Origin of the sequence: Caulobacter sp. S45 (assembly GCF_009765965.1) — a bacterium.
Lineage (GTDB): Bacteria > Pseudomonadota > Alphaproteobacteria > Caulobacterales > Caulobacteraceae > CAHJWH01.
In genome coordinates this window covers 2,637,812-2,695,482 of record NZ_LMUL01000014.1, presented here as the reverse complement: position 1 = coordinate 2,695,482, position 57,671 = coordinate 2,637,812, and the positions used below count along the sequence as shown (strand labels likewise).

Sequence of the window (57,671 nt, the reverse complement as noted above, 5' to 3'; positions counted from 1 at the left end):
GCCCTGGTAGAACAGGTCGGTCTCCAGGAAGATCTGGCCGTCGGTGATCGAGATCACGTTGGTCGGGATATAGGCCGAGACGTCGTTGGCCTGGGTCTCGATGATCGGCAGGGCCGTCAGCGAGCCGGAGCCGTTGTCCTCGTTCAGCTTGGCCGCGCGCTCCAGCAGGCGGGAATGCAGGTAGAAGACGTCGCCCGGATAGGCTTCGCGGCCCGGCGGGCGGCGCAGCAGCAGCGACATCTGGCGGTAGGCCACGGCCTGCTTGGACAGGTCGTCATAGACGATCAAGGCGTGCATGCCGTTGTCGCGGAACCACTCGCCCATGGCGCAGCCCGCGAAGGGGGCCAGGAACTGCAGGGGCGCGGGCTCGGACGCGGTGGCGGAGACGACGATGGTGTAGTCCAGCGCGCCGTTCTCTTCGAGGGTGCGCACGATCTGGGCGACGGTGGAGCGCTTCTGGCCGATGGCCACGTAGATGCAGTAGAGCTTGACCTTCTCGTCGCCCGACGCGTTGACGCCCTTCTGGTTCAGGATGGCGTCGATGGCGACGGCGGTCTTGCCGGTCTGGCGGTCGCCGATGATCAGCTCGCGCTGGCCGCGACCGACGGGGATCAGGGTGTCGATAGCCTTGATGCCGGTCTGCATCGGCTCGTGCACGGACTTGCGCGGGATGATGCCCGGCGCCTTGACGTCGACCCGGCGGCGCTCGGTGGATTCGATCGGGCCCTTGCCGTCGATCGGCTCGCCCAGCGGATTGACCACGCGGCCCAGCAGGCCCCGGCCCACCGGCACGTCGACAATCTCGCCCAGGCGGCGGACCTCGTCGCCCTCGCCGATCTGGCGGTCTTCGCCGAAGATCACCACGCCGACGTTGTCGCGTTCCAGGTTCAGGGCCATGCCCTTAACCCCGGCCTTGGGGAATTCCACCATCTCGCCGGCCTGGACCTTGTCGAGGCCGTGGATGCGGGCGATGCCGTCGCCCACCGACAGCACCTGGCCGACGTCGGACACGTCGGCTTCCTCGCCGAAGTTGGCGATCTGGGACTTCAGGATGGCCGAGATCTCGGCGGCGCGGATGTCCATGGTCGTGGCTCTTATCTTCGTTATGTCGGTCAGGCGCGGCGAAGGTCGAAAGGTCGAACTAGGCGCGCTTGAGGGCGAACTTCATGTGGTCGAGACGGGTGCGGAGCGAGGAGTCGAACAGGCGCGAGCCCACCTTCACCCTCAGACCGCCCAGGATGGCGGGATCGACGCGGGTGGTGATCTCGGGGTCCTTGCCGAGCGCCTGGCGCAGGGCGGCGGAGACGCCGGCGGCCTGGGCCTCGGTGAGCGGCACGGCGGAGACCACCTCGGCCGCCACCACGCCGCGCTTGTCGGCGGCGAGCTTGCGGAAGGCGACCGCCACCGCGATCAGGGCGGCCACGCGGTTGTTAGCCGCCAGCAGGCCCAGGAACTTGCGGGTCAGCGGATCGGCCTTGCCGGCGTCGGCGATGGCCAACAGGGCGCGGCCCTTGTCCTCATGGGAGATGGCGGGCGAGGTCAGCATCCGCGCGAAGTCGGGGCTCTCGGCGCGCATCCGCTCGAAGCCGACCAGGTCCGACTCCACGGCCGCGATCGTTCCGGCCTGATCGGCCAGTTCGAACAACGCCTGAGCGTAGCGCGCACCAATGTCCGCGTATGAGGAAGCAACCGCCAATCGAGTATCGCCCGTCTGCTGCGCCGTTTCGACGCCTGGATCGCCCCGCCCTTGTGGGCGCAGCCGCGTCGGATCATCAGCGCACGAAGATTCATCCCCATCGGGCGTCGCCCTTGGAGCTGGGCGGTCGATAGCACGCAGGTTTCAGAGCCGCAACCTGGGGCGATGTGCGACCAGAACGCCCCTGTTCGACAGGGATCGACCTTAGCGGGGTCCGCGCGCCTTCAGCGCCCGCTTGCGTCGCGATCCGTTGAGAATTTCGACGAACAGGGAAAAGGCGATGGCGAAGTAGAGATAGCCCCTGGGCACATGGAAGCCGGTGCCGTCGGCGACCAGGAAAACCCCGACCAGCAGGATGAAGGCTAGCCCCAGCATCTTGGCCGTGGGCCGCGCCTCGATGAAGTCGCCCACCGGCTTGGCGGCGAGCATCATCGCCAGGGTGGCCACCGCGACCGCCGCGATCATCACCACCAGCTGGTTGGCCATGCCTACGGCGGTGATTACGCTGTCCAGCGAGAAGACGATGTTGATCAGGCCGATCTGGATCACGGCCGAAACAAGGCCGAGCGGCGATCCGGGGGCTGCGCCGACCTCGGCCTCGCCGTCGCCGATGGAATCGTGGATTTCGGTGGCCCCCTTATAGAGCAGGAACAGGCCGCCCGCGATCAGCACTAGGTCCTTCACCGTCACCGCCTCGTTCAGGACCGTGAACAGCACCTTGTCGATGCGGGTCAGCCAGACGATTCCCGACAGCATGCCCACCCGCAGCAGCAGGGCCAGCCACAGGCCGAGCTGGCGGCCCAAGCCGCGCCGATCGGGGCGCAGGCGGGCGGCGACCACCGCCACGAACAGGATGTTGTCGACGCTGAGCACCAACTCCAGAAAGGTCAGGCTCAAAAACGAGATGAGCGCGTCCCAGGTCAGCAGTGCGGCCATTCCGTCCTCTCGGTCTTGGGCCTAGGATCGTAACCGGCTGGTCCCGGCGCGCCAGGGCGCACCGCCAGAAGCTTGCGCAAGGCCCTACGTATCGCCACGGTAGCGATTACAGTTCCCCACCCCGACAGAGAGTTCCATGTCCGCCTCCCTCGACCACGCCAGCCTGGCGCGCCTGTTCCACGACGCCCGCAGCCGCAACGGCTGGAAGGCCGAGACCCTGCCCGACAGCGTCTGGCGAGAGCTGTACGATCTGGTGAAGATGGCGCCGACCTCGATGAACACCTCGCCCGCCCGCTTCGTCTTCGTCACCACCGAAGCCGGCAAGGCGCGCCTGAAGCCGCACTTGATGGAGAGCAACCACAAGGCCTTGGCGGCGCCCTGTGTGGCGATCATCGCCCAGGACACCGCCTTCTACGACCGCCTGCCCGAACTGTTCCCCGCCCGTCCGCAGGCGCGCGACATGTTCGCCGGCAACCCCGCGCTCAGCGAAATCACCGCCTTCCGCAACTCGACCTTGCAGGGCGGCTACCTGATCCTGGCCGCCCGCGCGCTCGGGCTCGACTGCGGCCCGATGTCGGGGTTCAACAACGCCAGCCTGGACGAGGAATTCTTCGCCGGAACGACGGTGAAGTCCAACTTCGTCTGCGCGCTGGGCCACGGCGCCGACGAGTCCTTCCCCCGCCTGCCACGTCTGAGCTTCGAGACCGCCTGCAGCATCGTCTAACCGCCTGAAGGGCTGATTTCCCCTCGCTCCCCCTCGATTCTCCGGCTTAAACTGGCGGAGCAGGGGGAGCGAATGGCGGAAGACCAACAGACCACGGAATACAGGCCTCAGCTGTTCTCGGCGGCCGAGCGGCGGATCACCATGACCGCACTGATGATCGTGTTCATGCTGAGCGCGCTCGACCAGACCATCGTCTCCACCGCCATGCCCCGCATCGTCGCCCAGCTCAAGGGACTGAACCTCTACGCCTGGGTGACCACCGCCTACCTACTGTCGTCCACGGTGATGGTGCCGATCTATGGCAAGCTGTCGGACCTGTACGGCCGCAAGGCGGTGCTGGTGACCGGCGTCAGCATCTTCACCGCCGGCTCGTTCCTATGCGGCATGGCCGGGGAGTTCGGCGACCTGCCCATCCTCGGCGGCGGCATGGTGCAGCTGATCGTGTTCCGGGCGGTGCAGGGGGTCGGCGGGGGCGCCCTGTTCACCTGCGCCTTCGCCATCATCGCCGACATGTTCGAACCGCGGGAGCGCGGCAAGCTCGGCGGCATCTTCGGCTCGGTGTTCGGTCTGGCCAGCGTGCTCGGGCCGATCCTGGGCGGCTTCTTCACCGACATGGGCACGACCCATCTCGGGCCCCTGAGCATCGCGGGCTGGCGCTGGGTGTTCTATGTCAATCTGCCGCTGAGCCTGTTGGCCCTGTTCATGCTGCTGGTGAAGATGCCGGCCCTGACCCATCGTCGGCCGGGCAAGATCGATTTCCTGGGCGCTGGCCTGATCATCGTCACCTTCACCCCGCTGCTGCTGGCGCTGGGATGGGCGGGACGCGACTACGCCTGGGGCTCGCCGGTGATCCTGGGCATGTTCGCGCTCTCGGCCGTGGGCCTGGCCGCCTTCGTCCTGGTCGAGCGCGTCGCCTCCAACCCGATCCTGGACCTGCACCTGCTGGCCAACCGGGTGTTCCTCACCGCCAACTCGGCGGCCTTCGTCACCTCGATGGCCTTCATGGGCACAGTGACCTTCCTGCCGCTCTATATGCAGCTCGGCCAGGGCGTGCCCGCCACCGTCAGCGGCCTGTCGGTGCTGCCGCTGATGCTGGGCCTGATCGCATCGAGCACCATAGCCGGGATGCTGACCACCAAGTTCGGGCGCTACAAGCCCTTCCTGCTGGCGGGGACCCTGTTCATGTGCCTGGGCTCTTTCTTCCTGACCCAGATCCAGCCCACCAGCAGCACACCCGACATCCTCTGGCGGATGCTGGTGCTGGGGATCGGGCTCGGCCCGATGCAGAGCCTGTTCAGCCTGGCGGTGCAGAACGCGGTCAAGCCGCAGGAGATCGGCGTGGCCACCAGCGCCTCGCAGTTCTTCCGCCAGATCGGCTCGACCATCGGGGTGGCGGCGTTCGGCGCGGTGCTGACCCAGAACCTGGCCCTGTCCGCCGCACGCGCGCCGCACGCGCCGGGGGCGGTGGTGCACGCCTTCACCCTGTCGGACCTGGAACGGATGGCGGTGGCCAGCCAGACCGCGGGCGGCCATCACGCGGCGATCCACGCCGCCCGACCGCTGCTGGGCATGGTCGGCCGCACCATCGTCACCGATTCCATCCGGGGGGTCGTGTTCGCCTCCCTGCTGGTCTCGGCGATCGGCCTGCTCCTGACCCTGCTGGTTCCGGAACTGCCGCTTCGCTCGCGCCACCCCGCCAAGGGACGCGACAGCGAGGCGGAAAGCGAGGCCGCACTGGCGCCTGCGCATACCTGATCTTGCCGCTCGGGTATGAGGCTCCTAAATTCAGCGCCATGGCGATCCGCGAAATCCTGACCGTTCCCGACCCGCGCCTCAAGCAGGTGTCCAAGCCCGTGGAGACCGTCGACGACGCCCTGCGCGCGCTGATGGACGATATGCTGGAGACCATGTACGCCGCGCCGGGCATCGGCCTGGCCGCGATCCAGGTCGGCGAGCCCGTCCGGGTCATCGTCATGGACTTGGCGCGCGAGGACGAAGCGCCGGCGCCGCGCTACTTCGTCAATCCCGAGGTGACGTGGGCGGCGGACGAGACCCTTCCCTACGAGGAGGGCTGTCTGTCGGTGCCTGAGGTCTACGACGAGGTGGAGCGCCCGGCCCGGGTCAAGCTGCGCTATCTCGACTACCACGGCCACCAGATCGAGGAGGAGGCCGAGGGCCTGTTCGCCGTCTGCTTCCAACACGAGATGGATCACCTCGAAGGCGTGCTGTTCATCGATCACCTCTCGCGCCTCAAGCGCGACCGCGCGGTGGCCAAGGTGAAGAAGGACCGCCTCACCCGCCGCTCGAAGGCGGCGTAGGGACGCCGCCGCCTCAGTCCTGCGGCAGCTGCAGTTCGAACACCGACCCTTCCGGTCCCGTCTCCTTAAGCTCCAGATCGCCGCCGTGAGCGCGCGCCAGTTCGCGGGCGATGGCCAGGCCCAGGCCGGACCCGTCAGGCCGTCCCGAACCCGAGAACGGCTGGAACAGGCGCTCACGCATCCGTTCCGGCACGCCGGGCCCGTCGTCGACGATACGGATCAGCATCTGGTGGGCCTGCGGCTCGGCGGTCAGGCGCACGCGACCGGTTTCGCGCCCCGAGCCTTCGATCGCCTCGCGGGCGTTCTTGAACATGTTCACCAGGATACGGTCGAGCTGCTCGGGATCGGCGCGTACGTGCAGGTCGACCGACAGCGCCATCTCCAGCCGCACCCCAAGGGGATCGAGCCCCGCATCCGCCGCCGCCGCCTGCACCGCCGGGGCCAGCAATAGCTCCCGCAGGACCGGGGCCGGCTCTTCGCTGCGGCCGTATTCCAGCACGTTCTGCGACAGGCTCGCGGCCCGATCCAGCGCCCGCTCCAGGCGCGGCAGGGCCTGGGCCACGCGCGGGTCGCCGGAGCCTTGCAGCCGCTCGGCCACCATCTGGGCGCTGGTGAGCATGTTGCGCAGGTCGTGGTTGATCTTGGCCACCGCCTCGCCCAACGCCGCCAGCCGGGCGCGCGAATGGAGTGCGGTGCGCAGGTCGTCCTGCATCCGCGACAGCTCCGCCTCGGCCCGGCCGATCTCGTCGCGCCGGCCGGACAGCTTGAGCCGCGCTTCCGGGTCCTCCGGGCGGGCGCGGAACCGCTCCATCGACTGGGTGATCTTCTGCATCGGCCGCACCAGGAAGGCGTTGAGCGCCAGATAGACGATCAGTCCCGCCACCACCGACACCGCCACTGATGCGACCAGCAGGCGCTCCATATAGGCGACCATCTCGCGCCGGAGCGGGGCCGCGGGCACCACGATCTCGACGAAATCGCCGGTGCGGAACTGCGGACGCGCGACCACCCGCAGCATGGGCGGCCCGCCCGGGATCAGCACTTGGAACGGTGCGCCGATGGTGTCGAAGACATTGGTGTATCGCAGGTCGATCAGGGCGGGAAAGCGCGCCATCGCCGGAGCCTGCAGCAGCAGGCGGCGCACCCCGTCGCTCTGCACCGCCACCGAGACCACGCCGGCACCCTCCAGCAGTTCGCCGGCCATATGGTCGCTGACGCCCGCCGGCGAGGCCTCCACCGCCAGCGACGCCAGTTCGGCCGCCCGCACGCGGGTGCTGAGCCAACCCTCCTCGAACGAGGCCAGGGCCGGGATCAGGCTGAACAGCTCGGCCAGCATCACGAACAGCACGGTGAGCAGCAGCAGGCGCGCGGACAGGCCCACCGGCCAGGACAGGCGGCGGGCCCATCCCGGCGGCGTCCATCGCCCTTGTCGTCGCTCCGCCGGGTCCAAGTCCTATACCCCCAGGGGGCGTCCGCGTCGGGCCGCCGCCCGGGCCGACATTAGCGCAATATGTGGAGAGATGCGGAGGAAGGCGCGCGGATTCAACCGCCCTGCGCCGCCTGACGCACCCCCGCCTCGATCACGCCGCGGCTGCGACAGGTTTCTCGCACCAGCGAACCGGAGACCAGGTTGGTGTTCACCTCGACGAAGCTCGACTGAACGCCCACCTCCAGGCCGGCCGCACCGGGCGTCAGGCGTATGGTCAGGTTGGTGGCGGAGAAGTCAGGGCGACGCATGGCCTCCAGCGAACAGGCGGCCTCACCGACGAGCTTGCGCGGCTCGGCCATGCGGGTGGCGGTGACGATCCGGACCTCGCCCTGGTCGCTGTCCTCGGCGGAGAATCCCTGGGCTGTAAGATACGCGTTCACCCGACGCGCGGCGACGGCCGGATCGGTCATGGGTATGACCGTAGTCACGCTCGTAGCCGCCACGGCCTTACGCGCGGCCGATACGGGGGCAGGCGTGCGGGCAACCGCATCATGGTGTCGCGAAGCCCCGTCCATCGTTGCGGCTTGGCGCACGGGCGGCGGCGTAACCGCTGGCGCCGCGGGAACCTGTTCCGGGGCGACCTGGGCGGGAGCGATTTCAGCCTCCTGCCGCGGCCGACCGATGCGGAGCTCGCTGAAGCTATGGGGCGCGGCGCCGTCCGGCGACGGCGATCCGGCGCAACCGGCCAAACCGACGACCAGAACGGCGGCCCAAAAGATGGAAAGCCCTGTCGGCTTTGTTGACATGCGCCGCCGCTTCACCTATCCACGCCCGCTCATTCGACCAGCCCCTCTAGGAGCGGAGCCAACCCGTGAAGCGCACCTATCAGCCGAGCCGACTCGTGCGCAAGCGCCGTCATGGTTATCGTGCCCGTATGGCCACCAAGAATGGCCAGAAGGTCGTGGCTCGTCGCCGCGCCAAGGGCCGTAAGCGCCTGACCGCCTAGCAAACGCGCCTGGCCCCGGCCAGGCGTCTGCGTCCCTCATAGCGCCTTCGGGCCTCAGGACGACGCAAGCCGTGGATAACCCACACAGTCCACCGTCCGAACCGCGCCCCGCCCAGGGCGCGGCTTCCGGCGTTCCAGCGTCCGATCGGCCGCCCACCGTCGCGCGCCTGAAGACCCGCGCCCAGTTCCTGGCCGCCGCCAAGGGCGCGTCCCTCGCCCGAGGGGCCGTCGCGGTGCAGAGGCTTGCGCGCGAAGATGGGAGCCTCGCCATCGGCGCGGGTTTCACCGCCACCAAGAAGGTCGGCAACGCCGTGGTCCGCAATCGGGCCAAGCGGCGGCTTCGCGAGGCCGCGCGTGCGCTTCTGCCGCTTCACGGGACCCAAGGTTGCGACTATGTGTTCGTCGCCCGCGCCGGGACGGTGGACCGCGACTGGCTGCGTTTACTTGACGATATGAGAAGCGCGCTGATAGGGCTCGCCGCCGGCGGCGACGAGCCTCGCCCGGCGCGAAAACCGCGTTCCTCCTCCGGCCGGCCCGCCCCGCGCCCCCGACAGACTCCTAGGTCAGACCCCTCCAATGGATAAAGAGAACGCGCGTAACACGACCATCTTCCTCGTGTGCATGGTCGCGCTGCTGGTCTTCTACGAGATCTTCGTGATCGGCCCGCGCGAGAAGCAGCGCCAGGCGCAGCAGCACGCAGTCGCCGCCCAGCAGCAGGCCGTGGCCGCAGCCGCCCCCGGCGCCGCGACCTATGTGAACCGCGCCCAGGCCCTGGCCGGCTCGCCGCGCGTGCAGATCGACACCCCGGCGCTGCAGGGCTCGGTGGCGCTGAAGGGCGGGCGGCTCGACGACCTGTTCCTGAAGGGCTACCGCCAGGGGCTGGCCAAGGATTCCCCGCCGGTCGAGCTGTTCCGTCCCGAGGGCGCCAAGCAGGCCTATTTCGCCGAGTCCACCTGGGTCGGCCCGGCCCTGACGCCCGGTCCCCTGACGCAATGGACGCTCGCCAGCGGGACCGTGCTCTCGCCCGGCCACCCGATCGGCCTGACCTGGAGCAACGGCGCCGGTCTGGACTTCGCCCGCACCATCGCGGTCGACGACCACTACATGTTCACCGTCTCCGACCAGGTGACCAACCACGGGACCGCCCCGATCAAGCTCGCCCCCTACGCCTCGGTGCAGCGGCAGGGCGAGCCCGAGCTGTCCAAGACCAACATCATCCATGAGGGCGCGGTGGGCTCGCTCGGCGGCCAGCTCCGTCTGATCGCCTTCAAGCCCTGGAAGAAGCAGGGCGACACCACCTTCACCTCCACCGGCGGCTGGCTCGGCATCACCGACAAGTACTGGCTGGCCGCGATCGTCCCCGACCAGACCGCCCAGGTGAAGGCCCAGTTCCGCGTCGACACGGTGAACGGGGTCAACGTCTACGAAGCCGACGACGTCGGCGCGATCCGCACGCTCGCGCCCGGCGCCACCACCACCTCCAACACCCGCATCTTCGCCGGGGCCAAGAAGGTGTCGGTGCTGGCCAACTACGAGAAGACCCTGGGCGTGCCGCACTTCGACGACGCGGTGGACTGGGGCCATTTCTGGTTCCTGACCCGGCCGATCTTCTGGCTGCTGGAGACCATCCACGGCTACGTTGGCAACTTCGGCATCGCCATCCTGCTGCTGACGGTGGTGCTGCGGGGGCTGATGTTCCCGTTCGCCAACAAGTCCTACGAATCCATGTCGAAGATGAAGAAGCTCGCCCCTGAGATCGACATCATCAAGAAGCGCAACGACAAGGATCCGGCCAAGGTCCAGCAGGAGACCATGGCCCTGTACCAGCGCGAGAAGATCAACCCGCTGATGGGCTGCCTGCCGGTGCTGGTGCAGATCCCGATCTTCTTCTCGCTGTACAAGGTGCTCTACGTCTCGCTGGAAATGCGCCACGCGCCCTTCTTCGGCTGGGTGCAGGACCTGTCGGCGCGCGACCCGACCAGCTTCGTCAACCTGTTCGGCCTGCTGCCGTTCAGCCCGGCCTCGGTGCCGATGATCGGCGGCATCCTGGACGGCCCGCTGCACATCGGGGTCTATCCGATCCTGTACGCGGCGACGATGTGGCTCAGCACGGCCATGAGCAGCCAGAGCATCACCGACCCGACCCAGAAGATGGTGTCGCAGCTGATGCCGGTCATGCTGCTCTACTTCTTCGCCTCCACGCCCGCCGGCTTGGTGGTCTACTGGGTGGCCAGCAACCTGTTCACCGTCGGCCAGCAGTACATCATCATGCGCCGCTTCAAGGTGGATAACCCGATCGACAGCCTGATCGCCAAGCTGCGCGGCGCCCGCACCCCATCGGCGGCGGCGGGGTAGTGGACGATCTGTTCACCCCCGACCTGATGGAGGCGGCGCGGCTGACCTTCGCGCGTCCGTCGACCTTCCTGCTGGGCTGCGCCGCCGTCGAGCAACTGCCGCCGCCGGACCTGCCGGAGGTGGCGTTCGCCGGCCGTTCAAACGTCGGCAAGTCCAGCCTGCTGAACGCCCTGACCGGGCGCAAGGACCTGGCGCGGGTGTCCAACTCGCCTGGCCGCACGCGGGAGGTGAACCTGTTCCTGGTCGACGAGCGGCTGCGCCTGGCCGACCTGCCCGGCTACGGCTTCGCCCGCGCCGCCAAGACCGAGGCGCGCAAGTTCCAGAACCTGGGCCGCGCCTACCTGCGCGCCCGGCCGAACCTCAAGCGGGTCTACCTGCTGATCGACAGCCGCCACGGGCTGAAGGATGTGGACGACGAAGCGCTGGATGCGCTGGACCTCGCCGCCGTCTCCTACCAGATCGTGCTGACCAAGGCCGACAAGCTCAAGCGCGGCGAAGGCGAGGCCCAGGCCGAAGCGACGCTGAAGCGCATCTCCAAGCGGCCCGCCGCCTTCCCGCGCGTGGCCCTGACCTCGTCGGAAAAAGGCGCAGGCATCCCCGAGCTCCGCGCAGAGCTATTGCTGGCCACGGGACTGGCGCCGGAAGCGGCGTAACCAAGACGTCGCAATTTCGCGCGACGTTTCCCCTCCCATCCCGGCCGCTCTTCGGTTAAGCCCCGCCCATGACGGACACCCTAGAACCCGCCGAACAAGCCGCCTGGGCCACGGCCCGGACGCTGGCGGAGGCGCTGCCCTACATCCAGCGCTACGACCGCGAGACCGTGGTGATCAAGTACGGCGGCCACGCCATGGGCGAAGAGGCGGTGGCCAAGCTGTTCGCCGCCGATCTGGTGCTGCTGAAACTGGTCGGTGTGCACCCCGTGGTGGTCCACGGCGGCGGCCCACAGATCAGCCGCATGCTGGCCAAGGCCGGGGTGAAGTCCACCTTCATCGACGGGCTGCGCGTGACCGACGAGGACACCATGGAGGTGGCCGAGATGGTCCTGTCCGGCGCGATCAACAAGGAGATCGTCCACTTCATCAACCGCGCCGGCGCCGACGCCGATGTGCGCGGCGTCGGCCTATCGGGCAAGGACGCCCGGCTGATCACGGTGGAAAAGGCGATCCGCACCAAGCGGGACCCGGACTCCCATATCGAGCGGGCGGTGGACCTGGGCTTCGTCGGCGAACCGCGACGGGTCGATCCCAAGATCGTGGAAGCCCTGATCTACGCCGACGAGGACTATGTCCCGGTGATCGCGCCGATCGGCGTCTCGGAAGAGGGCGACACCTACAACATCAACGCCGACACCGCGGCGGGCGCTGTGGCCGGCGCGCTCAAGGCCAAGCGCATGCTGCTGCTGACCGACGTCAAGGGCGTGCTGGACAAGAACGGCGAGCTGATCCGCCAGTTGACCGTTGCCCAGGCCAAGGCCGCCATCGTCGAGGGCGTCGCCACCGGCGGCATGATCCCCAAGCTGGAGACGGCCATCTCGGCGGTCGAAAGCGGGGTCGAGGCCGTGGTGATCCTGGACGGCCGTCGTCCCCACGCCATGCTGGTGGAGCTGTTCAGCGAGCACGGCTCCGGCACCCTGGTCTGCGCGTGAACGACCGGGGCGCGGACCTCCGGCGGGTCGACACCTGGATTTTCGACCTCGACAACACGCTCTACCCCATGGGCGGCGCGGTGCAGTCACAGATGGACGAGCGCATCACCGCCTATGTGGTGCGCGAGACCGGGCTGTCGGCCGAGGAAGCCTATACCCTGCAGCGGAAGTACCTGGACGAGCAGGGCACCACCCTGGCCGGGCTGATGTCCCACCACGGGGTCGACCCGTACCATTTCCTGGAAGAGGTTCACGACGTCTCGCTGGACAGCGTGTCGCCCGATCAGGCGCTCTATACGGCCCTGGCGCGCCTGCCGGGGCGACGACTGGTGTTCACCAACGCCTCGGCCGGCCATGCGGAGCGGGTGCTGGCCAAGCTCGGCTATGCGGACCTGTTCGAGCACGTCTTCCACCTGGAAGCCGCCGACCTGACGCCCAAGCCCCAGGCCGCCGCCTACGACGCCCTGATCCGCCTGCACGGGGTGACGCCCAGGAGCGCCGCCTTCTTCGAGGACACCGAGCGCAACCTGGCCCCGGCGGCGGGGCTCGGCATGGCTACAGTGCTGGTGGGGCCGCACGCGGCGACCTCGACCGCCGGCTTCGTGGATTACCGCACCGACGATCTGACGACCTTCCTGCAAACGGCGCAGGTGGGCGAGACTTAAGGGACTGGACGACGCATGACCGACCACGCCGAGCTGGAAACCGCCGTCGAAGCCGCCTGGGAACGCCGCGACACGCTGAACGCCACCTCCAAGGGCGCCGATCGCGACGCGGTGGACGCCACCCTGGCGGCGCTGGATAGCGGGGCGCTACGCGTTGCGGAAAAGCTCGACGGGGCCTGGACCGTGCGCCAGTGGGCCAAGAAGGCGGTGTTGCTGTCGTTCCGCCTCAACGACAATGCGATCATGGGCGACGAGAACGCGCCGGGGCCGTGGTGGGACAAGATCCCGTCCAAGTTCAGCGGCTGGGACGCGGCAGCCTTCCGGGCCGCCGGATTCCGCGCCGTGCCGGGCGCAGTAGTGCGCAGGGGCGCGTTCGTGGCCCGCAACGCGGTGCTGATGCCCTCGTTCGTCAATATCGGCGCCTATGTCGGCGAGGGGACCATGGTCGACACCTGGGCCACCGTCGGCTCCTGCGCCCAGATCGGCAAGAACGTGCATCTGTCGGGCGGCGTCGGCATCGGCGGCGTGCTGGAACCCTTGCAGGCGGCGCCCACCATCATCGAGGACAACTGCTTCGTCGGCGCCCGCTCGGAAGTGGCCGAAGGCGTGATCGTCGAGGAGGGCGCGGTGCTGTCGATGGGCGTCTATCTAGGCGCCTCGACCAAGATCGTCGACCGGGCCACCGGCGAGGTGTTCCGCGGTCGGGTGCCGGCCTATTCGGTGGTGGTGCCGGGGACCCTGCCGGGCGTCAACGGCGGCCCGGGGCTGTATTGCGCGGTGATCGTCAAGCGCGTCGACGCCCAGACCCGCTCCAAGACCAGCGTCAACGAACTGCTGCGGGACTGAGGCGTTTTGCGTGCTTCGAGACGCACTACGCGCTCCTCAGCATGACGAAGGTTTTTGAATCCCACCGGGACCCGTCATCCTGAGGAGCCCAAAGGGGCGTCTCGAAGGACGCAGGCCATCGATCCCGCCTATCCTAACTAAAAGAAGCATTGATTTGCTCTTGGGTGACTTCGTCGCGATTCTGCGTCCAGCCCAGGAGCATCCATGACCGACAAGATCACCCTGACCACCAGCGCCGGCGCCCCGATCGGCGATAACCAGAACTCCCTGAGCGCAGGCCCGCGCGGCCCGCTGCTGCTGCAGGACTACCAACTGATCGAGAAGCTGGCCCACCAGAACCGCGAGCGCATCCCCGAGCGGGTGGTGCACGCCAAGGGCTGGGGCGCGTTCGGGACCTTCACCGTCACCCACGACGTCTCAAAATACAGCTGCGCCAAGCTGTTCGACACCGTCGGCAAGAAGACCGACCTGCTGATCCGCATCTCCACGGTGGCGGGCGAGCTGGGCGCGGCCGACGCCGAGCGCGACGTGCGCGGCTTCTCGCTGAAGTTCTACACCGAGGAGGGCAACTGGGACGTGGTCGGCAACAACACTCCGGTCTTCTTCATCCGCGACCCGCTGAAGTTCCCCGACTTCATCCGCACCCAGAAGCGCCACCCGCGCACCAACATGCGCTCGCCGACCGCCATGTGGGACTTCTGGTCCCTGTCGCCGGAAAGCCTGCACCAGGTGACGATCCTGTTCAGCGACCGCGGCCTGCCGACCGCGCCGCAGTACGTGAACGGCTACGGCAGCCACACCTATTCGTTCTGGAACGAGGCGGGGGAGCGCTACTGGGTGAAGTTCCACTTCAAGACCCAGCAGGGCCATCGCCACCACACCAACGCCGAGGCGGCGACCGTGGTCGGCCGCTCGCGCGAGAGCTACCAGGAGGAATGGTTCAGCGCGATCGAGAGCGGCAACCTCCCGAAGTGGACCATGTACGTCCAGATCATGTCGGAGGCCGAAGCGGACAGGACGTCCTACAACCCCTTCGACGTGACCAAGGTCTGGCCGCACGCCGACTATCCCCTGATCCCGGTGGGCGAGATCGAGCTGAACCGCAACGTGGACAACTATTTCGCCGAGGTCGAGCAGGCGGCGTTCTCGCCGTCCAACATCGTGCGGGGCATCTCCCACTCGCCGGATCGGATGCTGCAGGGACGGATCTTCGCGTACGCCGACGCGCACCGCCACCGCCTTGGCACGCACTACGAGGCCTTGCCGGTGAACCAGCCGAAGTCCCCGGTGAACCACTACCACAAGGACGGGCTGCTGCGGTTCTTCGCCAGCAACCATCCGACCGACGCCTATTACGAGCCGAATTCCTTCGGCGGTCCGACCCAGGACGCCAGGTACCTGGAGCCGCCGTTGAAGATCGTCGGCGACGGCGCCCGCTGGAACCACCGCGACGATCCGGGCAATGACGACTACGTGCAGCCTCGCACCCTGTTCGAGCTGTTCGACGCCGACCAGAAGGCACGCCTGTTCATGAACCTCGCCGAGGCCATGCAGGGCGTGCCGGAGTTCATCGTCGAGCGCCAGATGGGCCATTTCGCCAAGGTGCACCCGGACTACGCGACCGGCGTACGCAGGGCGATGGCCGTGCTTGCGGCGGCGCACGTGGTCGCCACCGCGGCGGAATAAGGCTTCGATACCCACTGTCATCCCGGAAAGCGCCCTGGCGCTTATCCGGGATGACAATGGAGACGGCCGCCTAGCCCCCCGGGTTCACCCGGATATCCACGACCAGCGGCAGGTGGTCCGACGCCATGCGCGCCAGGGGGCCGTCCGGAGCGTGGACACTCAGCACATCGATCTCGGGCGAGACGAACATGTGGTCCAGCCGCAGGATCGGCGCGCGCGAGGGGAAGGTGCGGATGGTGCGCCGCCGCCGTATCCGCTTCCCATCCGGTCCACGCTGCACATCGCGTAGCCGGCCGGTCAGGGCCCGGTAGGCGGCGTAACGCGAGGTGGCGTTGAAATCGCCCATCAGCACGGTCGGTCCCTGCAGCTCGGGATGGGCCAGCCACTCCGGGCCCAGCAGGCGTTCGACCTGCAGCCGCTGTTCCATGGGCACCAGGCCGAGGTGGGTGTTGATCACCTGGAACTGCGCCCCGTCCGCCTCGACCGCCATCCAAAGCGCGCCGCGCCGCTCCAGTCGGGAGCGCGGGATGGTCGGCAACGGGCCGACCTTGACCAGCCGTTCCGGCAGGGTCGTGAGCACCGCGTCGCCGTACTGCTCCTCCTCGACCTGGAAGGCCGAGTTGAAGTGGAAGCGCATGCCCAGCCGCGAGGCGATCTCGTGAGCCTGATCCACCCGTCCACTGCGAGCGCGACCGACGTCCAGTTCCTGCAGCGCCACCACGTCGGGCCGGCTCTGGCCGATCACCGTGGCGATACGGTCCACGTCCAGCTTGCCGTCGACGCCCACGCAGCCATGCACGTTGTAGGTCATCAGCCGGGGCACTGCGACGCCTCCTAGTGAGTGAAGCGATAGGTGCTGGTGTGGCGGTAGGTCTGTCCGGGCCGCAGGATGGTGTCGGGGAAATTCGGGTGGTTGGGCGCGTCGGGGAAACCCTGGGGCTCGAAGGCGATGGCGGCGTGCGCGAAGAACGGCGCGCCCATCCCCTGGCCCGAATAGACCTGCATCCCCGGTTGGTCGGTGGCGAGATGCAGGGTCAGCCCGCTCTCGGGCGAATGCAGTTCGACCTGGGGCTCGGGTCCGCGATCCAGCACCCAGTTGTGGTCGATCCCCTTGGCCATGACGATCTGAGGATCGGGCGCCGCCACGAGATCGCCGACCCGCTGGGTGCGCCGCAGGTCGAACACGGTATCGGCGACGGGGCGTAGTTCCCCGGTCGGGATAAGCCCGTCGCCGACAACGGTGATCGCCTCACCCGCCAGACGTAGCTGATGGTCTAGGATCGACCTGGAGGGCCGGCCCGACAGGTTGAAATAGAAGTGCTGGGTCAGGTTGACCGGCGTCGGCTGGTCGGTCGTGGCCCGGTAGGCGATGGTCAAGGCGTCGTGCGAGACGGTGTAGCTCGCCTCCACCTCCAGCCGTCCCGGAAACCCTTCCTCGCCGTCGGGCGAGGTATAGGCCAGCACGGCGCGCTCGTCGTCGGCGTGGGCGATACGCCAGAGCCGCTTGTCGAACCCGATCTTGCCGCCATGCAGGGTGTTGCCGCCCTCGTTGACCGAGACCTGGTAGGCGCGCCCGTCGATGGAGAACCGCCCTCCCGCCAGCCGGTTGGCGTACCGGCCGATGCCCGCGTTCAGATATCCGGTCCCCGCAAGATGGCCGGCGAGGTCCAGGTAGGTCGGCACGGTCTCCACGCACCCGGATTTGGTTGGCGCGCACAGACGCTGAACCGTGGCGCCGTAGTCCAGCACCTCCACCTGCAGTCCGCCCGGACGACCGAGGCGGATAAGCTGGACCTCGCGCCCATCGGGCAGCTTGCCGAACGACGTCACGCTCATGATCAGGCGGCCCCGTTGTTCGCATTGGCCGGGCTACGGGCGCTCAGTTCGCGCGCACGGGCCTGGCTGTCCTCCACCCATGAGTCGGCATGTTCGCTGGGCAAGGCGATGGGCGCCACCAGGCAGACGCTCTGGGCCGGCAGGACGTCGCGCCAATCCGAGATCAGTTGCTTATAGGCCAGCCCCACCGGGCGAATCTTGCGGTCCAGGTCATACAGTCCCAGCGGATTGACCCGGCCGTTGTTCTCCCGCAGCGCCACGTCCCAGTCCACCTGATCGGTCAGCGAGTACCAGGTGAAGCCAAGGATCGGGATGCCGTTGTTGCGCACCCGCAGGACGTTGGCCCACTCCTTGTGCAGCCAGTTCACCGCCTCGTCCCCGTTGGCGCCCTGGGAAAGGTTGGTCTCGGTGTGCATCACCGGCAGGCGGTAGCGCTCGTAATACTGGCGGGTGATCTCGTTGTAGCCGAAGATCTCGCCCGAGGCGTAGGTCATGCCGTCGGCAGCCACCCGGTGCTCGTTGGTGATGTAGTAGTCGTTGCCCAGGATGCAGTGCTGCTTGAGATGGTTGTCCAGGAAGAAGTGGTACTCCTCCCGGGTCATGCCGTTGTCCAACAGGAACTCGTACATCTCCGAGTCCACCCGGCGGCCGTAGTTCAGGTCCAGCGACAGGAAGCGTTCCGAGTTCATCACCTCGGCCGGCCCGATGGCGGCGGGGTTCTCGGCGTGGAAGTACTCCGACGACTCGCTCTGCACGAAGATGGCGTCGGGGCGGACTTCCAGGATCGCCCTCATGGCCAGGACATTGGCTTTCACCAAGTATTTCAGCGCGTTGACGAACGCCCCGTCACTGGTCATCTGCTCGTTCCACCAACCGTAGCGGGCCGAGAAGGTGGCGCAAATGTACATCTCGTTGATCGGTGTATAGAGCTGGACCCACGGGAAACGCTTGGCGAAATCGCGGGCATAGGCCTCGAACAGGGCCGGGAAATCGGGGTTCTGGAAGTTGCCGATCCAGTCCGGCACGCCGAAATGACAGAGGTCCACGATCGGGACGATGTCGCGCCGCTTGAGCTCGGCGAACGTCACATCGGTGAATTCCCAATCGTACTTGCCCGGGCCGAGGAAGGTGGTGTGCATCGGCGGCCCGTAGCGCAGGAAGCGCACGCCCAGGTCCTCGACCAGTTCGAAATCGGTCTTCCAGTGCTTGTAGAAGCCGCACTTCTCCATCTCGTCGACCCGCACCTTCCCACCCTGGATGGTGGGGATGCTGTTCTCGATCCCGGTGGCGAACATGAAGCTGAACATGAAGCGATGATTCCTGGCTGCCCGCCGAACACGAGAAAAATGAGGCTATGCGCCTTCGCGGCGCAGGGCGAGGCCTAGTCGATGCTGTTGTGGTCGCTCGCGTTCATCCGGTCGGACTGGTGCTGCAGGGACCGATCCACATTGTGGCCGGCGCGGGCGAGATCGGCGCCGGCGTGTTGCGCCGCGCGACCGGCGTCCTGCCCCATCTTGTCGAGGCCGCGTCCCATGGCGCTGGACGCATGGGCCAGGGCTGGCTTGGTGTCGTCCACGGCCCCGGCGACCGCACGTTGGGTGGCGTCGGCTGCGTGGTTCAGGGCTGCGTCGGTGTGGTCGAGCGCGTCGGAGGTATGGTTGAGCGCGTCGGCGGCGTGCTGGATCGCCTCGTGCCTGCGCGCGGCGGCGTCGTCCGCCGACACCTGGCCGGATCGGTTGTCGCAGGCGGACAGGGCGAGCGCCGCGCCCACGGCGCACCCGACCAGGACGGCCCTGACGAAGGGCTTGCTGACGAACAGGTCTTGAAGGGTCGGCATCTGGACATATCCGCGGCGTCTGGGGACGAAACCCCTGCCCGGGACAGCGGTTCCAAACTTGACTGTTTCCCTAGGAAGCTTTCCCACCGATACGACGTTCAAGTCGCCTAAGTCTTCATGCGATCAACACGGGTCGAGGTGGAAACCGTCATTAAACACGACCAGATTGAAGGGCAGTCCCATTCGCCCCGCGCTCGTTTTTCGCGCTTTCCGTCAGATGCCGCTCAACCAACCACCCTCCCCCCTGTCGCCCATGCCGCGCGTTGATGCGGACACGACGGCCGCGGCCGGGCGGCGGCGCCCCCGACTGCGGGTGCTGCTGACGACCGTGGCTGGCTTGGCCGGCCTGGCGGCGGCGGGTTGGTCCGGCCATGCCGACCTGCTGGTCGTGGGTTCGGCGGGCGTGATCGTGCTCGGGCTGGGAATCCTGCTGGCGCTGGGCGCGGAATCCGGCGCCGTCCGCATCCCCGTCCATCCCTCGGTCCCGGCCGTATCCGGCTCGCGTGAAGAAGCGGAGACCTACGCCCTGGCGCTGGAGCTGGCGCCCAACCCGGTGCTGCTGGTCAGCGGCGGCGATGCGGACGATGTGGCGGCGCGACGCGTGCTGTTCGCCAACGCCGAGGCCCGCGAACTGCTGCGCATCCCCCGCGACGGCGCGCTGCTGGTCACAGCGCTCCGCCATCCCGGCGTGCTGGAAGCCATCGACGAGAGTCTGTTCGGGCGCACGCCTCGCACCCTCAGTTACGAAAGCGGCCCTCAGGAGCGGTTCTGGCGCGTCTGGACCAAGCCCTTGCCCCCCACCAGCACGCACGACCGGCTGGCGCTGGTGATCATGCGCGACGAGACCGACGTGCGGCAGAACGAACGCATGCGGGCCGACTTCCTGGCCAACGCCAGCCACGAACTCCGCACCCCGCTGGCCTCGCTCACCGGCTTCATCGAAACCCTGAGAGGCCATGCCCGCGACGACGAGGTGGCGCGCGACCGCTTCCTGGCCATCATGAGCCGCCAGGCCGAACGGATGGCGCGGCTGATCGACGACCTGCTCTCGCTGTCGCGCATCGAGCTGAACGAGCACATCCGTCCGTCCGGGCGCTGCGATCTCGGCCTGGTGACCACCGACGTGATCGACGCCCTGGCGCCCCAGATCAGCGCCAAGCAGGTGCGGATCGAGGTCCAGGGTCCCGTCGGCGACAAGGCCCTGGTCGCCGGCGATCGGGACCAGATCGTGCAGGTGGTGCAGAACCTGCTGGACAACGCGGTCAAGTACGCCCCGCCCGAAAGCGTGGTCCGGGTCGAGATCGCCTCGGGCCTGACGCTCGAGGCCGTCAGCGCCGCGCGCCCGGAAGAGGGTCGGCTGACCGCCCCCGATGGCGGTCGCATGTCCCTGCTGACCCCGGTGCGGGCGGCGGCGGAGCGGTTCGCCATGGTGCGGGTGGACGACCGGGGCTGCGGCCTCACCCGCGAGCACCTACCCCGCCTGACCGAACGCTTCTATCGCGTGGAGGGCCAGAACAGCGGCGAACGCACCGGCACGGGCCTGGGCTTGGCCATCGTCAAGCACATCATCAATCGTCACCGGGGCGGCTTCTTCGTCGAAAGCGCCCCCGAGCGCGGGGCGGCCTTCTGCGTCTACCTGCCCATGGCGCCGACCGTCGCGACCGCCCCGACGGACGGCTCGGCCGTCAGCCCTCGGAGCGAATCGAAGGGCGAAGGCGTTGCCGCGTAGCGGCTAGGCGCAAAAATCGTCTTCAATCGTCATGAAAAGACTCTGCGCAACAAAACTGTCGTAAAATCGTCGCGCACCCTCTGCACTCCGCGGGCAAGTTCCGGCTCGTCTGCGGCTCCAGCCCTGATTTGTGTCATGAGCATGAACGAACATACCCTGAAGTTCTTCGGCGAGGAGCTGGACCAGCTCAAGGCCGAGGTCGCGCGCATGGGCGGCCTGGCCGAAGCCCAGGTGGGCGACGCCATCGAGGCGGTGGTCCGTCGCGACGTGCCCCTGGCCGAGGACGTGGTCGGCCGCGACAGCCGGCTGGACCAGCTGCAGCACGACATCGAGCGCAAGGCGATCCGCATCATCTCGCTGCGCCAACCCGTGGCCCAGGACCTGCGCCGCACGGTGTCGGCCCTGAAGATGAGCTCGATCCTGGAGCGCACCGGCGACTACGCCAAGAACATCGCCAAGCGCGCCCTGATCATCTCCGAAGCCGAGCCGATCACGCCGCTGACCCGCTCGATCGAGCGGATGGGCAAGCTGGTCTCATCGCGTCTGAAGGACTCGCTGGACGCCTACACCTCGGGCGAACTCGACCGCGCCATGGACGTCTGGCAGAACGACGAGGAAGTCGACGAGCACTACAACAGCCTGTTCCGCGAACTGCTGACCTACATGATCAGCGATCCGCGCACGATCAGCTCCTGCGCCCACATGCTGTTCGTGGCCAAGAACCTGGAGCGGATCGGCGACTACGCCACCAACATCGCCGAGATCGTCCACTACGAAGTGACCGGCGAAGAAATCGTCGGCGACCGCCCCAAGTGGAGCGGCGTCTCCGGTCCCGCCGAGCCGGAGGCCTGATCGCTTGAATCCCCATGTCCTGGTGGTCGAGGACGAGGACGCCCTCGCCACCCTGCTGCAATACAACCTCGAGAAGGAGGGCTACGCCGTCAGCGTGGCCACCGACGGCGAAGAGGCCCTGGTCCAGGTCGACGAGCGCCTGCCCGACCTGATCGTGCTCGACTGGATGCTGCCCAAGATCAGCGGCATCGAGGTCTGCCGGCGTCTGCGCGGCCGGGTGGAGACCCGCAACGTCCCCATCCTGATGCTCACCGCCCGCGGCGAGGAGAGCGATCGCATCCGCGGCCTGGACACCGGCGCCGACGACTATGTGATCAAGCCCTTCTCGATGACCGAGCTGACCGCGCGCATCCGCGCGGTGCTGCGCCGCATCCGGCCGGGCCTGGCCGAGGATCGCGTGCGCCATGGCGACATCGTGGTCGACCGGGTGGCCCACAGGGTCAAACGGGCCGGCCGCGAAATCCACCTCGGCCCGACCGAGTTCCGCCTACTGGACTACCTGATGCAGCACCCCGGCCGGGTGTTCTCGCGCGAGCAACTGCTAGACGCGGTGTGGGGCTCGGACGTCTATGTCGAGGCGCGCACGGTGGACGTCCACATCGGCCGGCTTCGCAAGGCGCTGAACAAGGACGAGGAGATGGACCCGATCCGCACCGTCCGCTCCGCCGGCTACTCGCTGGACGTGGACGCCTAGGCGCCCTGGGTCACCGCACGCAAATATCGTATACGTTCCGTCGGCTGACAGCTTGTAGAGGCAGGAACGCTGGTCCAATCTGACCGACCTTCAGGGGGACGACAGATGAAGACCTTGGCGATCTTGGGCGTCGCGGCGGCGCTGACGGCGAGCGCGCTTGCGGCCTATGCTGCGGACGGGACCGCTGACGCCCGGTTGAAGGCCATCTACGACACCGAATGGAAGTGGCGGCAGGTCGAGTTCGCCCGCGCCGGCGGCGATTTCGACGACAACCCCACCCGGATCGACCACCTGCAGAAGATCGATGCGGCCAGCCAGGACGCGCGCCTGAAGCACTGGACCGAGACCCTGGCCGCCGTCGACGCCATCCCCGTCGACCAGCTTTCGCCCGAAGAGAAGATCAACCGGGCGGTCTATCGCGAGCAGCTCGAAAGCCTGATCGCCGACCAGAAGTTCAAGCTCTACGAGATGCCGTTCAACAGCGACTCCTCGTTCTGGTCGGGCCTGGCCTCGGGCGCGCGCCGCCAGCTCCGCTCGGCCGGCGAATACCAGGCCTACATCGCCCGGCTGAACGACATCGCCCGCTATTACGGCGAGCAGATCGACAACATGCGCATGGGACTGAAGCGCGGCTTCAGCGTGCCACGCGAGACCCTGGTCGGGCGCGACGGCTCGATCCTGGCGGCGGCCGACCCGGCCAAGCCCGAGGACAACCCCTTCTTCCAGCCGTTCAAGAACTTCCCCAAATCGATCCCGGCGGATGAGCAGGCCAGCCTGCGCGCGGCCGGGCTGAAGGCGGTGCAGGGCTCGGTGATCCCGGCGCACCAGAAGCTGCTGGCCTTCTACCGCGACGAATACCTGCCCCACGCCCGCACCACGCTGGCGGCCGAGGCCATGCCCGACGGCAAGGCCTTCTACCGCTCCCAGATCAAGGAATATACGACGCTCGACCTCTCGCCGGAGGAGATCCACGCCATGGGCCTCAAGGAGGTCGAGCGTATCCATGCCGAGATGCTGGCGACGATGCAGGCCAGCGGGTTCAAGGGCAGCTTCCCCGAATTCCTGCAGTTCCTGCGCACCGACCCGCGCTTCTACGCCAAGACCGGCGACGAACTGCTCATGCGAGCCGCGTGGATATCGAAGAAGCAAGACGGCAAGATCGGGCGCTATATCGGTCACCTGTCGCGCGAGCGCTTCGGCATCGACCCGGTGCCGCTAAGCATAGCGCCCTTCTACACCTCGGGTCGGGGCGGCAAGGACGGGTGCCTGATGAACACCTACGACCTGCCCTCGCGCCCACTGTACAACCTGACCGCCCTGGTCCTGCACGAATGCTCTCCGGGCCACTCGCTCCAACTCCAACTGGCGGGGGAGCAGAAGGGCCTGCCGGCGTTTCGGCGCGGCAGCTACATCTCCGCCTATGGCGAGGGCTGGGGCCTGTACGTCGAGAAGCTCGGTCGCGAGATGGGCATGTACGAGACGCCCTACGACGAGTTCGGCCGCGAGACCTTCGAGATGTGGCGGGCGTGCCGTCTGGTGGTGGACACCGGCATCCACCACTACGGTTGGACCCGTCAGCAGGCGATCGACTACCTGAAGACCAACACCGCGCTCGCCCCCCACGACATCGAGATCGAGGTGGATCGCTACATCACCTGGCCCGGCCAGGCCCTGTCCTACAAGCTGGGCGAGATGGACATCGAACGCCAGCGCGCCAAGGCCGAGGCCGCGCTAGGACCGAAGTTCGACATCCGCGCCTTCCACGACGAGGTGCTGTCGCTGGGCTCGGTGCCCCTTCCGGTGCTGGACGACCAGATCGACCAGTTCATAGCCCGGGGCGGGAAGCTGGGAGAAGCGTTGCCGGATTAAGACTTGTGCTCGCAAAAGACAACGCCAAAGCAGCTTCATAGGCGCACACAGTGCGCGAAGTCTGCCACCCCCTCTCTTCTACGAAGTCAAACTATCTATGAAAGCCGAACCTGCAGCTATTCGTTCCTCGACCCTACCGCGTTCAGTGCTGCATTGGTCAAGTACATGGGAGATCACACGAGCAATGTCCTGGAAAGCCGCCTGCGTAGCTCCGCCCTGCAGACCAGGAAAATCCAAGGCGCTTTGGAGATTCACAGCGCCGTCTCTCGTTTTCATCATCGCGTGCACGACGGCGACATCAGCTATGTCTTTGCTCAAGAAATAATCCAAGAGCCTAATTTGTATGGCCAGATCGGGTCGTTTCGCTCTTAAAGCCGACGCATTCTGATTTGTTACATTCACGGTGAGCGCTAGAGCATCATCCGCTGCAAGGTAGACAGCTTTACAGACATTCAGTCCGCCAAGCTGAAGATTGACGATTTTGCCGGCCTCATGCGCGAACGTCTGCCGAGCAAGCTCATGATCTGCCTCACGTTGCTTCCTGGGTCCGTCGAAGGCTAACCAAGCCAGAACGCCGTTCACCCCAATGCTGAGAAGCCCGACGATCACCGAACCCCAGAATGAAGCTCTAGACCAGCCGATCGCGGCCCATGCTGCATGGGCACTGTCCTGCGCAGCGATCAAAGCCAGATCGGCCAATGGAGACCCTATTATACGTGACGAGATAACCGTCTCTCTTAGGTGAGAACAAGCCTGCAGGCCAGCAGGGCAGATCACGCACGAACGCGGGTCAACCGGCCCGCAGCAGCACCACCCCGTGGGTGGGCACGCTGGCCTTGAACCCGGAGGCGGAGCGCTCAACCGGCGCCGCTGTCCACGCCCCGGTCAGCCGCGCAGGCGCCGCCACGCCGAGCTCCTCCCAGCTCAGTTCTGCGTCCAGCGGCTGGGCGGCGCGGTTGAACACCGCTACCGCCATGGCGCCGTCCGCCAGCGGCCGGGTCCAGACCTCCAGGTCTCCGCGCTTGAACAGGCGGCGGCCCTGGCGGCCCAGCGGGTCCTGGTCGATGGCCAGCATGGTCTTATCAGTCAGCAGGGCCACGGTCTCGGGCGTCATGGTGCGCAGGTCGTTGCCGGTCATCAGCGGCGCGGCCTGCATGGCCCAGAGGCTGAGATGGGTGCGGTACTCGTCCGCCGTCATGCCGCCGTTGCCGACCTCCAGCATGTCCAGGTCGTTCCAGCCGCCGGGACCGGCGTCCTCGGGCTTGCCGCCCTTGTCGAAGCCGATGGCGGCCATGCTGTCGTAGCTGTCCTTGATGTCGCCGCTGGTGCGCCACAGGTTTCCGGCCACCAGGCGACCCCACGAGCCGACGTCCGCGCGGCCATACTCGCACAGGCTGAACACGATCGGCCGACCGGTGGCCTGCAACGCCGCGCCCATCTCCTGGTAGGTCGCGCGGATTTCGGTCGGGCTGCGATAGAAGCCCTCGCCCGAGCACAGGTCGTACTTGATGTAGTCCACGCCCCAGCCGGCCCAGGTCCGCGCGTCCTGGACGACATGGCCGTAGCTGCCGACATAGCCGGCGCAGGACTTCGGTCCCGGCGAACTGTACAGGCCGAGCTTCAAGCCTCGCGCGTGGACGTAGCGGGCCAGCCCCGCCATGTCGGGGAACTTGGCGTTGGGTTGCAGCACGCCGTTCGCATCGCGCGCGCCCTGCCAACCATCGTCGATATTCACATAGACATAGCCGGCGTCGCGCAGGCCCGAGGCGACCATGGCATCGGCGATCTGGCGCACGGCGACGTCGTCGATCCTGGTCGCAAATTTATTCCAGCTGCTCCAGCCCATCGGCGGGGTACGCGCCAGGCCATTGGACGACAGGGCGCGCAGGACCATGGGCGGCGGCTGCAGCGTGAAGGCCAAGGCGTGGCGCTCGGTCTCGGACCCCGCATGAGCGCTGGCGTCAACGTGCTGGTACCAGATATCGCCGACCAGCCGCACGCCGTCGCCCTGGCGCGTGGCGGTCCAGGTATGGGCCTGTAGGCGAGGATTGCCGTTGTCGATCTCGAAGCTGGCGACATCGCCGGTGATGCGCAGGTTGCGCATCGGCATGGCCCCGTACCAGTCGGTGGTGAGGGTCCCGCTCGGACTGGGGCCGGCGTGGATTTCGAACATGCGCACGCCGGGAAAGCTGGGCGTGGTCCCGACCACCCAGACGCCATCGAGATCCCCCGCCCTGGCCGCGCCCACCGCGACGGCGACCGCCAGCGTCACCCCGGCCAGAACCCCATACCGCCGCATCCGCCCCGCCCCATTTTCCTGTCGCTGATGTCTTGTGCGGCGACGCGGGGCCAGCCGCAAGGCCAGCGCGCCCAGCCTCAATCCGGCTGGCCGAACGCCTCCACCGCACCCTGGGCGCCCAGGCGGTCCAGCCGGTCGAGCTGCTGCGTGAGGGCGTGTCGAACGGGCTCGGCCGCGGCCAGCCTGGGCGGGAAGATCGTCTCAATCGCCAGCAAAGCCGCCACGCGCCCAGCCGCGTCCGGGACGCTGTCATAGGCGCGCCGGGTGATCGCCGCCAAGGGATCGTCCACGGCGAAAGCCGCCCCGGCGTCGTCGCGCCCGCCCTGCCAGCGCATCCAGGCCGCGATCGCCAGCGCCAGGGCCTCGAACGGTTCGTCCTTAGACAGACGCTCGGCCAGCGGGGCGAGCAGGCGTTGAGGCAGCTTCTGGGAGCCGTCCATGGCGATCTGGCGGGTGCGGTGGTTGAGCGAGGCGTTGTCGAAGCGCGCCATCAACGCCTGGCGATAGGCGCCCACGTCCAGGCCGGGCGGCGGCGACAGGGTGGCGGCGGACTCGTCCCACAACCGTTCCACGAACGCGCGCAACGCCGGGTCGGCCGTCGCCTCGTGCACGAAGGTCCGGCCCGACAGGGCGCCGAGATAGGCGATGGCGGAATGGGCGCCGTTCAACAGCCGCAGCTTGGCCTCTTCCCAGGGCGCGACGGAGGTCGTGACCTGCACGCCGGCCGCCTCCAGCTCGGGCCGTTCACCGGCGAAGCGATCCTCGATCACCCACTGTAGGAAGGGTTCGGTCTTGACCATGGCCAGGTCGAGCACGCGCAGCCGGGCGGCCATCGCCTCGATATCCTCCGGCGTGGTCGAGGGGACGATGCGGTCCACCATGGTTTGGGGGAAGGCGCCCTCCGCTTCAATCCAGTCGCGCAAGGCCGGGTCGGATCGCCTCGCCATCGCCAGCACCGAGGCCTTCAGCCGCTCGCCGTTGTGGGGGAGGTTGTCGCAGGAGATGGCGGTGAACGGCTTCAGCCCGCGCGCCTTGCGCAGCGACAGCGCGGCGGTGAGGAAGCCCGGCGCGGTGCGGGGGTGGGACAGGTCGGCCAGGTCCGCCACCACCTCGGCGTCGTCCTCGAGCAGGCTACCGGTGGCGGGGTCGAGCTTGTAGCCCTTCTCGGTGATGGTCAGGGTGACGAGGTGGGTCTGGGGCGCGGCCAGGGCGTGGACCAGGGTGGACGGGTCTTCGGGCGCGACCAGCACGTCCTTGACGGCGCCGATCACGCGCACGCGCTCGTCGGTCCCGTCGCGCACGGTCATGGCGTACAGCCCGTCCTGCGGGTTCATCTGGTCGCGCACGCCAGCCGACCGCAGCGAGGCGCCGCGTACGCCCCAGCGCGGGTCGCCCTGCCGGATAAGGGTGTCGAACACCACGGCCTGGTGTGCACGATGGAAGGCGCCGACGCCCAGGTGCACCACGCCCGCTTGCACGGCTCCGCGGTCATAGCCTGGGCGTTCGACCGCGGCGGACAGGCTGTCCAGGGTGGCGTTGGACAGGCGGGGACGGGGAGCGTCGCTCACAGCCTTCGGCTTCCTCTAAAACGTCGGCTCAAGCCGCTTCGTCCCGCAATTGCGCGGGCGCATAGCGCGGGGTGACCAGATGGATCGCCAGCAGGGCCGCGAAATAGGTCACGCCCGCCACCGCGAAGATTGGACCGTAGCTCCCGAAGGTCTGCAGAATATAGCCCGCGTACTTGGCCATCAGCATACCGCCGAGCGCGCCCGCCAGACCGCCCAACCCCGCAACCGACCCCACCGCCCAGCGGGGGAACAGGTCGGACGGCAGGGCGTAGACATTGGCCGAGAAGCCCTGGTGCCCGGCGCAGGCCAGGCCGATCAGCAGCACGGCGATCCACAGGCTGGGCGCGAAGCCGGCGAAGGCCACCGGGAACACCACAGCCGCACACACGGCCATGGCGGTCTTGCGCGCGGCGTTCACGCCCCAGCCCCGCCGCATCAGCCGTGAGGATCCCCAACCGCCCATCACCGAGCCCACATCGGCCAGGACGTAGATGGCCACCAGCGGCGGGCCGTAGCTCTTCATGTCCACGCCGTAGCGGCGGGTGAAGAAGTCCGGCAGCCAGAACAGGAAGGTCCACCACACCGGATCGATCAGGAACCGCCCCAGCACATAGGCCCAGGTCTCCCGCGTGGTCAGAAGCACACGCCAGCTCACCAGCCGCTTGGGCTCCACGGGATCGGACTCGATGTAGGCGAGCTCGGCGGCGCTGACGCGCTTGCTCTGGCGCGGGCGGCGGTAGAAGCCGAGCCACACCGCCAGCCAGATCACCGTGAACAGGCCGGTGATCAGGAAGGCCGCCCGCCAGCCGAACGCCAACACGACGCCCGGCACGATCAGCGGCGTGACAATGGCCCCGACGTTGGAGCCAGCGTTGAAGATGCCGATGGCCAGCGCCCGCTCACGCTTGGGGAACCAAGCCGCCGTCGCCGCCAGGGCCGACGGGAAGGCGCCCGACTCGCCCAGCGCCAGCGGGATGCGCACCAGGGCGAAACCGAGGGTGGACGTGACCAGGGCGTGGGCCATGTGTCCCACCGTCCACAGGCCCACGGCCAGGGCATAGCCCAGCCGCTCGCCCAGCCGGTCGACCAATCGTCCGAACACGACATAACCGATCCCGTAGGCGGCCTGGAACCAGAACACCACGTCGCCGTAGCCGGTCTCGCTCCAGCCATAGCGGTGCTGGAGCATGGGCTTGAGCACGCTGATGACTTGGCGGTCGACGTAACTGAGCACCACCGCCGCGAAGATCACCGCGCACACGACCCAGCGCATCCGCCCGGCCGGCGGGGGGGCCTCGGCCGAGGCGGTGGGCGCGCTCACCAGTTGTACATGGAGCCGTCCTCCAGCCGGTTCACCGGCAGGTAGGCGCGACGGTAGGGGTACTTGGCGGCCAGGGCCTCGTCGATGTCCACGCCCAGGCCCGGCGCCTCGCCGGGATGCAGCATGCCGTCGGCGTAACTATAGGCATGGGGGAAGACCGCGTCGGTCTCCTCGGTGTGATGCATGTATTCCTGCACCCCGAAGTTGGGCACCGACAGGTCGAAGTGCAGGGCCGCGCCCATGCACACCGGCGACAGGTCGGTCGCCCCGTGGCAACCGGTGCGCACGTTGTAGAGGTCGGCCAGCCCGGCGATGCGGCGCAAATGGGTGATACCGCCGGCATGGACCACGGTGGCGCGGATATAGTCGATCAGCTGTTCCTCGATCAGCTGCTTGCAGTCCCAGATCGAGTTGAACACCTCGCCCACCGCCAGCGGACTGGTGGTGTGTTGGCGGATCAGGCGGAAGTTGGCCTGGTTCTCGGCGGGCGTCGCATCCTCCAGCCAGAAGGGGCGATAGGGCTCCAGGTCCTTGCCCAGCCGCCCGGCCTCGATCGGGGTCAGCCGGTGGTGGATGTCGTGCAGCAGATGCACGTCCCAGCCCAGCTTTTCGCGCCCCGCCTCGAACAGGGCCGGCACCGAGCGCAGGTACTTTTCGGTCGACCACAGGTTTTCCGACGGGATGTCGGCGTCGGCGGGCTCATAGCGGTCCTTGTCCTTGGACACGCCGTAGGTGGACTTCAGCCCCGGCACGCCGGATTGCAGCCGCACCGCCTTGTAGCCCTGGGCGATGTAGTGCTCGGCCCGCTCCAGCGTCTCCTCGATGCTGACGCCGTTGGCGTGGGCGTAGACCATCACGCCGTCGCGGCTCGCGCCGCCCAGCAGCTGGTACAGCGGCAGGCCCGCCACCTTGCCCTTGATATCCCACAGCGCCATGTCGACCGCTGCGATCGCGCTCATGGTCACCGGACCCCGGCGCCAATAGGCCCCGCGGTAGAGGAACTGCCAGATGTCCTCGATGCGATGGGCGTCGCGCCCGATCAGGCAGGGGATGACGTGGTCGGTCAGATAACTGGCCACCGCCAGTTCACGCCCGTTCAGGGTGGCGTCGCCTAGGCCATAGACGCCCTGGTCGGTCTCGATCTTCAGGGTGACGAAGTTGCGGCCTGGGCAGGTGACGATCACCTTCGCGCCCGTAATCTTGATCATCATCCCATCCGATGTGCTGGATTCATCCGATCACGCCGGCGCGAAAGCAGATCGCGCCGGCGTGTGTTGAATTGGATTGACCACTAGCCACGGCGGCGCTTGGAGAGCACGCCAGAGGCTCGATCTAAGTTTCCTCTCGCCCGGCGCTTTACACGCCTTGTCTTTTTCGCATGGCGGGATCAATGTCCACCCCTGCAATGCTAGCGCTATCACGATAAGTGGACGCCAGCCTTTGTCAATGCCGGCGAAGCGGTTTGAACCGTGCGCCAAGCGGCGAAGGCGGGCGATAAGGCGCGGCGACCGGGGAGGTGAACGCAGATGCTCAAGTCTGTCGCGCGGACGATCTCGGTCGTTGGAATCGGGTGCGCCCTGCTGACCGCCGCCTCAGCCGCCCAGGCCGAAGACGGCTACGACCTGTGGCTGCGCTACCGCCCCGTGGAAACGGCTTGGCGGGCCCGCTATCGCGCCGAAGCCGCCGCCCTGGTCGGCGCGACGCCGTCGCCCCAGTTGGCCGCAGTCAGGACCGAGCTTCAGCATGGCCTGGATGGCCTGCTGGCCGAAACCGTCCCTGCAACCCAGAGCGCGCCGTCGGAAGGCGCGGTGGTGTTCGGCACCCCGGCGTCCTCGCCCCTGATCGCGCAATTGAACCTGCCGTTGCAGCCCCTCGGACCGGAGGGCTACCTGATCCGCAGCGTGGTCATCCAGGGCCGCCACGTCACCGTGATCGCGGCCAACAGCGACATCGGCGTGCTGTACGGCGCCTTCCGCTTCCTGCGCCAGATCCAGACCCGCCAGCCCCTGGACCGCCTCGATATCGCCGACGCACCCAAGGTGAAGCTGCGATTGTTGAATCACTGGGACAATCTGGATCGCACGATCGAGCGCGGCTATGCCGGCGCCTCGCTGTGGGACTGGCAGAAGCTGCCCGACTATCTCGACCCGCGCTACACCGACTACGCCCGCGCCGACGCCTCCATCGGGATCAACGGCACGGTGCTGAACAACGTCAACGCCAAGGCAGAGAGCCTGACGCCGCTGTTCCTGCGTCGGGCCGCCGGGCTGGCCGATGCGTTCCGGCCCTATGGGGTCAGGGTGTATCTCTCGGCCCGCTTCACCGCGCCGATCGAGATCGGGGGGCTGAAGACGGCCGACCCGCTCGATCCGCAGGTGAAGGCTTGGTGGCGGGCCAAGGCCGATGAGATCTACGCGCTGATCCCCGATTTCGGCGGCTTCGTGGTCAAGGCCAACTCCGAAGGCGAGCCCGGGCCGCAGGACTATCACCGCACCCACGCCGACGGCGCCAACGCGCTGGCCCAGGCGGTGGCGCCGCACCACGGCGTGGTGATGTATCGCGCCTTCGTCTACTCGCAGGACGTGCCCGACGACCGCGCCAAGCAGGCCTATGCGGAGTTCAAGCCGCTGGACGGCCAATTCGACGCCAACGTCATCGTCCAGGTCAAGAACGGGGCCATCGACTTCCAGCCGCGCGAGCCCTTCCATCCCCTGTTCGGGGCGATGCCGAGGACGCCGCTGATGATGGAATTCCAGATCACCAAGGAATACCTCGGCTTCTCGACCCACCTGGTCTACCTCGCCCCGCTGTTCGAGGAGACGCTGAGGTCCGACACCTACGCCAAGGGGCCGGGCTCGACGGTGGCCAAGGTGGTGGACGGCGAGCTGGACGGTCACGCCCTGACCGGCATGGCCGGAGTCGCCAACACGGGGACCGATCGGAACTGGTCGGGCTCGATCTTCGACCAGGCCAACTGGTACGCCTTCGGCCGGCTGGCCTGGGACCCGACGGCCTCCTCGCGCGAGATCGCCCAGGACTGGACGCGCATGACGTTCAGCAACGACCCGGCCTTCGTGCGGCCGGTGGTGGGCATGATGATGGGGTCGCGCGAAGCGGCGGTGGACTACATGACCCCGCTCGGCCTGCACCACCAGATGGCGCGCAGCAGCCACTATGGCCCCGGGCCCTGGGTGGCGGGCGGTCCGCGCCCGGACTGGACCTCGGTCTACTTCAACAAGGCCGACGACAAGGGGATCGGCTTCGACCGGACGGCGACGGGCAGCGACGCCGTTGCTCAGTACACGTCCCAAGCGGTCAAGGCCTTCGACGACCCCGCCAACCAGGACCGTTTCCTGTTATGGTTCCACCACGTGTCCTGGGACGCCCGCACCACGTCCGGCCGCACCCTGTGGGACGAGATGGTGGCGCGCTACAGCCGCGGGGTCTCGGAAACAGCCGACATGGGCGCGACCTGGGCGGGGCTAGGCGCCTATGTGGACCCCGAACGCTTCGCGCAGACCGCCACCTTCCTTCGCATCCAGGAAAAAGAGGCCCGCTGGTGGCGGGACGCCTGCATCGCCTACTTCCAGACCTTCTCCAAACGCCCCCTGCCCACCGGGTACGCGGCGCCGGAACATCCGCTCGCCTATTACGAGGGGCTGCAATTCCCGTTCGCCGCCGGCACGGCCCACTGAGAAGGTATGGCGCGAGAATATCGACACCTCCGTCAAAACGGATTGGAATTGTGAAAAAGGCCGTATTGACATCTGGCGTGCGGCTAAATAACGTTTCCAATGTGAACGCTATCATTTCGATCTGCCGAGGATTGGTCAGGTCGAGCAATCGCTAAATCAAGATACGACCCACAAGGGTCGAAATGTGTACGCACCTGTCCAAAGAAGACACGGCGCGTACGACGGGTACGGGGAGGAAACCATGACCTACAAAGCTCTGCGGGGCGGCCGTCGCGCGCGCCTCATCTTGCTCGGCGCCACGATTCTGGCTGGCGGCGCGGCTTCAGGCGCGCTGGCCCAGACGGCAAATGCGCAAGGCGCCGGCGGCCAAGCGGTTGCCGCTCCAACGTCCACGCCTCCGGCCAGCGACACTTCGGCGCCGATAACCAGCGCCGGCGCCAACGGCCTCGGTGCGCCGGCCCAGGGAACCACGACTTCCGGCACGCTCGCGTCGGAAGTCGTGGTGACGGGCTATCGCCGCGCCCTGACCAATCAGGCGACGACCAAGCGCAGTTCGGTCAACTTCACCGACTCCATCTTCGCCGAAGACATCGGCAAATTCCCCGACCTGAACATCGCCGAAGCCCTGAACCGCATTCCTGGCGTTCAGCTCACCCGCGATGTCGACGGCGAAGGCACCCAGATCCAGATCCGCGGCCTGGGACCCAGCTTCACCAAGATCCTGCTGAACGGCTCCCAGATCGAGGTCGCCTCCGACGGCCCTCTGGGATCAGGCAGTTCCAACCGTGAAGTCGATCTGGACATGTTCCCGACCGAACTCTTCACCAAGCTGACCGTGGCCAAGACCTCGACCGCGGACGTGGTCGAGGGCGGCATCGCCGGCACCGTGAACATGGTCAACGCCCGTCCCTTCGACTCGCCGGGCCAGCACATCACCATGACCTTCGAGGAAGGCGACCGGACCGAGGACAACCGCGGCAGCCCCGAGGGCGCCCTGATCGCCAGCAAGACCTGGGGCGACCAGTTCGGCATCCTGGTCGGCGTCGCCGGCGCCGCGCAGAACTTCCGCACCGACGGCTACGAGACGGTGGGTTACACCACCCCCACCATCAAGTGCACCGGCTGCGGCACCCAGGGCCAGGGCTTCACTTTCGGCAATGGAAACGCGGCGGCCGCCACCTCCGGCCAGTCGCTGCAACAGCTCAGCAACGATCTGTTCCCCCGCCTGGCCCGCGAGGCGCTGATCCAAGGCACCCGCGACCGGGTGTCGGCCCTGATCTCCGGCGAGTACCGGCCGATGGAGAACCTCCACTTCACGATGGACGCCTTGTGGGGGCATGCGGACCGCAACTTCAACCGCCTCGACGAAGACTTGGCCATCCGCAATTCCACCGGGATCGTCCCGGTGGCGGTCACCGCGGACTCGAACAACGTCGTGACCCAGGCCACGCTCCAGAACGCGAACTTCTTCAACGAGGCCGAGCCCTATAAGGAAACGGTCGACTTCTACAACCTCAACCCGAGCTTCGACTACAAGGTGAACGACTGGATCACCCTCGACGGGCAGGTGAACTATAACAAGAGCACCTTCTTCCGCACCGACGACGACTTCATCGTCGACACCGGCCCGATGACCGTGAACTACAGCAACCCGTCGAACGGCAATTTCCCGATCATCACGCCGAGCGGGAACCTGAACGATCCGGCCAATGCGGCCAAGCTGGACTCCTTCCGCATCCAGAACATCAAACGGGTCACCGAAGAGAAGGGCGCCCACTTCGACGCGACCTTCGGGGACAAGGAAACCAACATCAAGATAGGTTACGCCTACGACGACGCCTATCGCGAGATCACCGCCTACGACAACAGCAACAACGCCCAGGCCTTCGCCGCGGCCAACATCCCCAATTCCGAACTCGCGTCTCTATACGCGCCGGGCGACGGCGGCGTCCTGAGGCAGTCGGGCATCCCCGCCGGCTTCCAGTCCTTCATCCAGCCGAACTACGCCCTGCTGGAGAAGGCGGCCAACACAGCCTTCTTCAACCAAACCGCGCCCTTCACGCTCAGTTCGGCCACCGCCACGCCGTCGGGCACCATCGACGAAGCCACCAACGGCGCCTATATCGAGCTGAACGGGGTCAGCGACTTCTTCACCCGCAAGCTCCGCTATAACGGCGGCATCCGTTACTTCAGCACCGAGCAGACCATCGTCGGTCCGCAACAGCTGAACGGCGCCTTCTCGTTCCAGACCTTCAAGACCCACTACGACGGCTTCCTGCCCTCGTTCAACGCGGCCATCGACCTGACCCAGCACCTGGTGCTGCGCATCGCCGGGTCTCGCACCATGACCCGCGCCAACCCGGACCTGCTGCTGCCGGGCGTCACCTTCAGCGACCCGTCGGGACAGGTCGCCAGCCAGGGCAATCCAACCCTGAAGCCCTACTACTCGAACAACGCCGACATCGGCGGCGAATACTACACCGGCGGCCCGGGCTTCATCGGCCTGGACTTGTTCGCCAAGGACATCGACGGCTTCACCCAAACTGTCCAGAGCCAGGTGCCGTTCAGCTCCCTGAACATCCCCGTCTCGTCGCTGAGCAGCGTGCAACAGTTGCTCAATCTGCAGCCCAACTCCCCGATCACCCTGCAGACCACCACCAATGTCAGCCAGACCCTGCACATCCGGGGCGCCGAGGTGACCTACGTCCAGCCGCTGGACTTCCTGACCAAGCGCCTGTTGTGGGGGCTCACCGGCTTCGGCTTCAACGGCAACTACACCCATATCGAGCAGAGTTCGGATGGTTCGGCCGCGGTGGCCACCGGCATCGGCAAGAACAACTACACCCTTGGCGGCTACTATGAGAACTACGGTGTCTCGGTCCACATCACCTACACCTACCTGGATGGCCGCGTCACCGCCGCCGCGCCGCAAAACAACGTCAACCTCCCCCTCATCGCCGATCCCGAAGGTCAGCTCGACCTGGCGGCCAACTACACGCTGCCATGGCACAACAAGGCGTTCCAGATCACCTTCAACGCCATCAACATCAACAACTCCATCCAACGCACGGTGTTCGGCCACGATAATGCGCCCTACAGCGTCTACTATCCGGGGCCCGAATACATCGTTGGGATGAGGGCGAAGTTCTAATCTGCAAGCGACACCTCGGCCGTCCCTCCCGACCCGCCACGAAGCTGGCGGCGATAAAGGGGCGGTCGATGGGTCGGCATGGGTTGGAGACACCGGACAGATGAGCGCGCCGCAACCCAGCCATATGACCCCCGGGGGTGGACGCTCCAAACAGGGCTGGGTGGGGTGCGCCATGTTGGCGACCGCGCTGACCCTGGCGGTCGCGCCGCCGGCCTTTTCCAAGGCGCCGTCGGCGGCGGAGCCCATGCCCCACCTTCGGTCCACGGATGGGGTGAGCCAACTCGTCGTCGACGGGTCCCCCTTTATGATCCTGGGCGGCGAGCTCGCCAATTCCAGCGCCTCGGATCTTGGCTACATGGCTCCGGTCTGGGAGAGGACCAAGGCGCTCGGCGTCAACACCCTTCTCGTCCCGATATCCTGGGAACAGCTGGAGCCGCAGCCGGGGCGGTTCGACTTCTCGCACCTCGACGGGCTGGTCCACGCGGCCCGCGAGCATCACCTGAAACTGGTGCTGCTGTGGTTCGGGAGCTGGAAGAACAGCATGTCCAGCTATGTCCCCGCCTGGGTCAAGCGGGACCAAGCCCAGTTCCCCAGGGCGCGGGTGCAGGACGGGCAGGCCCAGGAGATCCTCACACCCTACGCCCCAGCGAACGCCGAAGCGGATGCGCGCGCCTTCTCCGCCCTGATGCGACGCCTGGCCCAGACGGACGACGCCGACCATACCGTGCTGATGGTCCAGGTGGAAAACGAGATGGGCATGATCCCCGTCGCTCGCGACCACAGCCCCCAGGCCGAGGCGGCCTTCCATGCCGCCGTCCCCGCCGAACTGCTCGCCTATATGCAGGCGCACCGCGCCGAACTCGCTCCCGAATTGCGGCGCGCCTGGGAGATGAACGGCGAGAAGACGCAGGGCGACTGGACCGAGGTGTTCGGCCCCGGCGTTCAGACCGATGAATTCTTCGCGGCCTGGGGCTTCGCCACCTACGCCCAGAAGGTGGCGCAAGCCGGCAAGGCGGCCTACCCGCTCCCCCTCTATTTGAACGCCGCCCTGATCCGCCCAGGCAAGCAACCGGGACAGTACCCCAGCGGCGGCCCGCTCCCGCACCTGCTCGACATCTGGAAGGCCGCCACGCCCTCCATCGATTTCATCGCCCCCGACATCTACTTCTCCAACTTCGACGACTGGGCCAGCCGTTATGCGCGCCCGGGCAATGTGATGTTCATTCCCGAAGCCGGCCGCGCCGGCTGGGCGCAGATGCCGGTGAACGCTCTGGTGAGCTTCGGGAGCCTGCACGCCATCGGCTTCAGTCCCTTCTCGATCGACAACGTCGCGCCGGAGAAGGACGGGGGAATCCGCGAGACCTACGCCATCCTGAAGGCCCTGGCGGTTCCGCTTACGCAACATCCCGCCGACGTCGTCAGCGTCTCGACGCCCGTTTCATACGATGGGGTCGTCAACGCCGCGTCCCAAACGATTCGGCTTGGGCGATACCAGCTGGAAATCGGCTTCGCGGGCGGTCCAGCCGCAAACCACCTGACAGCCGCGCCCGGAGCGCCGGACGGCCTGTCCTCGACATCGACCTCCATCGAGGCTCGCCGATCGTTCGGCGCCCTGATCATCCCGATGGAAACGAATCGCTTTCTCATTGTCGGCGTGGGGTGCGAGATCAGATTTGGCGACCCGCGCGGCGACGCCTCGCATCAGGTCGGAATAGAATCGATTATCGAGAAGAAAATCATAGACGGAAAGCTGATGGACGTTCGCCGGCTGAACGGGGACGAGAGCAATCAAGGCCGCAGCATCCGCTTCGATCCAGATCACATCACCATACAGGAAGCCACCTTGTATGATTACATGTGAATGTACGAAAACTCGCCTTCGACCCGACGCCTTTCCTGCGTGGAGGCGATTGAAAATCAGGTGACGCCTCTCTGTTGGCATAGCGATTGCCGGACGCGCCTGTCTGGAAGAAGCTTGTTCCAAAGCTGTGCGCCTTAGGACGAGCCGGAAGATGCAAATGAACAGGTCCACTCGACGGACGCGAAACGTCATCACCATCAACGACGTCGCCCGCCTTGCGGGCGTCTCGCCGATGACGGTGTCTCGGGTGGTCAACGACGAGAAGAACGTGCGCGAGAGCACCCGCGAGGCGGTGCTGCTGGCCGTGCGGGAGTTGAACTACGTCCCCAACCTCGCCGCCCGCAACCTGGCCAGCGCCGAGCATGTCCGCATCGGGGTGATCTACAGCAACCCCAGCGCCGCCTATCTCAGCGAATTCCTGGTCGGCGTGCTGGACGAGAGCGCGGGCAAAGGCGCGGAACTGCTGCTGGTCAAGTGCGAAGCCAGCAACCCCGACGCCGAGCGCATCTCGGTGCAACGGCTGATCGACAGCGCCGTGACCGGCGTGGTGCTGCCCCCGCCGCTCAGCGAATCCGATACCGTGCGCGAAGCGTTGCAGGCCGCCGGCATCGCCACCGTGGGCGTGGCCACCGGCCGGTTCCGCAGCGACCTGTCCTGCGTGCGCGTCGACGACCGGGCAGCGGCCGAAGACATGACCCGCTACCTGCTCGATCTCGGCCACCGTCGGATCGGCTTCATCAAGGGCCACCCCAACCAGACCGCCAGCGCCGAACGCCTGACCGGCTTCCGCGCGGCGCTGCGCCATGCGCCCGACGCCAAGGCCGAGGTGGTGCAGGGCTATTTCACCTTCCCCTCGGGCCTTGAGGCCGCCGAGCGGCTGCTGGATGCCGAGGTCCGCCCCACCGCCATCTTCGCCAGCAACGACGACATGGCCGCGGCCGTGGTGTCGGTGGCGCACCGGCGGGGGCTGGACGTGCCCCGCGACCTCACCGTGGTCGGTTTCGACGATACCTCGATCTCCACCACGCTCTGGCCCGCCTTGACCACGGTGCGCCAACCGGTGAGCGCCATGGCCGCCGCCGCCATCGACCTGCTGCTGCGCGAGACCCGCGCCGCCAAGGACGGCCGGACTCCGGAACCCACCGACGTGATCGTGCCGCACACCCTGGTGGAGCGTCAGTCCTCAAGCCCGCCACGTCCTGCGTAAAGCAGTTGACATCTCATGACGGCAGGCGAGGTTAGCGCTATCAGAGTTCAGGGTGGTTTCTCTCGCCATCCTCGGTTCAAGCCTTTCCAGAGCAGGTCATGATTCAACATCTTCCGGCCGATTGGCGTGACGCGGTCCTGCTCGGCCGCATCGCCGTTCCCGAAGGCCCGACGCCTGTGCTCGTGCGCAACGGACGGGTGCAGGACGTTTCCGCCATCGCCCCGACCACCGCCGAGCTTCTAGCCCGCGCCGACCTGCTCGAGGTCCGAGGGCGCGACCTCGGCCCGGTGGAGGATTTCGAGTTCGCCCCGGCCTGGAGCGATGGCGACCGCACCGCGCGCCGCCTGCTGTCCCCCTTCGACCTGCAGTGCGTGAAGGCCAGCGGCGTCACCTTCGCGGTCTCTGCAGTGGAGCGGGTGATCGAGGAGCGTGCGCGCGGCGACGCCGGCCAGGCCCAGGCCATCCGCGACGCCCTGCGCGACCGGGTCGGCTCGGACCTGCGCACGGTGAAGCCGGGTTCGCCCGAGGCCGCCAAGCTGAAGACCGCCCTGATCGCCGACGGCCTGTGGTCGCAGTACCTGGAGGTGGCGATCGGGCCCGACGCGGAGATCTTCACCAAGTCGCCGACCCTGTCGACCGTCGGCTGGGGCGACTATGTCGGCGTGCGTAGCGACAGCGCCTGGAACAATCCCGAGCCGGAAATCGTGCTGGCTGTCGACACGACCGGCCAGGTGCGCGGCGCGGCGCTCGGCAACGACGTCAACCTGCGCGACATTGAGGGCCGCAGCGCTCTCCTGCTCGGCAAGGCCAAGGACAACAACGCCTCCTGCGCCATCGGCCCGTTCATCCGCCTGTTCGACGGCGACTACACCCTGGACGACGTGCGCAAGGCCGTGGTCCGGCTGGAGGTGGAGGGCCAGGATAACTTCCGGCTCGAGGGCTCCAGCTCGATGGAGCTGATCAGCCGCGACCCGCTGGAGCTGGTCGGCCAGACGCTGAGCAAGCACCACCAGTATCCGGACGGCTTCGCGCTGTTCCTCGGCACCATGTTCGCGCCCATCGAGGATCGCGGGGCGCCCGGCGAGGGCTTCACCCACAAGACCGGCGACATCGTGCGCGTCTCCAACGAGCGGCTCGGCGTGCTGGAGAACAAGGTCGTCAACTGCGACGCCGCACCGCCCTGGCGGTTCGGCATCGGCGAGCTGATGCGCAACCTGGCCGCACGCGGCCTGCTTTCGGCGCGCGCACCCGAGGCGGTCGCGTGAGCGAGATCGCGATGCTTCACGAGAAGGACCCGCATGGCGGCGATGTTCAACACCCAGGCGCTGGCGCAGGGGTCGCGCCGATGAGTTCGTCCTCCTCGGCCATCTATCCCAGTCTCAAGGGCAAGCGGGTGGTGGTCACCGGCGGCGGGTCCGGCATTGGGGCCGGCCTGGTGGAAGGTTTCGTGCGCCAAGGCGCCCAGGTGGTGTTCCTGGACGTGGCCGAGGCGGACTCTCGCGCCCTCGTCGCCCGGTTCGCCGACGCCCCTGTCGCCCCGCGCTTCCTCGCCTGCGACCTGACCGACCTGGGCGCGCTGAAGACGACCTTCGCCCAGATCGAGCAGGAGATCGGCCCGGTCGAGGTGCTGGTGAACAACGCCGGCAACGACGACCGCCACACCCTGGCCCAGGTCACGCCCGCCTATTGGGATGACCGGATCAACGTCAACCTGCGCCACATGCTGTTCTGCGCCCAGGCCGTCGCGCCAGGGATGAAGGCGGCCGGCGGCGGGGTGATCATCAACTTCGGCTCGATCTCCTGGCACTTGGGCCTGCCCGACCTAGTGCTCTACGAGACCGCCAAGGCCGGTATCGAGGGCATGACCCGCGCGCTGGCCCGCGAGCTGGGACCGGACGGGACGCGGGTGGTCTGCATCGCGCCCGGCAACGTCAAGACCCCGCGCCAGATGAAGTGGTACACGCCCGAAGGCGAGGCCGAGATCGTCGCCGCCCAGTGCCTGAAGGGCCGCATCGACCCCTCCCACGTCGCCTCGCTGGTGATGTTCCTGGCCTCCGACGACGCGCGCATGTGCACCGGCCACGAATACTGGATCGACGCGGGCTGGCGCTGAGCATGCCGGCCGGCCTTAGCCCCGCCATCGCCGACGTCGCGCAACCCGACTGCGTCTGGGACGTGGGCGCCGAGCTGGGCGAAGGCCCGGTCTGGTCGGCGGCCGAGCAGGCGGTCTGGTTCGTCGACATCAAGGGTCGGCGCATCCATCGCCTCGACACCGTGTCCGGCGCACGCCGGTCGTGGGACGCGCCGTCGAACCCGAGCTTCCTGGCCCCCATCGCCGGCGGTGGCTGGCTGGTCGGGCTGAAGACCGGGCTGCACAGGTTCAACCCGAAGAGCGGCGCCTTCACCCTGCTGTCGACGGTCGAGGCGCATCTGCCGGACAACCGGCTGAACGACGGCTGCGTGGATGCGCAAGGTCGGCTCTGGTTCGGGTCGATGCACGACCTCGAGACCGCCTCCAGCGGCGCGCTGTACCGGCTGGAGGCGCGCGGGGCGCCGGTGGCGGTGGACTGGAACTACGTCATCACCAACGGACCGGCCTTCAGCCCGGACGGCGGCGTGCTCTATCACACCGACACGCTCGGCCGGCTGATCTACGCCTTCGACCTCGGCCAGGACGGGAATGTCTCCAACCGGCGGGTGTTCGCCGCGATCGAGGACGGGGCGGGCTATCCGGATGGTCCGGCGGTCGACGCGGAGGGCTGCGTGTGGACCGGCCTGTTCGGCGGTTGGGGCCTGCGCCGCTATGCGCCCACCGGCGAGCTGCTGGCCCAGGTCCGCTTCCCCTGCGCCAACGTCACCAAGCCGACCTTCGGCGGCGACGACCTGAAGACCGTCTACGCCACCACCGCCTGGAAGGGGCTGGACACGGCCGAGCGCGCGGCCCAACCCCAGGCCGGCGGCCTGTTCAGCTTCACCGTCGACGTTCCAGGACTGCCGCAAGCGGAGTTGCGCCTTGACTGACTCCACCAAGCCCGCCCGCCGCTTCCGCTCGCAGGACTGGTTCGACGCGCCCCACCGCGCCGACATGGCCGCCCTGTATCTGGAGCGGTTCATGAACTACGGCCTGACGCTGAAGGAGCTTCGGTCCGGCCGTCCCATCATCGGCATCGCCCAGACCGGCGGCGACCTGACCCCCTGCAACCGGGTGCACGTCGAGCTGGCCCGGCGGGTCCGCGACGGTATCCGCGACGCCGGCGGTATCCCGATGGAGTTCCCGGTCCACCCGATCTTCGAGAACTGCCGCCGACCGACCGCCGCGCTCGACCGCAACCTGGCCTATCTCGGCTTGGTGGAGATCCTCTACGGCTACCCGATCGACGCGGTGGTGCTAACCACCGGCTGCGACAAGACCACGCCGGCCGGGATCATGGCCGCCTCCACCGTGGATATCCCCGCCATCGTGCTGTCGGGCGGGCCGATGCTGGACGGCTGGCACGACGGCGAGCTGGCGGGGTCGGGTACGGCGATCTGGCGCTCGCGCCGCAAGCTGGCGGCTGGCCTGATCGACGAGCAGGAATTCCTGGAGACGGCGGCGGCCTCGGCCCCCTCGCTCGGCCACTGCAACACCATGGGCACCGCCTCGACCATGAACGCCGTGGCCGAGGTGCTGGGCATGTCGCTGCCCGGCTGCGCGGCCATCCCCGCCCCCTATCGCGAGCGCGGCCAGATCGCCTACGAGACCGGGCGGCGCATCGTCGAGATGGCCTACGAGGACCTGCGCCCCTCCGACATCCTGACCCGCCCGGCCTTCCTGAACGCGGTGGCGGCGATCGCGGCGCTCGGCGGATCGACCAACGCCCAGCCGCATCTGGCCGCCATCGCCCGCCACGCCGGGGTGACGCTGAAGCCCGGCGACTGGACCGAATACGGCCTGGATGTACCGCTGCTGGTCAACATGCAGCCGGCGGGAAAATACCTGGGCGAGCGCTTCCATCGCGCGGGCGGGGTGCCGGCGGTGTTGTGCGAATTGATGGACGCCGGTCGACTCTACGGCGACGCCATGACCGTCACCGGCCATACCCTGGCCCAGAACATCAAGGGGCTGGAGAGCCGCGACCGCGAGGTGATCACCGCCTACGACACGCCGATCCAGCCGGCGGCGGGCTTCCTGGTGATGTCGGGCAACCTGTTCGACTTCGCCATCATGAAGATCAGCGTGATCTCCGAGGAGTTCCGCGCCCGCTACCTCGACGACCCCGCCCATCCGGATGTGTTCGAAGGCAAGGCGGTGGTTTTCGACGGGTCCGACGATTATCACGACCGCATCAACGACCCGTCGCTGGGGATCGACGAGCGCACCATCCTGGTGATCCGCGGCTCTGGCCCGATCGGCTGGCCCGGTTCGGCCGAGGTGGTCAACATGCAGCCGCCCGACGCCCTGCTGAAGCGCGGGATCACCAGCCTGCCGACGCTGGGCGACGGCCGCCAGTCCGGCACTTCCGACAGCCCCTCGATCCTGAATGCGGCGCCGGAAAGCGCTATAGGCGGCGGCCTGGCCTGGCTGCGTACCGGCGACCTCATCCGCATCGACCTGAAAGCGGGACGGTGCGACATGCTGGTGGGCGATGCGGAGATCGAACGCCGCAAGGCCGATGGCCTGCCGCTGGTTCCCGAGAGCCACACGCCTTGGGAAGAGCTTTATCGCTCAACCGTGGGACAGCTCGACACGGGCGCGGTAATGGAAATGGCGGTCAAATATCGCGGGGTGGCCGCGAAGCCCCCCCGGCACAACCATTGACCGCAGCTTGACTATGAGAATTATGTTTGCGCTAACATAACGCACAAGACCGATAGGCGGCGAAGACCGTCACGACGAGGAAACGCGGGCCATCACGGCTCAGGGAACGGACGCCAATGGCTGGAATGACGCATGTCGCCTCGAACGAGGCGCTGGACGCGACGGGTCCGCTCGAGAAGGTCAACATGGCCTTCGTGCTGGCCATCGTGGCGGTGGCCACGCTCGGCGGCTTCATGTTCGGCTACGACAGTGGGGTCATCAACGGCACCCAGCAGGGGCTGGAGCACGCCTTCGGCCTGTCCAAGCTCGGGACCGGGGTCAATGTCGGCGCCATCCTGATCGGCTGCGCGGTGGGCGCGTTCGCGGCCGGACGGCTGGCGGACGTGTTCGGCCGGCGCAGCGTGATGATCGCGGCGGCCGCCCTGTTCGTGCTGAGCGCGCTGGCGGCCGGCGCGGCGGGGTCTTCCGCGATCTTCATCGTGGCGCGCTTTGTCGGCGGCCTGGGTGTGGGCGCGGCCAGCGTGCTGACCCCGGTCTATATCAGCGAGGTGACCCCGGCCTCGATCCGCGGCCGACTGTCGAGCGTGCAGCAGGTGATGATCATCACCGGGCTGACCGGCGCCTTCCTGGTCAACTACCTGCTGTCGCGCTGGGCGGGCAGCTCCACCGCCGAGCTGTTCGGCCATCCTGCCTGGCGCTGGATGTTCTGGGTCCAGGTGATTCCGGCCGGCGTCTTCCTGCTCAGCCTGCTGGCCATCCCCGAAAGCCCCCGCTTCCTGGTCGCCAAGGGCCGTGACGCCGAGGCCGAGGCCGTGCTCGCCCGCCTGATCGGCGCCGAGGCCGCGCCCGGCAAGGTCGCCAGCATCCGCAGCAGCCTGGCCAAGGACCACCACCGGCCCAAGCTGTCGGACCTTTACGACAAGACCGCCGGCAAGGTGCGCCCCATCGTCTGGGTCGGGATCGGGCTGGCGGTGTTCCAGCAACTCGTCGGCATCAACATCGTGTTCTACTACGGCGCGGTGCTGTGGCAGTCGGTCGGTTTCAGCGAGAACGACTCGCTGCTGATCAACATCCTGTCCGGCGCGCTCTCGATCCTGGCCTGCTTCGCCGCCATGGGCCTGATCGACAAGATCGGCCGCAAGCCGCTGCTGTCGATTGGCTCGGCCGGTATGGCCGTGACCCTCGCCCTGGTCGCCTTCGCCTTCTCCACCGCGACCCTGCAGCACGGCCAGGTGCAGCTGCCCCACGCCATGGGCCTGCTCGCCCTGGTCAGCGCCAACGCTTACGTGGTGCTGTTCAACATGAGCTGGGGCCCGGTGATGTGGGTCATGCTGGGCGAGATGTTCCCCAACCAGATCCGCGGCTCCGGCCTGGCGGTGGCGGGCGGGGCGCAGTGGATCGCCAACTTCCTGATCACCGTCAGCTTCCCGGTGATGCAGGTCTCGTTGGGTCTGGTGATCACCTACGGCTTCTATGCGCTGAGCGCGCTCGTCTCGTTCTTCTTCGTCCGCAAGCTGGTGCACGAGACCCGTGGGCGCGAGCTCGAAGAGATGGTCGGCTAACCCCTCCGCAAAAGACCTCGAAAGCGAGTCCATGACCCGTCTCCCTTCCCGGCGGCGCGCGCCGCTCGCGCTGGCGCTGTATCTTTCCATCGCCGCCGGCCCGTTGGCCGCCATGGCGCAATCGGCGGGAGCGCCGCTCTACAAGGACCCCCGCCAGCCCATCGCCAAACGCGTCGACGACCTGCTCGCGCGCATGACGCTGGAGGAGAAGGTCGCCCAGATGACCGGCGTCTGGGAACGCAAGGACTTGATCCAGACCCCCCAGGGCCAGTTCTCGCTGGAACGGGCGGAGCAGGCCTTCCCCAACGGCCTCGGCGAGATCAGCCGCCCCTCCGATCGACGCGGGGTGAAGACGGCGGGAAGCGACAACGGCGCGGCCGGCGCTTCGGACCAGGCCCCCGGGCGCGGCCCCAGGGAGACCGCCGACTACACCAACGCCGCCCAGCACTGGGCGGTGGAGCACACCCGGCTGGGCATCCCGCTGCTGATGCACGAGGAGGGGCTGCACGGCTATGTCGCGCCGGACGCCACCAGCTTCCCCCAGGCCATCGGCCTGGCCAGCACCTGGGACCCCGACCTGCTGACCCGCGTGTTCAGCGTCGCCGCCCGCGAGATGCGCGCGCGGGGCACGCAGATCGCGCTGGCGCCGGTGGTCGACGTGGCGCGCGAGCCGCGCTGGGGCCGGATCGAGGAGACCTATGGCGAAGACCCCTATCTGGTCGGGACCATGGGGATCGCGGCGATCCGCGGCTTCCAGGGCGATACGCTGCCGCTGGCCAACGACAAGGTGTTCGCCACGCTCAAGCACTTCACCGGCCACGGCCAGCCGGAGAACGGCACCAATGTCGGCCCGGCCGAAATCTCGGAGCGGACGCTGCGCGAGAACTTCTTCCCGCCGTTCCAGCGCGCCATCGCCGCCCTGCCGATCCAGGCGGTCATGCCCTCCTACAACGAGATCGACGGGGTCCCGTCCTCGGCCAGCCGCTGGCTGCTGACCGACGTGCTGCGCGGCGAGTTCGGCTTCAAGGGCGCGACCACCAGCGACTACTTCGCCATCAAGGAGCTGATCACCCGCCACCACATCGCCGCCGACCTGGACGGCGCGGCTGTGCGGGCGCTCGACGCAGGGATGGACCTGGAGCTGCCCGACGGCGAGGCCTACGCCCGCCTGCCGGCCCTGGTGAAGGCCGGCAAGGTCCAGATGGCCCAGATCGATACGGCCGTCCGCCACATCCTGGCGATGAAGTTCGAGTCCGGCCTGTTCGAGCACCCCTATGTCGACGCCGCCCTGGCCGAAGGCCGCACCGCCACGCCCGATGCGGTGGCGCTGGCCCGACAGGCGGCGCGCGAAGCCATGGTGCTGCTGAAGAACGACAGGGGCCTGCTGCCCCTCGACCCGACCAAGGTCGGCAGGCTGGCCGTGATCGGCCCTAACGCCAAGACGTCCCCGATCGGCGGCTACAGCGACGTCCCGCGCCACGTCGTGGGCGTGCTGGAGGCCATGCAGGAGGAAGCCAAGGCGCATGGCGGCGCGGGTTTCACCGTCAGCTACGCCGAGGGCGACCGCATCACCGAAGGCCACGCCTGGGCATCGGACGCGGTGAAGCTCGCCGACCCGGCCGAAAACACGCGGCGCATCGCCGAGGCCGTCGAGGTGGCGAAAAAGTCCGACGTGGTGCTGCTGGTGCTCGGCGACAACGAGCAGACCAGTCGCGAAGCCTGGGCCGACAACCACCTGGGCGACCGCGACGACCTCGACCTGGTCGGCCAGCAGAACGATCTGGCCAAGGCCATCTTCGACCTGCACAAGCCCACCGTGGTGCTGCTGCTGAACGGCCGGCCGCTGTCGGTCAACCTGTTGGCCGAACGCGCCGACGCCCTGGTCGAGGGCTGGTATCTGGGCCAGGAGACCGGCCATGGGGTGGCCGACGTGCTGTTCGGCCGGGCCGATCCCAGCGGCAAGCTGCCGGTGTCCATCGCCCGTTCAGTGGGCCAATTGCCGATCTACTACAACTACAAGCCGACCGCGCGACGGGGATATCTGTTCGACACCACCAAGCCGCTCTACCCGTTCGGCTACGGGCTCAGCTACACGCGTTTCGACATCTCCCCGCCACGCCTGTCCTCGCCCCAGGTGCGCGCCGACCAGCCGGTCAAGGTGCAGGTGGACGTGACGAACACTGGTGCACGTGAAGGCGACGAGGTGGTGCAGCTCTACATCCACCGTCCGGTCGCCTCGGTCACCCAGCCGGTGCTGGAACTGAAGCGCTTCCAACGGGTGAGTCTGAAACCCGGCGAGCGGCGCACGGTGGACTTCGAACTGACACCCGCCGACTTCGCCTTCTGGAACCTGGAGATGAAGGACGTCAACGAGCCGGGGCCGATGGTGGTCTCGTCCGGCCCGAACTCGGTGGAGCTGAAAAGCGCGGATCTGGAGATCACGGCGCCGGGGGCGCGCTAACCATGCCCTCTTCACCCGAGCGGGTCTCGAGACGCGCCTGCCTCACCCTCGCCGCCGCCGCCGGCATGGCCATGAGCGCCGCTCCCGCACTGGCCCAGTCCCCATCGCTCGACACCTTCGCCCGCGCCAGGGGGATGCGGTTCGGCGGCGCGGTCGGGGCAGGGCGGCCGGGGCGCGTGAACGGCTCCTACGCCGACCCGCGCTACTGGGCGCTGCTGGCCTCGGAATGCGGCGTGATCGTCCCGGAGAACGAACTGAAGTGGTACGCCCTGCATCCGGCGCCGGGCGTCTACACCTTCGAGCGCGGCGATGCGATGCAGGCCAAGGCCGCCGCCGGCGGCCTGGAGATGCGCGGCCACAACCTGCTCTGGCATAGAAGCCAGTACCTGCCGGCCTGGGTCAACGATCACGACTTCGGCTCCAATCCGGGCGCGGCGGCCGAGAAGCTGCTGGTCGATCATATCGAGACGGTCTGCGCCCACTATCCGCACATCCGCTCCTGGGACGTGGTCAACGAGACCGTCGATGAGACCACCGGCCAGATGCGCGAGACGGTGTTCACCCGCTATCTCGGGACCGAGGTGATCGACATCGCCTTCCACGCGGCCCGCCGCGCCGCGCCCCATGCCCAGCTGGTCTACAACGACTACATGAGCTGGGAACCCGCCGACGCCAACCATCGCGACGGGGTGCTGCGCCTGTTGGAGCGGCTGAAGGCGAACAAGGTGCCGGTCGATGCGCTGGGCCTGCAAAGCCACATCCAGCCCATGGGCCAAGACGTCGGCAAACTGGCGACGGCCCAGACCGCCGAGTGGGTGCGATTCCTGGATTCGGCCACGGGCATGGGGCTCGATCTGCTGATCACCGAATTCGACGTCGCCGACAAACACCTGCCGGCCGATATCGCCGTCCGCGACAGGGCCGTCGCGGACTACGCCCGCGCTTATCTCGACCTGACCCTCAGCTACCGCCAGGTGAAGCAGGTGCTGAGCTGGGGGCTGGTGGACAAGTACTCCTGGTTACAGGCCGAGACGCCGCGCGCCGACGGACTGCCGGAACGCCCGACGCTCTACGACGGCGACCTCAAGGCCAAGCCGTTGCGGGAAGCTGTGGCCCAGGCGCTGCGCAGCGCGCCAAGCCGATGAGCGGGACGCGCAAGCCAAGACAGTTCGGCGCCGCCTGGCTGGGCCTGTTGGCGTTGGCCTCGTCTACAGGCGCCGCTCACGCCGCCGAACCGCAAAACACCGCCCGTTTCAGCCACTTCGCCTATGAAGGCCACTGGCCGGTCTATCGTGGACGCAAGGCCGGCCCCGGCCAGTACCTCAACCCGATCCTGGAGGGCTTCTACCCCGATCCCAGCATCACCCGCGTGGGCGAGGACTACTATCTGGTCAATTCCAGCTTCACCTACTTCCCCGCCCTGCCGATCTTCCACAGCCGCGACCTGGTGAGCTGGACCCAGATCGGCTCCGCGGTGGACCGGCCGACGCAGCTCGACTTCAAGCGCCTGGGCGTCTCGCGCGGGGTGTTCGCGCCGGACATCGGCTTCCATGACGGGACCTGGTATCTGGTCAACACCTGCGTCGACTGCGGTGAGAATTTCCTGCTGACGGCGAAGAGCCCGGCGGGGCCATGGTCCGACCCCATCTGGCTGGGCTTCGACGGCATCGACCCATCGCTGTTCTTCGATGTCGACGGCCGCGCCTGGATGGTCAATAACGGGCCGCCGGAGGGGACGCCGCTCTATGACGGCCATCGCGCGATCTGGCTGCAGCAGTTCGATCCGAAGACCAAGCGGCTGATCGGCCCGCGCACCGTGCTGGTCAACGGCGGGACGGACATCGCCACCCATCCCCGCTGGATCGAGGGGCCGCACCTGCTGCGCCACGACGGCATGTACTACCTGATCGCGGCCGAGGGCGGCACCCAGGACCAGCACTCCGAAGTCGCCTTCCGCAGCGCCCGGATCGAGGGCCCCTACGTCCCTGCCCCGCGACCGATCCTGACCCAGCGCGACCTCGATCCAAAGCGGCCCGACCCGATCACCTCCGCCGGCCACGCCGACTTCGTCACCACCCCGAACGGGGACTGGTGGGCGAGCTTTCTGGCGACCCGTCCGTATACGGATGGCCTTTACAATACGGGGCGCGAGACCTTCCTGGCGCCGGTGCGCTGGAAGGACGGCTGGCCGGAGATCACCGCACCCGGCGAGGACGTGAAGTACGTCGCCGAGCGCCCGAAGCTTGCGGCCGACTCTACTCCGAAAATCCCGACCCAGGGCGACTTCGCCGTGCGCGACGATTTCGTCTCCACCAAGCTCGCGCCGTATTGGGAGATGCTGCGCACGCCGCGCCAAACCTGGTGGCGGCTCGGGTCCGAATCGCTGTCGTTGCAAGCGCGGTCGGAGCCGCTGGGCGGGATCGGCCAGCCGAGCTTCCTGGCCCGGCGGCAACAGCACGCCTTCGCCACCGCTTCGGTCATGGTCCACTACGCTCCCGAACGCCCTGGCGACCGCGCCGGCCTCGCCGCCTTCCAGAACGAAAGCCACTACGAGCTGATCGCCGTCGCCAAGAACGCGGACGGCCGAGCCGTGGTCCGGGTGGAGCGTCGCGCCGATCCCAAGGACCCGCTGGACGGTGTCGTAGTTGCATCCGAGCCGCTGGACCGGCCGGGCGAACCCGTCCGCCTGAGGATCGAAGCGCGGGGGGACCGTTACGACTTCGCCTATGCGCAAGCGGGCGGCCCGTGGCGCACCCTGGTCAAGGACGCGGACGGCGCGATCTTCAGCACCAAGGTCGCCGACGGCTTCGTCGGGACCATGCTGGGCATGTACGCCTACGCCGCGCCGAACTAGCGGTCAGGGCGCCCCCAACCGCTGGCTTTCCGGCGGCCCGAGATAGCTGGGCTTGACCCCGCCGAGATCGAGCACCACCCGCTCGAACACCACGCCCGGATCGACCCGCCACAATCGCACCACATGCGGTCCAGCCACGACCGTGGGGAAACGGGTGACGAGCACCCGCGCATTGTCGGCGACTGAGCGATCCCAGGCGTCCTTGGATGGATCGCCCTCCAGGTTGACCACCTGGGGTGCGCCGCCGTCGATGGAGACCGCATAACGCAAGCCGCCCTTGCCCCGGAAATCCAGCGACGGCGCGACGGCGACCTGCACCGCGACCGGGCCGCCCTTGGTCAAGATGACGGCGTAGTCGAGGTGGGCGCCAGCGCCGGGCGCCTGGGAGGGCGCAGTGACCGGGAAGCTGGTCACACCGGAAACGGTGCGCCCGAGGTCCGGCACGACACCCCAACCCACTCCGCCCGCCTCCACGGCGCGGGCGTAGTGCGCCGCCTCTATCGCCACATAACCGTCACCCTCGACGAAGGCTTCGCCCCCGTCTTTCGAGACTTGGGCCGCCGCATTGTCGGCGGAGACCGCGACCGTCACGGCGGTCCCGTCGGACCCGCGCACTGTCAGCGACGCCTCGCCGTGGCCCGTGGGCGCCCTGCTCCAGTCGACCAAGACCAGGAGCCGTTTCTGTTCACCGACATCGCCCTCGGGATCGGAGACGCGCAGCCAGGGCGCTCCGCCGGAAATCGCGTAGCGGATGGGCCCCGCGCCGCGATCGAACACCTCGATGTAGCGGCTGGCGGCGCCGTAGCGGTCAAACGACAGGCGCGGCGCGCCCGGCGCCGCCGGCCAGGCTCGTGCATCGCCCTCCACCGCCACGCCCAGCGCGCCCGCCGCCGGGAGGGCCAGGGTCTGGAGCTTAGGCATGATGTTGACCTTGGGGTCGCGCCAGGAGGTGTAGCCGATGTGGGTCTGGTCCATCATGTGGGTCCATTTCCCGTGGGCGACCTCGTCGTTGTAGAGGTGGGTCAGCGCCTCGTCGCGCTGGAACAGGGCCTTGACCTCGACCGCCGTGCGGTTGGTCGCAGCGCGTCCCTGGGCGGCGTAGAGCCGGTTCAGACCCGTGGTCACATAGAGCCGGTTCAGGTTGGCGCTGGCCTCCACCGGATAGAGCACCAACTCCACGAAGGCGTCGTCGTAGCCGGGCGGAAGCTGGGCTCGGATCACGCGGGCCTTGGCGGCGAGGGCCTCATAGGCGTCGGCGACCCGCTCCGCCTCGCGATAGTCGGTCAGGCTGTAGGTCGTGGGCTCCAGCAGCTCGGGCTTCCGCCGCGCATTGTACTGGGTGTAGCGGGTCAGCAGCTCGGCGATTTCGGCGGAATGGACGGCGCCGAACTGCTCGGCGGCCCACTGGCGCGTGTAGTCGCCGAGTTTGTCCACCGGCCAGGCGTCCGGGTTCCAGGCATAGTCGAGGAAGAACTGGATCGGCAGCTCCATCGGCTTCAGGTCGCCGACATTGACGATCCACAGCTGATCGGCGCCGTAGGCGTGGGCCAGGTGCATCTGCTCCCAGATGCGCTCGACCTGGTTGGTGTTGATCCACTTGTAGTTCCGAGGGCCGCCGACATAGTCGAAGTGGTAGTAGACGCCGTAGCCGCCCGCCCGCGTGTGGCCCAACTCCGGCAGACGGCGTAGGTCGCCCCAGTTGTCGTCGGAAAACAGCAGCGTCACGTCGTCGGGCACGCGCATGCCGTGGTCGTAATAGTCCTGCACCTCCTTGTAGATCGCCCAAACCTGGGGCGTGCGGGCCGGATCGAGATGGGTGACGTCGCCGATGATCTTGCGCTGGTCGGCGACGATCTTCTCCAGCAGTTGGATGGGCGATCCCTCGGTCATCGGCTTGTCGCCGTCGCCGCGCATGCCGACCGTGACCAGGGCCTCGTTGCTCCCCAGCCGCTCGATCCCCTTGCGCCAGAAGCCGCGCAGCACATCGGCGTTCTGGGTGTAATCCCACGGACCTTTGCCGTATCGGGTCCATTCCGCCTGGTTGCGGGCCATCGGCTCATGGTGGGAGGTGCCCATCACCACGCCATAGGCGTTGGCCAGGCCTGGGCTCTCGGCGTCGTCGTCGGCAAAGGCCTTGCCCCACATGGCCGGCCACAGGAAGTTCCCCTTCATCCGCAGGGTCAGCTCGAACACCTTGGCGTAGAAGCGGTGGTTGAACCCGCCATAGGTCGCGTCGACCCAGCCCTTCAGCGACGGGTCCTCGTCGTTGAGGAAGATACCCCGATAGCGCACGGCCGGCGCTTCAACCCGTCGCCCGGCGGTGACGTATAGGTCGGGCCGATGCGGAACCGGCACGTCGGCCCACCAGGCCCAGGGCGAAACGCCCGCGCGTTCCGAAAGATCGTACAGGCCGAAGATGGTTCCGCGACGGTCGGCGCCGGCGATCACCAGGGCGCGCTCGATCCCCGGCGCGGGATGCTCCACCACCTGCTGCACGAACGCCTCCCAGCGGCCGGCGACGCCGCTCACGTCCAGCCGCCCCTCGCGCACCAGCCGGTCGATGACGGGGTTGTGGCCGAGCGTGCCGGCGATGATCGTCGTATCCGGAGACGCCGTTCCGCCCGCCAGCCGCGCCAGGTCGGCGCGCACGTCGTCGGCGGCCCGGCCCACGCCCGGCAGGTCTCCGGCGTCCACCGCCAGGATCGCAGGCCGTCCTTGCGCGATGAGGGCGAAGGCGGCGGTCGAGCCGCCCTCGCAGACGGCTGCAGCCCCGAGACACGACGACTGCACCTCGATGGCCGATGCCGGACTGGACATCAGGATCGCAGCCGCGATCGCCAAGGCCGCGACTCCGCCAGCGAAGCGGAGAGGCGCAAAGGTAGCGCTATCATTTTCCATCGTCGTTCCGCTCCCGCAACCGTTCTTCGACGGCTTGTTCAGTTTGTGTGGATCAGGACCTCAGCGTCGCACATGCAGGCCCGTTTCGGAAAGGCCGGCTTCGATGTCTTCCAGCCGCGCGGGGCTGAAATCGCCTGGCGTCGAATGCTTGAACGCCGCCGCCGCCAAGCCGAAGCGCAAGGCGCGCTCCGCCTCCATCCCGGTGGTCAGGCCATGCAGCACGCCGGCGGCGAAGGCGTCGCCGGTGCCGATCCGGTCCACCACACCCTCCAACGTCAGTTCCGGCGCCCGATGCACGCCTTGGCGCGTCGCCATAAAGCCGCTCAAGGCTTGCCGGCACACGGCGTGTTCGGTGCGAAGGGTGCAGGCGATTTGCTGCAGCCTGGGAAAGGCGTCGAACGCGACCTGCGCAGCGGCTGTACGCCGGGCTGTCGGATCGGGATCGTCGAAGCTGCGCTCCAGGATCAGGGCCACGTCGCGGTCGTCGCCGAACAGCAGATCGGCGTGGGACACCAGCTCCTTCAGCACGGGCCGGGCATCCCCGCCCCAGGCCGCCCACAGCTTGGCGCGGTAGTTGCCGTCGAACGACACCTTCACCCCCAGCCGACTAGCCATCCGCACCGCCGCCAGGGCCGCCGCCGCCGCCTGCGGACTGACCGCAGGGGTGATGCCGGACAGGTGCAGCCAGTCGCAGCCGGCCAGGGCGGTCTCGAAATCGTATTCGTCCGCCCCGGTCTCGGCGAAGGCGGAGCCGGCCCGGTCGTACAGCACTTCGGAAGGGCGCAGCACCGCGCCGGGCGTGAGGAAGTAAATCCCCATCCGCCCCGGACGGCGCTTCAGGAAGCTCGTGTCCACCCCATGCCGCCGCAGTTCGCCGAGGGCTGCTTCGCCGATAGGGTTGTCGGGCAGGACGGTGATCGCGCGCACCCGGTGCCCGAAGTGCGCCAGCGACACCCCGACATTGGCCTCCGCGCCGCCGAACTGCGCCAGCAGCCGCCCCGACTGCAACAGAAGTTCGCTATCGGGGGCCGCCAGCCGCAGCATCAACTCCCCGAAGCAGGCGACCGTGGCGGAGACGCGCGCCGAACCCTGATACTCAGCCATGTCGCAGCGCAGTCCCTCGGGCGTCCACCTGGAAGGGACTTACCGTTCGCCGCCTAAAGCCGCCAGACGTGGATTATCGACGCGGGATGCAAATCGACCCGGTCAATGGTGGGCGTGGCCGTGTTCGGCGTTGCGCTTGCGGGTGGCGGCGGCTTTCTTCGCCGAAGCCGAGCGGTCCACGGCCGAACGCGAAGCCGAGGCCTCGCCGCCCGACTTGCCGCCCTTGTGCGCGGCGGGATGGCCGGTCGACTTGCCGCGACCGGACCCGCCGGCCTTCTTGCCGCCGCCATCGTCCTTGTTGACGGTGGCCCAGCCGCGCCGCTCGGCCTCCTTGTCCGACACGCCGCGTTTTTCGTAACCCTCGGCGATATGGTCGGCCTTGCGTTCCTGCTTGTCGGTGTATTTCGATTTGTCGCCCTGAGGCATGGTAGGTCCTCCCGTGGCTGGTCGAAATCCAACCTTCCAAGCTCCCGCGAAGTTCCCGGCGCGGCCTAGGTCCGGGACCATCAAGGGCGTCCGCATGGAACTACGCGAACTGGGCTGCAGCGGCCTGAAGGTCTCCGCCATCGGGCTGGGCTGTTTCGCCATGACCGACGCCTACGGCGCCTCCGACGAGGGCGAGGCGCTGGCGACCCTGGGCCGGGCGCTCGATCTCGGCGTCACCCTGTTCGACACCGCCGAACTGTACGGCCCCTACGCCAACGAGACCTTGGTCGGGCGCGGCCTCAAGGGGCGTCGCGATCAGGCGGTGATCGCCACCAAGTTCGGCTGGTTGATCGAGGACGGCGCGGCGGTGGGCGTGGACAGCCGGCCGGAGCGCATCCGAGCCGCCGTCGAAGGCTCGTTGAAGCGGCTGGGCGTCGACCACATCGACCTGCTCTACCAACACCGGGTGGACCCCGGCGTGCCGATCGAAGACGTGGCCGGCGCGGTGGGGGAGTTGGTGAAGGCGGGCAAGGTCCGCTTCCTCGGCCTGTCGGAAGCCGGGGCGGACACCCTCCGCCGGGCGCACGCGGTCCATCCCGTGGCGGCGCTACAGAGCGAATACTCGCTGTGGGAACGTGGGCTGGAGACGGACATCCTGCCCCTGCTGCGCGAACTCGGGATCGGACTGGTGCCGTTCGCGCCGCTCGGCCGGGGCTTCCTGGCGGGATCGGGCCAGAAGGCGGAAAGCTACGCCGCCAGCGATTTCCGCAAGGACGATCCCCGGTTCCAGGGCGCCAACTTCGAGGCCAACCTGCGCGCCGCCGCGATCGTGGGCGAGATCGCCGCCCAGCGCGATGCGACGCCGGCCCAGGTCGCCTTGGCGTGGCTGCTGCACCAGGGGCATGACATCGTTCCGATCCCCGGCACCCGCCGCCGCACCCATCTGGAGCAAAACGTCGCGGCGACTGCGCTTCGCCTGTCTCCCGACGACGTGCTTCAGCTGGAACAGGGCCTCTCCGCCGTCTCCGGTTCGCGCTACAGCGACGCCAGGATGACTTTCGTGCAGCGTTGAGCCCCACACGTCACGATTGATGCGTCGGCACGGCGTTTGATGAACGAGATTTTCATCGTTTACGCCAACAGTCCCCCCTGCACGACATCGGATGGTCTTCAGTATGGGCGTCGGCCCAGTATCGGCCGACCCCGCCTCCGCGGTTGCAGCAAACCGGTCCTTAAGCCGGACACCGAGGGGGCATATGCTTTTTTCGAACTGGAAAATTTCGCGGAAGCTGGTGACTGCGTTTGCGGCGCTGTCGGCTGTTTTCCTGTTGACCGGCGGCGTGATCGCCACGCGCATGTCGGCGACCCAGACGGCGGTGGAAGCCGACGAGTACAGCTACCGGATGCTGGAGCTCAGCGGCGCCATGATGGCGGCCCTGGCCAACCAGCAGGACACCATGCGCGGCTTCGTCGCCAAACCCGACGAGCGGTTCCAGGGGAAATACGCCGAATACGGAAACGATTACGCCTCCGCCGCGACCACTTTCCAGGCCGCGGCCCGCAGCGAGGCTGAAAAGGCGGACGGCGCGCGCATCGGCGATCTGGCCGCACAATTCCATCAGGAGGCCGAACAGGCCTTCGCCCAGGCCCACGATCCCGCCAAGGTCGAACAGGCGCGGGCGGACGTGCTCGCCAACGGACGCTTGCACGACATCCGCAACGTGGTGAAAAACATCGCCACCCAAGAGCGCGAAATCCGCGGCGCGCGGCGGCAGGCGGAACGAGGCGCCTTCCAAGACGCCATGACCGCCCTGACGCTCGGCTGCGCCGTGGCGCTCGCCTTCGCCGGCCTGCTGGCCTGGGCGTTGACCCGCACGGTCGGGAAACCCGTCGCGGAGATGAGCGCCGCCATGACCCGGCTCGCCGCCGGCGATACGGCTGTCGTCATCCCAGCGATCCACCACGCCGACGAGATCGGCCAGATGGCCGGAGCGATCCACGCCTTCAAGGCCGCCGTCGCGGACAACAGCCGGCTCAAGGACGAAGCCGAAGCCGAGCGCCAGGCCGCGGAAACGGAGAAGACCCGTCACGGCGCGGCCCGCGAAGCCGCCGTCGCCCAGCAGACCGCCGCGCTTCAGGCGATCGGCGCCGGCCTGGAAAAGATGGCCGCCGGCGAAATGACCTTCCGCCTGAGCGAGCCCTTCAAGCTCGAGATCAAGGTTTCCGCCGCCCTGTACGAGAAGCTGCGCCAGGACTTCAATGCGGCGATGGATCGGCTGCAGGAGGTCATGCAGTCGGTGGTCGGCAGCACCTCGGCGATCCGTTCGGGCGCCGGCGAGATCA

At 67.8% G+C, this 57,671-nt stretch carries 46 protein-coding genes (1 of these 46 cut by a window edge); 29 read left to right on the top strand and 17 right to left on the bottom strand.

The genetic code is table 11. The annotated features are described in order from the left end of the window. From atpA to GSQ87_RS19480, 3 genes are all read right to left on the bottom strand, one after another. Nucleotides 1-1,083 carry the 5' portion of a F0F1 ATP synthase subunit alpha gene (atpA, locus tag GSQ87_RS19490; protein WP_158917328.1) on the bottom strand. It extends 453 nt beyond the left edge of the window, so the window shows 1,083 of its 1,536 coding nt (coding positions 1-1,083); its start codon is at nt 1,081-1,083; its stop codon lies off the left edge, out of view. A 58-nt stretch (nt 1,084-1,141) separates the two neighbouring features. Beyond that, nucleotides 1,142-1,696, bottom strand: coding sequence for a F0F1 ATP synthase subunit delta (locus tag GSQ87_RS19485; protein WP_158917326.1), 555 nt, complete (start codon nt 1,694-1,696; stop codon nt 1,142-1,144). A gap of 204 nt (nt 1,697-1,900) precedes the next feature. Next, nucleotides 1,901-2,632 carry a TerC family protein gene (locus GSQ87_RS19480; protein WP_158917324.1) on the bottom strand — a complete coding sequence of 244 codons (732 nt, stop codon included), beginning with the start codon at nt 2,630-2,632 and terminating at the stop codon, nt 1,901-1,903. 136 nt (nt 2,633-2,768) lie between these two features. Between GSQ87_RS19480 and GSQ87_RS19475 the strand changes: the two genes are divergently transcribed. From GSQ87_RS19475 to GSQ87_RS19465, 3 genes are all read left to right on the top strand, one after another. Next, nucleotides 2,769-3,356: a malonic semialdehyde reductase gene (locus GSQ87_RS19475; RefSeq protein WP_158917322.1), complete on the top strand. Its 588-nt coding sequence runs from the start codon at nt 2,769-2,771 to the stop codon at nt 3,354-3,356. 72 nt (nt 3,357-3,428) lie between these two features. Then, nucleotides 3,429-5,111: an MDR family MFS transporter gene (locus GSQ87_RS19470; protein ID WP_158917320.1), complete on the top strand. Its 1,683-nt coding sequence runs from the start codon at nt 3,429-3,431 to the stop codon at nt 5,109-5,111. Nucleotides 5,112-5,149: 38 nt separating this feature from the next. Further along, a complete protein-coding gene (locus tag GSQ87_RS19465; protein ID WP_158917318.1) occupies nt 5,150-5,674 on the top strand; it encodes a peptide deformylase in 525 nt (174 codons plus the stop codon). Nucleotides 5,675-5,687: 13 nt separating this feature from the next. On the opposite strand, the gene GSQ87_RS19460 is transcribed toward GSQ87_RS19465, so the two are convergent. Continuing rightward, a complete protein-coding gene (locus tag GSQ87_RS19460) occupies nt 5,688-7,124 on the bottom strand; it encodes a HAMP domain-containing sensor histidine kinase (RefSeq protein WP_254063101.1) in 1,437 nt (478 codons plus the stop codon). A 92-nt stretch (nt 7,125-7,216) separates the two neighbouring features. Beyond that, nucleotides 7,217-7,573, bottom strand: coding sequence for a hypothetical protein (locus tag GSQ87_RS19455; protein WP_158917316.1), 357 nt, complete (start codon nt 7,571-7,573; stop codon nt 7,217-7,219). Nucleotides 7,574-7,974: 401 nt separating this feature from the next. Here GSQ87_RS19455 and rpmH point away from each other — a divergent pair, with 401 nt between their 5' ends. From rpmH to GSQ87_RS19415, 8 genes are all read left to right on the top strand, one after another. After that, nucleotides 7,975-8,109, top strand: a complete 135-nt coding sequence (rpmH, locus tag GSQ87_RS19450) for a 50S ribosomal protein L34 (protein ID WP_158917314.1) — start codon at nt 7,975-7,977, stop codon at nt 8,107-8,109. Between the two features lie 71 nt (nt 8,110-8,180). Then, nucleotides 8,181-8,693: a ribonuclease P protein component gene (rnpA, locus tag GSQ87_RS19445; protein ID WP_158917312.1), complete on the top strand. Its 513-nt coding sequence runs from the start codon at nt 8,181-8,183 to the stop codon at nt 8,691-8,693. Continuing rightward, nucleotides 8,686-10,464 (top strand): membrane protein insertase YidC, encoded by a 1,779-nt coding sequence (gene yidC, locus GSQ87_RS19440; protein WP_158917310.1) that lies wholly within the window; start codon nt 8,686-8,688, stop codon nt 10,462-10,464. Before rnpA ends, yidC begins: the two co-directional genes overlap by 8 nt. Nucleotides 10,465-10,490: 26 nt before the next feature. Beyond that, nucleotides 10,491-11,117 (top strand): ribosome biogenesis GTP-binding protein YihA/YsxC, encoded by a 627-nt coding sequence (gene yihA / locus GSQ87_RS19435; protein WP_158917940.1) that lies wholly within the window; start codon nt 10,491-10,493, stop codon nt 11,115-11,117. A gap of 68 nt (nt 11,118-11,185) precedes the next feature. Then, nucleotides 11,186-12,109 carry an acetylglutamate kinase gene (gene argB / locus GSQ87_RS19430; RefSeq protein WP_158917308.1) on the top strand — a complete coding sequence of 308 codons (924 nt, stop codon included), beginning with the start codon at nt 11,186-11,188 and terminating at the stop codon, nt 12,107-12,109. Further along, entirely contained in the window at nt 12,106-12,774 is a 669-nt protein-coding gene (locus GSQ87_RS19425) for a pyrimidine 5'-nucleotidase (protein WP_254063099.1), read from the top strand. Before argB ends, GSQ87_RS19425 begins: the two co-directional genes overlap by 4 nt. A gap of 15 nt (nt 12,775-12,789) precedes the next feature. Continuing rightward, nucleotides 12,790-13,620, top strand: coding sequence for a 2,3,4,5-tetrahydropyridine-2,6-dicarboxylate N-succinyltransferase (dapD, locus tag GSQ87_RS19420; RefSeq protein WP_158917306.1), 831 nt, complete (start codon nt 12,790-12,792; stop codon nt 13,618-13,620). A gap of 204 nt (nt 13,621-13,824) precedes the next feature. After that, nucleotides 13,825-15,306: a catalase gene (locus tag GSQ87_RS19415; protein ID WP_158917303.1), complete on the top strand. Its 1,482-nt coding sequence runs from the start codon at nt 13,825-13,827 to the stop codon at nt 15,304-15,306. Between the two features lie 70 nt (nt 15,307-15,376). On the opposite strand, the gene GSQ87_RS19410 is transcribed toward GSQ87_RS19415, so the two are convergent. The 4 genes from GSQ87_RS19410 to GSQ87_RS19395 form a co-directional block, all read right to left on the bottom strand. Next, nucleotides 15,377-16,129, bottom strand: coding sequence for an endonuclease/exonuclease/phosphatase family protein (locus GSQ87_RS19410; RefSeq protein ID WP_158917301.1), 753 nt, complete (start codon nt 16,127-16,129; stop codon nt 15,377-15,379). Nucleotides 16,130-16,140: 11 nt separating this feature from the next. Continuing rightward, entirely contained in the window at nt 16,141-17,142 is a 1,002-nt protein-coding gene (locus tag GSQ87_RS19405; RefSeq protein WP_158917299.1) for an aldose epimerase family protein, read from the bottom strand. A 2-nt stretch (nt 17,143-17,144) separates the two neighbouring features. Beyond that, nucleotides 17,145-18,449, bottom strand: coding sequence for a family 1 glycosylhydrolase (locus GSQ87_RS19400; RefSeq protein WP_158917297.1), 1,305 nt, complete (start codon nt 18,447-18,449; stop codon nt 17,145-17,147). A 74-nt stretch (nt 18,450-18,523) separates the two neighbouring features. Then, complete coding sequence (locus tag GSQ87_RS19395; protein WP_158917295.1) at nt 18,524-18,979, bottom strand: hypothetical protein; 456 nt, start codon at nt 18,977-18,979, stop codon at nt 18,524-18,526. Between the two features lie 313 nt (nt 18,980-19,292). On the opposite strand from GSQ87_RS19395, the gene GSQ87_RS19390 reads away from it, so the two are divergent. The 4 genes from GSQ87_RS19390 to GSQ87_RS19375 all read left to right on the top strand — a co-directional run bounded on the left by GSQ87_RS19390 (nt 19,293) and on the right by GSQ87_RS19375 (nt 24,123). After that, complete coding sequence (locus tag GSQ87_RS19390; protein ID WP_254063098.1) at nt 19,293-20,708, top strand: cell wall metabolism sensor histidine kinase WalK; 1,416 nt, start codon at nt 19,293-19,295, stop codon at nt 20,706-20,708. A 141-nt stretch (nt 20,709-20,849) separates the two neighbouring features. Further along, the gene (gene phoU, locus GSQ87_RS19385; RefSeq protein WP_158917936.1) at nt 20,850-21,560 is read left to right on the top strand and encodes a phosphate signaling complex protein PhoU; all 711 of its coding nucleotides are present in this window, start codon (nt 20,850-20,852) and stop codon (nt 21,558-21,560) included. Between the two features lie 4 nt (nt 21,561-21,564). Then, on the top strand, nt 21,565-22,254 hold the full coding sequence (gene phoB / locus GSQ87_RS19380) for a phosphate regulon transcriptional regulator PhoB (protein WP_158917291.1): 690 nt from the start codon (nt 21,565-21,567) through the stop codon (nt 22,252-22,254). Nucleotides 22,255-22,359: 105 nt separating this feature from the next. Further along, nucleotides 22,360-24,123, top strand: a complete 1,764-nt coding sequence (locus GSQ87_RS19375; RefSeq protein WP_158917289.1) for a DUF885 family protein — start codon at nt 22,360-22,362, stop codon at nt 24,121-24,123. Between the two features lie 78 nt (nt 24,124-24,201). On the opposite strand, the gene GSQ87_RS19370 is transcribed toward GSQ87_RS19375, so the two are convergent. The 5 genes from GSQ87_RS19370 to manD form a co-directional block, all read right to left on the bottom strand. Continuing rightward, a complete protein-coding gene (locus GSQ87_RS19370) occupies nt 24,202-24,822 on the bottom strand; it encodes a hypothetical protein (RefSeq protein ID WP_158917287.1) in 621 nt (206 codons plus the stop codon). Nucleotides 24,823-24,913: 91 nt separating this feature from the next. Further along, nucleotides 24,914-26,422 carry a glycoside hydrolase family 27 protein gene (locus GSQ87_RS19365; protein ID WP_158917285.1) on the bottom strand — a complete coding sequence of 503 codons (1,509 nt, stop codon included), beginning with the start codon at nt 26,420-26,422 and terminating at the stop codon, nt 24,914-24,916. A 77-nt stretch (nt 26,423-26,499) separates the two neighbouring features. After that, nucleotides 26,500-27,990, bottom strand: coding sequence for a mannitol dehydrogenase family protein (locus tag GSQ87_RS19360; RefSeq protein WP_158917283.1), 1,491 nt, complete (start codon nt 27,988-27,990; stop codon nt 26,500-26,502). 28 nt (nt 27,991-28,018) lie between these two features. Continuing rightward, nucleotides 28,019-29,311, bottom strand: coding sequence for an MFS transporter (locus GSQ87_RS19355; protein ID WP_254063097.1), 1,293 nt, complete (start codon nt 29,309-29,311; stop codon nt 28,019-28,021). Continuing rightward, entirely contained in the window at nt 29,308-30,519 is a 1,212-nt protein-coding gene (manD, locus tag GSQ87_RS19350) for a D-mannonate dehydratase ManD (RefSeq protein ID WP_158917281.1), read from the bottom strand. The genes GSQ87_RS19355 and manD overlap by 4 nt, the downstream gene beginning before the upstream one ends. 318 nt (nt 30,520-30,837) lie before the next feature. Between manD and GSQ87_RS19345 the strand changes: the two genes are divergently transcribed. From GSQ87_RS19345 to GSQ87_RS19290, 12 genes are all read left to right on the top strand, one after another. Continuing rightward, nucleotides 30,838-33,006 carry an alpha-glucuronidase family glycosyl hydrolase gene (locus tag GSQ87_RS19345; RefSeq protein WP_158917279.1) on the top strand — a complete coding sequence of 723 codons (2,169 nt, stop codon included), beginning with the start codon at nt 30,838-30,840 and terminating at the stop codon, nt 33,004-33,006. Nucleotides 33,007-33,247: 241 nt separating this feature from the next. Then, nucleotides 33,248-36,157: a TonB-dependent receptor gene (locus GSQ87_RS19340; protein WP_158917277.1), complete on the top strand. Its 2,910-nt coding sequence runs from the start codon at nt 33,248-33,250 to the stop codon at nt 36,155-36,157. Between the two features lie 100 nt (nt 36,158-36,257). Further along, nucleotides 36,258-38,018: a DUF5597 domain-containing protein gene (locus GSQ87_RS19335; protein ID WP_158917275.1), complete on the top strand. Its 1,761-nt coding sequence runs from the start codon at nt 36,258-36,260 to the stop codon at nt 38,016-38,018. Nucleotides 38,019-38,175: 157 nt separating this feature from the next. Next, a complete protein-coding gene (locus GSQ87_RS19330) occupies nt 38,176-39,225 on the top strand; it encodes a LacI family DNA-binding transcriptional regulator (RefSeq protein ID WP_158917273.1) in 1,050 nt (349 codons plus the stop codon). A 98-nt stretch (nt 39,226-39,323) separates the two neighbouring features. Next, the gene (locus GSQ87_RS19325) at nt 39,324-40,490 is read left to right on the top strand and encodes a fumarylacetoacetate hydrolase family protein (RefSeq protein WP_158917271.1); all 1,167 of its coding nucleotides are present in this window, start codon (nt 39,324-39,326) and stop codon (nt 40,488-40,490) included. A gap of 80 nt (nt 40,491-40,570) precedes the next feature. Then, nucleotides 40,571-41,338, top strand: coding sequence for an SDR family NAD(P)-dependent oxidoreductase (locus tag GSQ87_RS19320; RefSeq protein ID WP_158917932.1), 768 nt, complete (start codon nt 40,571-40,573; stop codon nt 41,336-41,338). Nucleotides 41,339-41,340: 2 nt separating this feature from the next. Further along, nucleotides 41,341-42,246, top strand: coding sequence for an SMP-30/gluconolactonase/LRE family protein (locus GSQ87_RS19315; RefSeq protein ID WP_158917269.1), 906 nt, complete (start codon nt 41,341-41,343; stop codon nt 42,244-42,246). Further along, nucleotides 42,239-44,023, top strand: coding sequence for an IlvD/Edd family dehydratase (locus GSQ87_RS19310; RefSeq protein WP_158917267.1), 1,785 nt, complete (start codon nt 42,239-42,241; stop codon nt 44,021-44,023). Before GSQ87_RS19315 ends, GSQ87_RS19310 begins: the two co-directional genes overlap by 8 nt. 116 nt (nt 44,024-44,139) lie before the next feature. After that, nucleotides 44,140-45,585: a sugar porter family MFS transporter gene (locus GSQ87_RS19305; protein WP_158917254.1), complete on the top strand. Its 1,446-nt coding sequence runs from the start codon at nt 44,140-44,142 to the stop codon at nt 45,583-45,585. 31 nt (nt 45,586-45,616) lie between these two features. Continuing rightward, entirely contained in the window at nt 45,617-48,046 is a 2,430-nt protein-coding gene (locus tag GSQ87_RS19300) for a glycoside hydrolase family 3 N-terminal domain-containing protein (RefSeq protein WP_158917252.1), read from the top strand. Nucleotides 48,047-48,048: 2 nt separating this feature from the next. Continuing rightward, nucleotides 48,049-49,191 carry an endo-1,4-beta-xylanase gene (locus GSQ87_RS19295; protein ID WP_158917250.1) on the top strand — a complete coding sequence of 381 codons (1,143 nt, stop codon included), beginning with the start codon at nt 48,049-48,051 and terminating at the stop codon, nt 49,189-49,191. Further along, nucleotides 49,188-50,900, top strand: a complete 1,713-nt coding sequence (locus GSQ87_RS19290; protein ID WP_158917248.1) for a glycoside hydrolase family 43 protein — start codon at nt 49,188-49,190, stop codon at nt 50,898-50,900. The genes GSQ87_RS19295 and GSQ87_RS19290 overlap by 4 nt, the downstream gene beginning before the upstream one ends. Before the next feature lie 3 nt (nt 50,901-50,903). On the opposite strand, the gene GSQ87_RS19285 is transcribed toward GSQ87_RS19290, so the two are convergent. From GSQ87_RS19285 to GSQ87_RS19275, 3 genes are all read right to left on the bottom strand, one after another. Beyond that, complete coding sequence (locus GSQ87_RS19285) at nt 50,904-53,741, bottom strand: glycosyl hydrolase 115 family protein (RefSeq protein ID WP_254063096.1); 2,838 nt, start codon at nt 53,739-53,741, stop codon at nt 50,904-50,906. A 117-nt stretch (nt 53,742-53,858) separates the two neighbouring features. Further along, nucleotides 53,859-54,902, bottom strand: coding sequence for a sugar kinase (locus tag GSQ87_RS19280; RefSeq protein ID WP_158917244.1), 1,044 nt, complete (start codon nt 54,900-54,902; stop codon nt 53,859-53,861). A 102-nt stretch (nt 54,903-55,004) separates the two neighbouring features. Then, nucleotides 55,005-55,328 carry a plasmid stabilization protein gene (locus GSQ87_RS19275; protein WP_158917242.1) on the bottom strand — a complete coding sequence of 108 codons (324 nt, stop codon included), beginning with the start codon at nt 55,326-55,328 and terminating at the stop codon, nt 55,005-55,007. A 94-nt stretch (nt 55,329-55,422) separates the two neighbouring features. Between GSQ87_RS19275 and GSQ87_RS19270 the strand changes: the two genes are divergently transcribed. Then, nucleotides 55,423-56,400, top strand: coding sequence for an aldo/keto reductase (locus GSQ87_RS19270; RefSeq protein WP_158917240.1), 978 nt, complete (start codon nt 55,423-55,425; stop codon nt 56,398-56,400). Nucleotides 56,401-56,620: 220 nt separating this feature from the next. Continuing rightward, on the top strand, nt 56,621-57,671 hold a 1,051-nt coding region (locus tag GSQ87_RS19265; RefSeq protein ID WP_216839407.1), incomplete at its 3' end, for a HAMP domain-containing protein.

Coding starts and splice junctions, on each gene's coding strand:
- GSQ87_RS19340 (WP_158917277.1), top strand. CDS start 33,248: ATGACCTACAAAGCTCTGCGGGGCGGCCGTCGCGCGCGCCTCATCTTG.
- GSQ87_RS19345 (WP_158917279.1), top strand. CDS start 30,838: ATGCTCAAGTCTGTCGCGCGGACGATCTCGGTCGTTGGAATCGGGTGC.
- GSQ87_RS19365 (WP_158917285.1), bottom strand. CDS start 26,422: ATGCGGCGGTATGGGGTTCTGGCCGGGGTGACGCTGGCGGTCGCCGTC.
- dapD (WP_158917306.1), top strand. CDS start 12,790: ATGACCGACCACGCCGAGCTGGAAACCGCCGTCGAAGCCGCCTGGGAA.
- GSQ87_RS19295 (WP_158917250.1), top strand. CDS start 48,049: ATGCCCTCTTCACCCGAGCGGGTCTCGAGACGCGCCTGCCTCACCCTC.
- GSQ87_RS19280 (WP_158917244.1), bottom strand. CDS start 54,902: ATGGCTGAGTATCAGGGTTCGGCGCGCGTCTCCGCCACGGTCGCCTGC.
- GSQ87_RS19405 (WP_158917299.1), bottom strand. CDS start 17,142: ATGAGCGTGACGTCGTTCGGCAAGCTGCCCGATGGGCGCGAGGTCCAG.
- GSQ87_RS19415 (WP_158917303.1), top strand. CDS start 13,825: ATGACCGACAAGATCACCCTGACCACCAGCGCCGGCGCCCCGATCGGC.
- GSQ87_RS19470 (WP_158917320.1), top strand. CDS start 3,429: ATGGCGGAAGACCAACAGACCACGGAATACAGGCCTCAGCTGTTCTCG.
- manD (WP_158917281.1), bottom strand. CDS start 30,519: ATGATCAAGATTACGGGCGCGAAGGTGATCGTCACCTGCCCAGGCCGC.
- GSQ87_RS19305 (WP_158917254.1), top strand. CDS start 44,140: ATGGCTGGAATGACGCATGTCGCCTCGAACGAGGCGCTGGACGCGACG.
- GSQ87_RS19465 (WP_158917318.1), top strand. CDS start 5,150: ATGGCGATCCGCGAAATCCTGACCGTTCCCGACCCGCGCCTCAAGCAG.
- phoU (WP_158917936.1), top strand. CDS start 20,850: ATGAACGAACATACCCTGAAGTTCTTCGGCGAGGAGCTGGACCAGCTC.
- yihA (WP_158917940.1), top strand. CDS start 10,491: ATGGAGGCGGCGCGGCTGACCTTCGCGCGTCCGTCGACCTTCCTGCTG.
- GSQ87_RS19325 (WP_158917271.1), top strand. CDS start 39,324: ATGATTCAACATCTTCCGGCCGATTGGCGTGACGCGGTCCTGCTCGGC.
- GSQ87_RS19275 (WP_158917242.1), bottom strand. CDS start 55,328: ATGCCTCAGGGCGACAAATCGAAATACACCGACAAGCAGGAACGCAAG.
- GSQ87_RS19330 (WP_158917273.1), top strand. CDS start 38,176: ATGAACAGGTCCACTCGACGGACGCGAAACGTCATCACCATCAACGAC.
- GSQ87_RS19475 (WP_158917322.1), top strand. CDS start 2,769: ATGTCCGCCTCCCTCGACCACGCCAGCCTGGCGCGCCTGTTCCACGAC.
- GSQ87_RS19395 (WP_158917295.1), bottom strand. CDS start 18,979: ATGCCGACCCTTCAAGACCTGTTCGTCAGCAAGCCCTTCGTCAGGGCC.
- GSQ87_RS19300 (WP_158917252.1), top strand. CDS start 45,617: ATGACCCGTCTCCCTTCCCGGCGGCGCGCGCCGCTCGCGCTGGCGCTG.
- GSQ87_RS19455 (WP_158917316.1), bottom strand. CDS start 7,573: ATGACCGATCCGGCCGTCGCCGCGCGTCGGGTGAACGCGTATCTTACA.
- GSQ87_RS19335 (WP_158917275.1), top strand. CDS start 36,258: ATGAGCGCGCCGCAACCCAGCCATATGACCCCCGGGGGTGGACGCTCC.
- GSQ87_RS19375 (WP_158917289.1), top strand. CDS start 22,360: ATGAAGACCTTGGCGATCTTGGGCGTCGCGGCGGCGCTGACGGCGAGC.
- GSQ87_RS19320 (WP_158917932.1), top strand. CDS start 40,571: ATGAGTTCGTCCTCCTCGGCCATCTATCCCAGTCTCAAGGGCAAGCGG.
- yidC (WP_158917310.1), top strand. CDS start 8,686: ATGGATAAAGAGAACGCGCGTAACACGACCATCTTCCTCGTGTGCATG.
- GSQ87_RS19290 (WP_158917248.1), top strand. CDS start 49,188: ATGAGCGGGACGCGCAAGCCAAGACAGTTCGGCGCCGCCTGGCTGGGC.
- GSQ87_RS19400 (WP_158917297.1), bottom strand. CDS start 18,449: ATGTTCAGCTTCATGTTCGCCACCGGGATCGAGAACAGCATCCCCACC.
- GSQ87_RS19270 (WP_158917240.1), top strand. CDS start 55,423: ATGGAACTACGCGAACTGGGCTGCAGCGGCCTGAAGGTCTCCGCCATC.
- GSQ87_RS19315 (WP_158917269.1), top strand. CDS start 41,341: ATGCCGGCCGGCCTTAGCCCCGCCATCGCCGACGTCGCGCAACCCGAC.
- argB (WP_158917308.1), top strand. CDS start 11,186: ATGACGGACACCCTAGAACCCGCCGAACAAGCCGCCTGGGCCACGGCC.
- GSQ87_RS19480 (WP_158917324.1), bottom strand. CDS start 2,632: ATGGCCGCACTGCTGACCTGGGACGCGCTCATCTCGTTTTTGAGCCTG.